Source organism: Gorillibacterium timonense, from assembly GCF_001457415.1.
In the GTDB taxonomy this organism is placed as follows: Bacteria; Bacillota; Bacilli; order Paenibacillales; family NBRC-103111; genus Gorillibacterium; species Gorillibacterium timonense.
In genome coordinates this window covers 1,497,892-1,554,995 of the sequence record NZ_LN881724.1, presented here as the reverse complement: position 1 = coordinate 1,554,995, position 57,104 = coordinate 1,497,892, and the positions used below count along the sequence as shown (strand labels likewise).

General features: G+C 54.2%; 56 protein-coding genes, 2 pseudogenes, 1 riboswitch and 1 other annotated feature (2 of these 60 only partly in view). Of the genes and pseudogenes, 13 read left to right on the top strand and 45 right to left on the bottom strand.

From position 1 onward, the window contains the following. Positions 1-109: the 3' portion of a polysaccharide deacetylase family protein gene (locus tag BN2684_RS19680; RefSeq protein ID WP_058304643.1), read on the top strand. Its footprint begins 761 nt before the window's first position; the window shows 109 of its 870 coding nt (coding positions 762-870); its start codon lies beyond the left edge, outside the window; the stop codon is at positions 107-109. A 77-nt stretch (positions 110-186) separates the two neighbouring features. Here BN2684_RS19680 and BN2684_RS19675 read toward each other — a convergent pair whose 3' ends face one another. Continuing rightward, complete coding sequence (locus BN2684_RS19675; RefSeq protein ID WP_058303807.1) at positions 187-786, bottom strand: CPBP family intramembrane glutamic endopeptidase; 600 nt, start codon at positions 784-786, stop codon at positions 187-189. Between the two features lie 86 nt (positions 787-872). On the opposite strand from BN2684_RS19675, the gene BN2684_RS19670 reads away from it, so the two are divergent. Further along, positions 873-1,790 (top strand): hypothetical protein, encoded by a 918-nt coding sequence (locus BN2684_RS19670; RefSeq protein ID WP_148450033.1) that lies wholly within the window; start codon positions 873-875, stop codon positions 1,788-1,790. Between the two features lie 250 nt (positions 1,791-2,040). Then, positions 2,041-2,279, top strand: a binding site (T-box leader). 76 nt (positions 2,280-2,355) lie between these two features. Further along, positions 2,356-3,942, top strand: a complete 1,587-nt coding sequence (gene serA, locus BN2684_RS19665) for a phosphoglycerate dehydrogenase (protein WP_058303805.1) — start codon at positions 2,356-2,358, stop codon at positions 3,940-3,942. Positions 3,943-4,208: 266 nt separating this feature from the next. Here serA and BN2684_RS19660 read toward each other — a convergent pair whose 3' ends face one another. The 7 genes and pseudogenes from BN2684_RS19660 to ytfJ all read right to left on the bottom strand — a co-directional run. Continuing rightward, positions 4,209-5,975, bottom strand: coding sequence for an ATP-binding protein (locus BN2684_RS19660; protein WP_234340282.1), 1,767 nt, complete (start codon positions 5,973-5,975; stop codon positions 4,209-4,211). A gap of 35 nt (positions 5,976-6,010) precedes the next feature. Next, entirely contained in the window at positions 6,011-6,727 is a 717-nt protein-coding gene (locus BN2684_RS19655) for a response regulator transcription factor (protein WP_058303803.1), read from the bottom strand. Between the two features lie 134 nt (positions 6,728-6,861). Then, the gene (locus BN2684_RS19650) at positions 6,862-7,638 is read right to left on the bottom strand and encodes a pseudouridine synthase (protein WP_058303802.1); all 777 of its coding nucleotides are present in this window, start codon (positions 7,636-7,638) and stop codon (positions 6,862-6,864) included. A gap of 117 nt (positions 7,639-7,755) precedes the next feature. After that, the gene (locus BN2684_RS19645) at positions 7,756-8,289 is read right to left on the bottom strand and encodes a spore maturation protein (protein WP_058303801.1); all 534 of its coding nucleotides are present in this window, start codon (positions 8,287-8,289) and stop codon (positions 7,756-7,758) included. A gap of 3 nt (positions 8,290-8,292) precedes the next feature. Beyond that, a complete protein-coding gene (locus BN2684_RS19640; protein ID WP_058303800.1) occupies positions 8,293-8,895 on the bottom strand; it encodes a nucleoside recognition domain-containing protein in 603 nt (200 codons plus the stop codon). A 4-nt stretch (positions 8,896-8,899) separates the two neighbouring features. Next, positions 8,900-10,153: a D-alanyl-D-alanine carboxypeptidase family protein gene (locus BN2684_RS19635; protein ID WP_082652088.1), complete on the bottom strand. Its 1,254-nt coding sequence runs from the start codon at positions 10,151-10,153 to the stop codon at positions 8,900-8,902. 434 nt (positions 10,154-10,587) lie between these two features. Next, positions 10,588-11,004 (bottom strand): annotated as a pseudogene (gene ytfJ, locus BN2684_RS25105) (GerW family sporulation protein); the annotation flags it as partial. Between the two features lie 277 nt (positions 11,005-11,281). On the opposite strand from ytfJ, the gene fabV reads away from it, so the two are divergent. Next, positions 11,282-12,469 (top strand): enoyl-ACP reductase FabV, encoded by a 1,188-nt coding sequence (gene fabV, locus BN2684_RS19625; protein ID WP_058303799.1) that lies wholly within the window; start codon positions 11,282-11,284, stop codon positions 12,467-12,469. A 117-nt stretch (positions 12,470-12,586) separates the two neighbouring features. On the opposite strand, the gene BN2684_RS19620 is transcribed toward fabV, so the two are convergent. The 13 genes from BN2684_RS19620 to BN2684_RS19560 form a co-directional block, all read right to left on the bottom strand. Next, on the bottom strand, positions 12,587-13,288 hold the full coding sequence (locus tag BN2684_RS19620; RefSeq protein WP_058303798.1) for a DUF2953 domain-containing protein: 702 nt from the start codon (positions 13,286-13,288) through the stop codon (positions 12,587-12,589). A gap of 119 nt (positions 13,289-13,407) precedes the next feature. Continuing rightward, positions 13,408-14,106: an SMC-Scp complex subunit ScpB gene (gene scpB / locus BN2684_RS19615; protein ID WP_392389022.1), complete on the bottom strand. Its 699-nt coding sequence runs from the start codon at positions 14,104-14,106 to the stop codon at positions 13,408-13,410. After that, positions 14,075-14,854 (bottom strand): segregation and condensation protein A, encoded by a 780-nt coding sequence (locus tag BN2684_RS19610; RefSeq protein ID WP_058304641.1) that lies wholly within the window; start codon positions 14,852-14,854, stop codon positions 14,075-14,077. The genes scpB and BN2684_RS19610 overlap by 32 nt, the downstream gene beginning before the upstream one ends. A 302-nt stretch (positions 14,855-15,156) precedes the next feature. After that, positions 15,157-15,627, bottom strand: a complete 471-nt coding sequence (ribH, locus tag BN2684_RS19605) for a 6,7-dimethyl-8-ribityllumazine synthase (protein WP_058303797.1) — start codon at positions 15,625-15,627, stop codon at positions 15,157-15,159. Between the two features lie 16 nt (positions 15,628-15,643). Further along, complete coding sequence (locus BN2684_RS19600; protein ID WP_058303796.1) at positions 15,644-16,879, bottom strand: bifunctional 3,4-dihydroxy-2-butanone-4-phosphate synthase/GTP cyclohydrolase II; 1,236 nt, start codon at positions 16,877-16,879, stop codon at positions 15,644-15,646. Positions 16,880-16,911: 32 nt separating this feature from the next. Beyond that, entirely contained in the window at positions 16,912-17,574 is a 663-nt protein-coding gene (ribE, locus tag BN2684_RS19595; protein WP_058303795.1) for a riboflavin synthase, read from the bottom strand. Between the two features lie 32 nt (positions 17,575-17,606). Next, positions 17,607-18,716 carry a bifunctional diaminohydroxyphosphoribosylaminopyrimidine deaminase/5-amino-6-(5-phosphoribosylamino)uracil reductase RibD gene (gene ribD / locus BN2684_RS19590; RefSeq protein ID WP_234340281.1) on the bottom strand — a complete coding sequence of 370 codons (1,110 nt, stop codon included), beginning with the start codon at positions 18,714-18,716 and terminating at the stop codon, positions 17,607-17,609. Positions 18,717-18,880: 164 nt separating this feature from the next. Beyond that, a riboswitch (FMN riboswitch) is annotated at positions 18,881-19,057 on the bottom strand. A 158-nt stretch (positions 19,058-19,215) separates the two neighbouring features. After that, positions 19,216-20,172: an LCP family protein gene (locus BN2684_RS19585; RefSeq protein ID WP_058303794.1), complete on the bottom strand. Its 957-nt coding sequence runs from the start codon at positions 20,170-20,172 to the stop codon at positions 19,216-19,218. Between the two features lie 220 nt (positions 20,173-20,392). After that, positions 20,393-20,824, bottom strand: coding sequence for a peptidylprolyl isomerase (locus BN2684_RS19580; RefSeq protein WP_058303793.1), 432 nt, complete (start codon positions 20,822-20,824; stop codon positions 20,393-20,395). A gap of 80 nt (positions 20,825-20,904) precedes the next feature. Next, positions 20,905-22,245 carry a diaminopimelate decarboxylase gene (gene lysA, locus BN2684_RS19575; protein WP_058303792.1) on the bottom strand — a complete coding sequence of 447 codons (1,341 nt, stop codon included), beginning with the start codon at positions 22,243-22,245 and terminating at the stop codon, positions 20,905-20,907. A gap of 107 nt (positions 22,246-22,352) precedes the next feature. Then, a complete protein-coding gene (locus BN2684_RS19570) occupies positions 22,353-22,769 on the bottom strand; it encodes a stage V sporulation protein AB (protein ID WP_058303791.1) in 417 nt (138 codons plus the stop codon). Further along, positions 22,753-23,409 carry a stage V sporulation protein AA gene (locus BN2684_RS19565; protein WP_234340280.1) on the bottom strand — a complete coding sequence of 219 codons (657 nt, stop codon included), beginning with the start codon at positions 23,407-23,409 and terminating at the stop codon, positions 22,753-22,755. Before BN2684_RS19565 ends, BN2684_RS19570 begins: the two co-directional genes overlap by 17 nt. Before the next feature lie 135 nt (positions 23,410-23,544). Beyond that, positions 23,545-24,231, bottom strand: a complete 687-nt coding sequence (locus tag BN2684_RS19560; protein ID WP_392389037.1) for a GTP pyrophosphokinase — start codon at positions 24,229-24,231, stop codon at positions 23,545-23,547. 289 nt (positions 24,232-24,520) lie between these two features. Between BN2684_RS19560 and BN2684_RS19555 the strand changes: the two genes are divergently transcribed. After that, on the top strand, positions 24,521-24,685 hold the full coding sequence (locus BN2684_RS19555; RefSeq protein WP_159065824.1) for an aspartyl-phosphate phosphatase Spo0E family protein: 165 nt from the start codon (positions 24,521-24,523) through the stop codon (positions 24,683-24,685). An 11-nt stretch (positions 24,686-24,696) separates the two neighbouring features. Here BN2684_RS19555 and sigF read toward each other — a convergent pair whose 3' ends face one another. The 4 genes from sigF to BN2684_RS19535 all read right to left on the bottom strand — a co-directional run bounded on the left by sigF (position 24,697) and on the right by BN2684_RS19535 (position 27,660). After that, positions 24,697-25,452, bottom strand: a complete 756-nt coding sequence (sigF, locus tag BN2684_RS19550) for an RNA polymerase sporulation sigma factor SigF (RefSeq protein WP_058303789.1) — start codon at positions 25,450-25,452, stop codon at positions 24,697-24,699. Between the two features lie 100 nt (positions 25,453-25,552). Then, on the bottom strand, positions 25,553-25,999 hold the full coding sequence (spoIIAB, locus tag BN2684_RS19545; protein ID WP_058304637.1) for an anti-sigma F factor: 447 nt from the start codon (positions 25,997-25,999) through the stop codon (positions 25,553-25,555). A gap of 2 nt (positions 26,000-26,001) precedes the next feature. Continuing rightward, positions 26,002-26,358 (bottom strand): anti-sigma F factor antagonist, encoded by a 357-nt coding sequence (gene spoIIAA / locus BN2684_RS19540; protein WP_058303788.1) that lies wholly within the window; start codon positions 26,356-26,358, stop codon positions 26,002-26,004. A gap of 129 nt (positions 26,359-26,487) precedes the next feature. Beyond that, positions 26,488-27,660: a D-alanyl-D-alanine carboxypeptidase family protein gene (locus BN2684_RS19535; protein WP_058303787.1), complete on the bottom strand. Its 1,173-nt coding sequence runs from the start codon at positions 27,658-27,660 to the stop codon at positions 26,488-26,490. A gap of 154 nt (positions 27,661-27,814) precedes the next feature. On the opposite strand from BN2684_RS19535, the gene BN2684_RS19530 reads away from it, so the two are divergent. Further along, positions 27,815-28,717: a prohibitin family protein gene (locus BN2684_RS19530; RefSeq protein ID WP_058303786.1), complete on the top strand. Its 903-nt coding sequence runs from the start codon at positions 27,815-27,817 to the stop codon at positions 28,715-28,717. Positions 28,718-28,825: 108 nt separating this feature from the next. On the opposite strand, the pseudogene BN2684_RS25495 reads toward BN2684_RS19530, so the two are convergent. Continuing rightward, positions 28,826-29,057: pseudogene (locus BN2684_RS25495) on the bottom strand (transposase); the annotation flags it as partial. A 44-nt stretch (positions 29,058-29,101) separates the two neighbouring features. Beyond that, positions 29,102-29,407 (bottom strand): DUF5316 domain-containing protein, encoded by a 306-nt coding sequence (locus BN2684_RS25430; protein WP_159065823.1) that lies wholly within the window; start codon positions 29,405-29,407, stop codon positions 29,102-29,104. A gap of 135 nt (positions 29,408-29,542) precedes the next feature. Here BN2684_RS25430 and BN2684_RS19525 point away from each other — a divergent pair, with 135 nt between their 5' ends. Next, entirely contained in the window at positions 29,543-31,075 is a 1,533-nt protein-coding gene (locus tag BN2684_RS19525) for a Ppx/GppA phosphatase family protein (RefSeq protein WP_058303785.1), read from the top strand. A gap of 181 nt (positions 31,076-31,256) precedes the next feature. On the opposite strand, the gene ppk1 is transcribed toward BN2684_RS19525, so the two are convergent. Continuing rightward, positions 31,257-33,353 (bottom strand): polyphosphate kinase 1, encoded by a 2,097-nt coding sequence (gene ppk1 / locus BN2684_RS19520; protein WP_058303784.1) that lies wholly within the window; start codon positions 33,351-33,353, stop codon positions 31,257-31,259. Positions 33,354-33,542: 189 nt separating this feature from the next. Between ppk1 and BN2684_RS25290 the strand changes: the two genes are divergently transcribed. Continuing rightward, positions 33,543-34,589 (top strand): HD domain-containing protein, encoded by a 1,047-nt coding sequence (locus tag BN2684_RS25290; protein WP_082652085.1) that lies wholly within the window; start codon positions 33,543-33,545, stop codon positions 34,587-34,589. Positions 34,590-34,740: 151 nt separating this feature from the next. Here the strand turns inward: BN2684_RS25290 and lpdA are convergent, their stop codons facing one another. The 4 genes from lpdA to pdhA all read right to left on the bottom strand — a co-directional run bounded on the left by lpdA (position 34,741) and on the right by pdhA (position 39,705). Next, positions 34,741-36,150: a dihydrolipoyl dehydrogenase gene (lpdA, locus tag BN2684_RS19510; protein WP_058303783.1), complete on the bottom strand. Its 1,410-nt coding sequence runs from the start codon at positions 36,148-36,150 to the stop codon at positions 34,741-34,743. Between the two features lie 6 nt (positions 36,151-36,156). Beyond that, on the bottom strand, positions 36,157-37,515 hold the full coding sequence (locus BN2684_RS19505; RefSeq protein WP_058303782.1) for a dihydrolipoamide acetyltransferase family protein: 1,359 nt from the start codon (positions 37,513-37,515) through the stop codon (positions 36,157-36,159). A gap of 18 nt (positions 37,516-37,533) precedes the next feature. Beyond that, entirely contained in the window at positions 37,534-38,514 is a 981-nt protein-coding gene (locus BN2684_RS19500) for an alpha-ketoacid dehydrogenase subunit beta (protein WP_058303781.1), read from the bottom strand. Between the two features lie 126 nt (positions 38,515-38,640). Beyond that, positions 38,641-39,705, bottom strand: a complete 1,065-nt coding sequence (gene pdhA / locus BN2684_RS19495; RefSeq protein WP_058303780.1) for a pyruvate dehydrogenase (acetyl-transferring) E1 component subunit alpha — start codon at positions 39,703-39,705, stop codon at positions 38,641-38,643. 261 nt (positions 39,706-39,966) lie between these two features. Between pdhA and BN2684_RS19490 the strand changes: the two genes are divergently transcribed. Further along, entirely contained in the window at positions 39,967-40,695 is a 729-nt protein-coding gene (locus BN2684_RS19490; RefSeq protein ID WP_058303779.1) for an alpha/beta hydrolase, read from the top strand. A gap of 150 nt (positions 40,696-40,845) precedes the next feature. Here the strand turns inward: BN2684_RS19490 and BN2684_RS19485 are convergent, their stop codons facing one another. The 7 genes from BN2684_RS19485 to spoIIM all read right to left on the bottom strand — a co-directional run bounded on the left by BN2684_RS19485 (position 40,846) and on the right by spoIIM (position 47,098). Then, a complete protein-coding gene (locus BN2684_RS19485) occupies positions 40,846-41,784 on the bottom strand; it encodes a lipoate--protein ligase family protein (RefSeq protein ID WP_234340279.1) in 939 nt (312 codons plus the stop codon). Then, the gene (locus tag BN2684_RS19480; protein WP_058303778.1) at positions 41,781-43,124 is read right to left on the bottom strand and encodes a pyrimidine-nucleoside phosphorylase; all 1,344 of its coding nucleotides are present in this window, start codon (positions 43,122-43,124) and stop codon (positions 41,781-41,783) included. The genes BN2684_RS19485 and BN2684_RS19480 overlap by 4 nt, the downstream gene beginning before the upstream one ends. Before the next feature lie 61 nt (positions 43,125-43,185). Then, positions 43,186-44,367 (bottom strand): phosphopentomutase, encoded by a 1,182-nt coding sequence (gene deoB, locus BN2684_RS19475; RefSeq protein ID WP_058303777.1) that lies wholly within the window; start codon positions 44,365-44,367, stop codon positions 43,186-43,188. A 154-nt stretch (positions 44,368-44,521) separates the two neighbouring features. Beyond that, on the bottom strand, positions 44,522-45,439 hold the full coding sequence (gene xerD / locus BN2684_RS19470; protein ID WP_058303776.1) for a site-specific tyrosine recombinase XerD: 918 nt from the start codon (positions 45,437-45,439) through the stop codon (positions 44,522-44,524). A gap of 119 nt (positions 45,440-45,558) precedes the next feature. Next, positions 45,559-45,789 (bottom strand): hypothetical protein, encoded by a 231-nt coding sequence (locus BN2684_RS19465; RefSeq protein WP_058303775.1) that lies wholly within the window; start codon positions 45,787-45,789, stop codon positions 45,559-45,561. Between the two features lie 103 nt (positions 45,790-45,892). Continuing rightward, positions 45,893-46,378, bottom strand: a complete 486-nt coding sequence (gene fur, locus BN2684_RS19460) for a ferric iron uptake transcriptional regulator (protein WP_058303774.1) — start codon at positions 46,376-46,378, stop codon at positions 45,893-45,895. A 60-nt stretch (positions 46,379-46,438) separates the two neighbouring features. Continuing rightward, a complete protein-coding gene (spoIIM, locus tag BN2684_RS19455) occupies positions 46,439-47,098 on the bottom strand; it encodes a stage II sporulation protein M (protein WP_058303773.1) in 660 nt (219 codons plus the stop codon). 144 nt (positions 47,099-47,242) lie between these two features. On the opposite strand from spoIIM, the gene BN2684_RS19450 reads away from it, so the two are divergent. Next, positions 47,243-48,598, top strand: coding sequence for a polysaccharide deacetylase family protein (locus BN2684_RS19450; RefSeq protein WP_148450031.1), 1,356 nt, complete (start codon positions 47,243-47,245; stop codon positions 48,596-48,598). 789 nt (positions 48,599-49,387) lie between these two features. On the opposite strand, the gene BN2684_RS19445 is transcribed toward BN2684_RS19450, so the two are convergent. From BN2684_RS19445 to BN2684_RS19435, 3 genes are all read right to left on the bottom strand, one after another. After that, entirely contained in the window at positions 49,388-50,506 is a 1,119-nt protein-coding gene (locus tag BN2684_RS19445) for an IS110 family RNA-guided transposase (RefSeq protein WP_058300737.1), read from the bottom strand. A 296-nt stretch (positions 50,507-50,802) separates the two neighbouring features. Continuing rightward, positions 50,803-51,978, bottom strand: a complete 1,176-nt coding sequence (locus BN2684_RS19440) for an endonuclease Q family protein (RefSeq protein WP_058303771.1) — start codon at positions 51,976-51,978, stop codon at positions 50,803-50,805. Further along, on the bottom strand, positions 51,978-52,559 hold the full coding sequence (locus BN2684_RS19435; protein ID WP_058303770.1) for an NUDIX hydrolase: 582 nt from the start codon (positions 52,557-52,559) through the stop codon (positions 51,978-51,980). The genes BN2684_RS19440 and BN2684_RS19435 overlap by 1 nt, the downstream gene beginning before the upstream one ends. A 154-nt stretch (positions 52,560-52,713) precedes the next feature. On the opposite strand from BN2684_RS19435, the gene mciZ reads away from it, so the two are divergent. From mciZ to BN2684_RS19420, 3 genes are all read left to right on the top strand, one after another. Continuing rightward, entirely contained in the window at positions 52,714-52,875 is a 162-nt protein-coding gene (mciZ, locus tag BN2684_RS24035; protein WP_108722234.1) for a Z-ring formation inhibitor MciZ, read from the top strand. A gap of 490 nt (positions 52,876-53,365) precedes the next feature. Further along, positions 53,366-54,463 (top strand): ABC transporter permease subunit, encoded by a 1,098-nt coding sequence (locus BN2684_RS19425; RefSeq protein WP_148450028.1) that lies wholly within the window; start codon positions 53,366-53,368, stop codon positions 54,461-54,463. Then, the gene (locus tag BN2684_RS19420) at positions 54,463-55,635 is read left to right on the top strand and encodes an ABC transporter permease (RefSeq protein WP_058303767.1); all 1,173 of its coding nucleotides are present in this window, start codon (positions 54,463-54,465) and stop codon (positions 55,633-55,635) included. Before BN2684_RS19425 ends, BN2684_RS19420 begins: the two co-directional genes overlap by 1 nt. A gap of 40 nt (positions 55,636-55,675) precedes the next feature. On the opposite strand, the gene BN2684_RS19415 is transcribed toward BN2684_RS19420, so the two are convergent. The 3 genes in view from BN2684_RS19415 to BN2684_RS19405 are tightly spaced (at most 47 nt apart) and all read right to left on the bottom strand, a layout consistent with a single transcriptional unit that may run on beyond the window. Next, a complete protein-coding gene (locus BN2684_RS19415; protein ID WP_058303766.1) occupies positions 55,676-56,377 on the bottom strand; it encodes a DNA alkylation repair protein in 702 nt (233 codons plus the stop codon). 47 nt (positions 56,378-56,424) lie between these two features. Further along, entirely contained in the window at positions 56,425-57,042 is a 618-nt protein-coding gene (locus BN2684_RS19410; protein ID WP_058303765.1) for a DNA-3-methyladenine glycosylase family protein, read from the bottom strand. A gap of 40 nt (positions 57,043-57,082) precedes the next feature. Then, a protein-coding gene (locus tag BN2684_RS19405) for a methylated-DNA--[protein]-cysteine S-methyltransferase (protein ID WP_058303764.1) crosses the window boundary here: on the bottom strand, positions 57,083-57,104 show its 3' end. The gene runs 482 nt beyond the window's last position; the window shows 22 of its 504 coding nt (coding positions 483-504); its start codon lies off the right edge, out of view; it ends in the stop codon at positions 57,083-57,085.

The following is a 57,104-nucleotide window of genomic DNA, read 5'->3' as shown; positions in this document are numbered from 1 at the left end:
CTGGACCGGAGAAGCCTTAGATAGCCTTCTGACTCAGCTTGAACAGAAGGGCTACTCCTTCCTCGATCCGAACCGGATTGAGACGCTGAAGCCGGAAGCCGCTAAATAAGCGAGTTCATTACGAAAAAGGAACCAAGCCGCCGACCCGAGAGCAGCGGCTTGGTTCCTTTTCTACGCAGATAGATCTTATTCATCAGAATCCTTAGCATGATACCGGATGAGGCAGCCCATGATGAAATCGATCAGGAAATGAGCGATGACCGGCGTCCAGAGCGTTCCCGTATGCACATAGACCCATCCGAGTCCGTAGCTGATCGAGAACACGAGTCCGGTCATGAGCCAATGCTGCAAATAGCGGACATGGATAGCTGCGAACAAAATGCTCGTCCAATACGGGCCAAGCCAATGCTGAATCGCGCCGCGAAACAGGATTTCCTCGCAAAAGGCGACGATGAGGCAGATCAAAGCGATGTGCCAAAGCGGCCGCTTTGCAAAAAGCATTTCATTGATTCCACCGTCATCGGAAATGTCCTCATTAACGAAACGCGATACGACCATGTCAGCAATGACCACAGCGACCGCCAAGCCAACACCCCAGAGAACCATCGTCGGCAGCTTCAGAGGAAAGAGTGTCCAGATGAAATTTCTTTGCACACTTGTGAGCAGAAAGCCGACTAAAAAAGTTAAAAGTTGGGTGATGTACAGGTTGAGAAGAAGCAGCCGATCGTCCAAGTCATCGATCGACACATATTTGAATTTTATATTACGAAAATCCCATTTTTTCATAGGTACCCTTCCAGCTATGTCGAAAGATGTATTCCATTTTCCCTCCCATTCCCCTATACTGGAAGAAAAAACAGTAGGTGTTTCCCTTGAAAAAGCAATGGTCCCGAACAGAGTATGCTTTCGTCATGTCTTTCATCTTTATGTTGGTTTGCGTTGCGGTTGCGTTCTTTTATGGCTTTCTTACCGGAACCGATAAGGTGGAAGCGAAGTACAAGACGCTGCTCGCTGAGAAAAACGACCCCCTCAATCAGGCGGGGGCTTACGACCAGACCAGCCTCGCCTCTTACTATCATCTCGCTTACTTGCCCTACGAGGACTTCCGAGCCGTTTGGTTTGACAACCTGAACGCTCTGGAATCGGCTTCCAGCGGCAAGGAATCCTCCTCTCTCCTCGAACAGATCCGGAAGCAGGCCAAAAGCTCCTTCGATCGCATTGGCGAGGGAACGATGCCGGAGCATTCACCCTTGCTTAATGACGCCCATACCCATCTGCTCAAGAGCTTAAAGCTATTCTCACAAGAAATCGCGAAGTATGAGACAGATGCCCGTAGCACGGACGGATCCAAACTGGTTGTGCAGATGAACAAGGATGCGGGCCTTACCGAAGCTAAGCGTTTTGCCATGCAGGCACAGGAAGAATATTTCGCTGCGATCCTGCAATGGAATATGAACGCCGTCCCCGGCATGAAACATTCCGAGCTGCTCAAAGAAAAGAGCATTTCCCTTAAGAATTGGAGCTTGTTGTCCCTCAACCAGAAGAACATGTATTTGGCCAAGGCGCTAGCAGCGGCTCCGCTCTTCACCAATTATGCTCCACAAGATCTCACGGCGCAAATCGATATGCTGATCACCGAAGGCCACACGGACAAAATGAAGCTGACCAACGTCCAAGATGCTATCGATCTGCTGAGTGCAACCGGAGCGGTGCGCGATGATGATTTTTCGCGATTGAAAGCGAAGCGTTACCCGAATGAAACGCTGCCTCTCATCCCTTTCTTTTCATAAAGAAGGTCGTGCGCAAGGTTCAGCGATAAAAGAAAGAATATCAAATCGGCTGGCAAATGAAAAGCCGCATGAAGAAGCTCCTTTTCCAGGAGCTTCTTTTCTATTTACGAACATTATCTTTATTAACGATTTTAACGTTCGGTTTCTGGGCGAAAAGGAGCTTGTTTCACCCTGATTAAGGAATTTTTAAGTGAAATCGCCTATTGACACTTCCGCTTCGACGTGATAAAGTATGAAAAAAACGATGAACGAAAGAACGATGACGGAAGGAAGCGTTTGGACCCTCTCAGAGAGCCGGTGGTCGGTGCAAACCGGTGAGGAGAAGAGCGTGGAGCAATCCCGAGTTGTGGCGCTGAACCCAAGTAGGCGCTGCCGGTAGTGGACACCGTTACCCGTCCGGGTCTGATTCTTCAGACCGTGAGGTCTTTCTGCGCGAGTGGAAACGACAAACCAAGGGTGGCACCGCGAAGTTAAGCTCTCGTCCCTTCACATGGATGATCCGTGTGAGGACGGGAGCTTTTTTGGCATGATCCGCTTTTTATCATGATGAGGAGGGTAACCGAAAATGTTTAAAGTATTGGTTTCAGATCCGATCAGCGACATGGGGATTCAGCAGCTTCACGATGCAGAGGACGTGCAGGTCGATAAGAAAACGGGACTTAAGGAAGATGAACTCGTTGCCATCATCGGCGATTATGACGCTTTGCTCGTCCGCAGCCAAACGAAGGTGACGGAGAAGATCATGGCTGCGGCTCCCCGCCTCAAGGTTATAGGCCGTGCCGGCGTAGGCGTTGACAATATCAACCTCGAAGCCGCCACCCAGAAGGGCATCGTCGTTGTCAATGCTCCCGACGGCAATACCATCGCGACGGCTGAGCTCTCCTTCGCCATGATGATGGCGACGGCGCGCATGATTCCTCAGGCCTACAAGAAGACGATCGGCGGAGAATGGGACCGCAAGACCTTCGTTGGCGTAGAGCTTCGCGGCAAGACCCTTGGCGTCATCGGCATGGGACGCATCGGCAGCGAAGTAGCCAAACGGGCCAAAGTCTTCGGTATGAAGGTACTTGGGTACGACCCGTTCCTGACTGAAGAACGGGCTGAGAAGCTGGGCGTCATCGCAGCGACGGTCCAAGATATCGTCGAGCAGTCCGACTTCATCACGGTTCATACCCCGCTCACCAACGACACTCGCAACATTCTGGATCAGCCGCAATTCGCAAAGATGAAGAAAGGCGTTCGCATCATCAACTGCGCACGCGGCGGGATCATCAACGAAGAAGCGCTTGTTGCCGCCGTGGAGGAAGGCATTGTGGCAGGAGCTGCCTTCGACGTATACACGCAAGAGCCGCTTCCCGAAGGTCATCCCTTCACCAAGCATCCGAACATCATCGTCACCCCTCACCTTGGCGCTTCAACGGTAGAAGCACAGGAGAATGTCGCCATCGATGTATCGGAAGAGGTTCTGAACATCCTTCGCGATCAACCGTACAAAAACGCCGTCAATATGCCGCCTGTACCGGCTGTCGTGCTGAATAAACTTCAGCCTTACTTCAAGCTCGGTGAGAAGCTCGGCTTGTTCGTGGCTCGCATGGCGGAAGCTCCGGTATCGGATATCGTGGTCAGCTATTCCGGAGAACTGATGGATCTCGATACGAATCCCCTCACCCGTTACGTGGTGAAAGGTGTCCTCTCGGCGCATCTCGGCAATGAAGTCAACCTGGTCAACGCCACGCATCTTGCGAAATCCCGCGGGGTGAATGTCCTTGTCCAGAAGACCGCCACGGCCGAAAATTACAAAAATCTCGTCACGGTAACGTTGAAGACCAAGGCGGGCGATCTCACGTTGGCCGGGACCTTGCTCGCAGGCTTCGGAGAACGCATCGTCAAGGTCAATGAGTTCCCGGTGGATATCGCTCCGGAAGGAACGCTGCTGCTCGTCTCCCATACCGACAAACCGGGAATTATCGGCAAGGTAGGGACGCTGCTTGGCATCAACAACGTCAACATTGCCTCCATGCAAGTTGGCCGCAAGGATGTGGGAGGCCCCGCGATCATGGTGCTGACCATCGACAAGCATGCGGACAATCAAGCCCTTGAGCAATTAGAAAAGCTGGACGAAATCGATAGAGTCAAAGAATTAACGCTTTAAATCGATAAAGATGTTCCACGAAAAACAAGATTCTATCTCCTCTTCTGTCAAAAAAGCTGTTCGTTCGCTAAGCGTTTGGACTAAGCGTGCTTGTAGACCCATGAACCGTTCGAATAGCAGGTGAGAGTCACCTGAAGATTAGCCATATGTGGCTAAAGTCAAGAGAACCCACTCGACTAATTCGACCGAAGGTCGGATTTGCGAACACGCTCTAGGAACAGGGAAACGGGACCCACATGGGGTCCCGTTTCCTATTATCCTGCTCCTTAATGGAGCGGCACGAGTAAAGTAAAGGTTGTGCCGGTACCGAGCTTGCTCTTCACCTCGATCGAGCCTCTGTGCAGCTCGGCGATGTTCTTCGCAATGGCAAGACCGAGTCCGGTTCCGCCGGAGCTGCCCCGCTTTCTCGCTTTATCCGCCTTGTAGAAGCGTTCAAACACATAGGGCAGATCATCCGCCGGGATTCCCTCCCCTTCATCCTGCACTTCCATGGTCACGGCCGGCTCCCCCTTCCATATCGCCGGGTAAGAGCGCAGAGTGATCGCGGCCCCTGCTGGCGTATGGCGGATCGCGTTATCCAGCAGATTGGTCAAGATCTGCTCAAGCCGGTCTTCATCCGCTTGAATCGATACCTCCGCATTCGGCACATATTCCAGCCTAAGCTCAATTTCCTTGTCCCTGCACATCGCGGCGAATTTCTTCTGCATCCGGGTAATGAGCTGATGAACCTCCGTCTCCCGAAAATGCATGGTCATGTGACCGGTCTCCAGCCGTGACAGATCCAACAGATCGTGCACGAGGCGGCCCATCCGCAACGATTCGTCATAAATGATCTGGGCCAGTTCCTTGCGCTCCTCTGGAGAGCCTGCGATATCATCGATGAGTGCCTCGCTATAGCCTTGCAGCATCGACAAAGGCGTTCGCAGCTCGTGAGACACATTGGCCACGAAGTCGGTCTTCATCTTTTCCGCGCGGTATTCATCGGTGACGTCGCGAAGCACGGCAACCGCGCCGCGCACCGTACCGTCGGAATAGAGCGGAGTCATCGCGGCATACCATACCCCCTTCTCTACATGAAGGCGGGTGGCAATCTCCCTCGTTTCCGAAGTCACCGATTGGAAGAGCGGTTGCAACGGATCGGGAATGACATTCTTTTCCTGCGGAACCTCGCCGTTCTCCCCATCGTAGGTACGGAAGCGGGACCAATCGGCAAGAACCTTTTCGCCGCCCGGATTGAGGAAGATGATCCTGCCCTCGAGATCAAACGAAATGACCGCATCGGCCATGCTCCTTAGCACGCTTGCCAGATTGTCTTTTTCTAGATGAAGGTCACGTATGGTGTGATCAAGCTGATCCGCCATCAGGTTGAAGGTTGTACCCAACTCCCCAATTTCATCTCGGGAGTGGATCACCACCTTGCGATTGTAATTTCCCGTACGGATATTTTCGGCGGCTTTTTTCAACTCCAACAGAGGTCGATTAATTTGTGTGATCAAGAAAAAGGCGAAGCAGGTTGTAAGCGTGAAGCCGAGGATGCAGGCATACACGAAGAGATTCTTGACGTAGTACTGAAGGTTCTCAATGCTTTTTTTCGATTGAAAAAGAACGAGGCTGTGCGTCAGCGTCTCTCCGTCCTTCACAAGGGCCGGAACCGTTACGAGCAAATAGCTGGAGTCCGATTTTCCCGGCAGAGCGTACGTCGCTTTAAGCCGATCGCCGCTGCGAATGGCATTCAGCTCCTTGGGATTGAAGACTTCATCAGCCGGTATCACCGTACCGTCAAAAGAAAATCGGTTCTCTTGCGACGGGCTCTGAAGGTCCAGAACGACCATGCCCGCGTCTTCCGCAGCCAGGATTTCATTGGCCGACTTAACGAATGCGGAATCTCCCGAATGCTGCCGATAGCTGCTTGCCAGCTTCTCGGCTGTGTTCAGTAAAGAGCCTGACTGATCAGGAAAGCTCGTGTCGATGTAACGAAAAAGAAGCAAGCCCAAGATGATCAGCACCACAGCCACCATTGTGATGATCGTCATCCAGAGCTTGCCTACGACGCTCCTGAATAGGAACATTATTTGGGTACCTCGAGCTTGTATCCGACTCCCCAGACGGTTGTGATCATGGCGGCTGCATCCGGAGAAACCTTGTTCAGCTTTTCGCGCAGTCTCTTGACATGGGTATCCACCGTTCGAAGATCACCAAAAAATTCATAATTCCAGACATCTTTCAGAAGCTCTTCCCGGGAAAACACCTTGTCCGGAGAAACGGCAAGGTAATGCAGCAGCTCGTATTCCTTGGGAGTCAGAGCAATTTCATGTCCCCCCGCCGTCACGCGATGAGCGTCATGCTCGATGAGCAGATGGGGGAATACAATGTTATTGCTCGAGTTAGCCCCCTTGGAGAGATAAGCCGTCGCCGAGGAGCGGCGCAGAATCGCCTTCACGCGATAGATCACCTCGCGCGGGCTGAAGGGCTTGACCACATAATCATCCGTTCCGGCTTCAAAGCCCTGCACCCGATTGGATTCTTCCCCTTTGGCTGTCAAGATGATGACCGGCGTCGCCTTCACCTGCCGCAGACGGGCGCATACTTCCAGACCGTCGATTCCCGGCAGCATCAGATCGAGCAGGATGAGGTCGTAATCGTGATCGATCGCTTTCTGCAGAGCCGACTCTCCGTCCTCGGCTTCATCGACGGCATAGCCTTCTTTCTCAAGGTACATGCGAAGGAGCCGGCGGATCCGTTCCTCATCATCCACGACCAATATGCTTTCCATGTTATCTGCCATAAAAAAGCTCCTCCTAAAACTTCCCGATGAAATGTATATCCAGGCCGTTAAACAGGAGACGTGACCGACATCGCCGCTCGCTGTCACGGAATATTCAAATCATTCCCTCATTATAGCGAATTTTGGCGATTTCGTTAATTCTTTTTTTGAACGGATTGTGACTCGTCTGCTGCAGCTGCCGGACTTTCCGCTTCCAGCGCTGCTTTGCGCAGCTCCTCAACTTCTTGCGGGGTCAGGTGGCGGAACTTACCGCGAGCCAAGGTTCCCAGATGAAGTGGGCCAAATTGAACCCGTTTCAGCCGGATGACCGGATAATGAACCGCCTCGAACATCCGCCGGACCTGCCGGTTGCGTCCTTCAAAGATCGTGATGGAGATGACGGTCTCCTTCTTCTCTGGATTAACGTCATGATAATCGACGATGGCGGGCGCCGTCATCCCGTCCTCCAGCTTGATTCCTTTGGCCAGCTTTTCCAAGACACTGCCGTGCGGCGTGCCCTCGACCGTTGCCCGATAGGTCCGAGGCACATGATGACGGGGATGGGTCATCAGGTAAGCGAACTCGCCGTCATTGGTCAGGATGAGCAGCCCCTCTGTGTCATAATCAAGCCGCCCGACCGGATAGACGCGTTCCTTGATCCCGGGAAGATAGTCGCTCACAACCTTTCGTCCCTTGGTATCCTTAGCGCTCGTAATAACACCCTTCGGTTTGTGCAGAAGCAAGTAAAGCGTTTGCTCATTTTTGATCGGCTTGCCGTCAACCAGGATGACATCCGCCTTCGGATCCACTTTAACCCCAAGCTCCTTGACTACCGTTCCATTCACTTGAACCCGGCCGGAGCTGATAATTTCTTCGCATTTTCGCCGTGAAGCGATGCCAGCCTGAGCCAGCACCTTTTGCAAACGTTCCATTTGTCGGTTCACCTCATTCGTAATCATACCCAGTTAGGACCAAAATCACAAGCAAAACAGGGCTTCCCTAAGGAAACCCTGACGATCGGATGGAAAAAAGTCGGTTTCACGCAGATTTTAGCCGAACACCAGGTAACAGACCGCTACAGAAGCGATGAAGCCGACCGCATCGCTGATGAGTCCCACCTTAAGAGCATAGCCGGCCTTGCGGATGCCAACCGCTCCGAAGTAAACCGTGATCACATAGAGAGTCGTGTCCGTGCTGCCCTGAACAGTGGAAGCGATTCGGCCAATGAGAGAATCCGGACCGAAATGCTTCATCAGATCGGTGGTAAACGCAAGCGATCCCGCTCCTGTGATCGGCCGCAGAATGGCGAGAGGCAATACTTCTCCCGGTATACCCGCCCAGTTCAGGATCGGCTTCAGGGCATTCACGAATAGATCCATCGCTCCTGACATGCGGAATACGTTGATGGCCACCATCATGCCGACCAAGGAAGGAATAATGGATACCGCGGTCTGAAAGCCGTCCTTGGCTCCATCCACAAACGATTCATAGACCGGAACCTTGCGGTATGCAGAATATAGGGGGATGAAGACCAGCAGGACAGGAATCGCCCAAGCGGAGATGGCGGATACGACGGCGAACATGGCTTACCCTCCTCCTGTTGGCGGCATGGGACCTTCACGCTTTCGATACCAGCGATCCACAACGATGGCAGCGAGAGTCGAAACGGCCGTGGCGAGCAGGGTCGTCCCGATGATCTCGGCGGGATTGCCCGAATGCAGATTCATCCGGATGGCGATGAGGGTCGTCGGGATCAAGGTGATGCTGGCCGTGTTCAAGGCGAGCAGCGTGCTCATCGCGGGACTGGCCCTATCCTTATCGGGATTGAGCTTCTGCAGCTCCTGCATAGCCTTGATGCCCATCGGGGTAGCCGCATTGCCAAGACCGAGCAAATTCGCGCTCATGTTGGACATGATGTACCCCGCTGCCGGGTGATTGATCGGTACGCTCGGAAAGAGAAAGCGAACGACGGGCCTCAGAAGCTTGGACAACGCTTGAATCAAACCACCGTCTTCGGCAATTCGCATCATCCCCATCCAAAACGTCAGGATGCTGATCAAGCCGAGAGAGACCGTTACCCCGTTCTCGGCGCCTTCAAATACAGCCTTGGTCACCACATCGATATTGCCCTGAACTGCGGCGACGACGAAACCGACGACAAGAAAGAACAGCCAGATGTAGTTGACCATCGTTCTACCCCCTCTTCTCTCCGGGGATGAGCCCGCTCCAAACCTGCCGGAAGGCTAGGGTCCATTTGTGAATCCAATCTTCTTTCTTCACGGAATTCGAAAGACCCGCTCCTCCGAGCTGTAAGCTTGAGATACTGCCACTCGCTGCCCCCTTGCCGCCGTCCGTTTTCGCTTGTACCGTAATTCGCACCTTGCCGATTGTTTCGCCGTTCAAGAGCAGAAGCAGATTCCCCCGTTCTCCCAGGCGGTAATCCGCACTCTTCGGATCGGCTGCGATCACTTTTCTTTGAACGGCATCAAGCTCTTCCTCGGTCAAAGGATAGGTGAAAGCTTCGGCCGCGACAAATAGGCCGCCAAGCGATTCCCCTTTCTTGACGATTGTCTGCTGCGGGTAATTCTGAAAGCCATAGTCCAGCATCCGACTGTGATCGGCCCAGTCGCTTCCATCGTTCAAGGTGACCGCCGCGAGCTGCTGCCCGTTTCGGGTGGCAGAGGAGACCAAGCAGCGGCGAGACAGCTGGGTAAACCCGGTCTTCACGCCATCCGAGCCCGGGTAAAGCGTCAGCATCTTGTTCTTATTGGTCCAGACGGTATCCCACGGTTCATCCTCGCGCGAGACCCGCTTGGATTTCGTCTTCACGATCTCGCGAAAGGTTGAATTCTTGAGGGCGTAAGCTGCGAGCCGCACCATATCATTGGCGGTGGAATAATGGTCATTAGCATCGAGCCCGCTCGGATTCGCGAAATGTGAGCCGGACATGCCGAGCTCTTCCGCTTTTCGGTTCATCAGGTAAACAAAGCCATCCTGAGACCCTCCCACATGCTCCGAGATTGCGGTTGCGGCATCGTTGCCGGAGCGGAGCATGAGCCCGTACAGCAGGTCGTTCAAGCTCATCTCTTCTCCAAGCTTCAAATAGATCGAGGAGCCTTCCTTGCCGAACGCATTCTTGCTCACGGTAACCTTGTCCGACAAATGACCGTACTCAATGGCAATTATCGCGGTCATGATCTTGGTCGTGCTGGCGATCCGCATCCGCTTCTCTCCCTGCTTACTGAAGAGAATCCGGCCGGAAGCGACATCGACCAAGGCAGCCGCTTCCGCATTTGTCTCGACCGTTTTCTTACTTGGTGAAGCTTTTGACGGGTCCGCTGTTGCAGGACGCACGGCCGATCCAGGCTCGTCCCCCGAGGCTTCAAGGTGGGATGCGGGCAGGAACAGGAGAAGGAACGCAGCCAAACATAGCACCACACGAGTCATGGTCTCACTCCCGGTTCAATGGGTCTGTTTCTACCCATGTATATGCCTGGATCGGCAGGAACATGTCCGCATTAGATTCGATCCCCGATAGCAAGAGAAAAGCCGTCTCACGGCGGATTATTCCGCGCGAGAACGGCTTCGGCTTGCTTGTTGCCAGAGAGGACTTCGTACTTCACTCTGCAGGATGATCAGTTAGTATCGATACCGGATACGGTGCTGGCTGCCCCAGCAGCGGAGACCGGATTATCGGTTGCGGCGATCGGGTAAACTTCGGCCGCGTTCGTAAAGCCGCTGCCCGTGCTGCCCATTCCCGAATAACCGCCGAATGAACCGCCGCCGGTATTATTTCCGGTATAGCCGCCGGGCGCAGGAGCAGCCGATCCGCTTCCCGGTGCCCCGGTCGAATAGGCTTGGCCCTTTACGCCTACACTTGCTGTCCGGTTGGTTGCTCCAAAGCTTTGCAGCATCCCCTGAATGCGGTCTACCACATGCGGAGCGGAATCAATCAGCCGTTCGACGATATGCGTTTGGTTGTCCAACGGAACGACGCGAACTCCCTGCTTTCCGACGACAAGGAAGGCGATCGGGGTAATCGATACCCCGCCGCCGCTGCCGCCGCCAAATGGGAGCTGAACGGAAGCATGCTTCGCTTCCTCGCCTACTTCCTTGCTCTTCTCCGTGTTAAAATCGCTGCCGCCTGCCGCGAAACCGAAGTTTACGCGCGAAATCGGCATGATCACATCGCCGTCGCCGGTTTCAATGGCATCGCCGACAATGGTGTTGACATTGACCATTTCCGTAATCTGTTCCATGGCGGTCTTCATGAGACCTTGAATGGGATGGTCGGACATGGTAGTACCTCCTCCTTGATTCGGATTCAATGATTTATGCTTTCTGTAGTGTGTTCCAATCAGGTGGTCAGTATGTGTACTCGCGCTAGAGTGGGATCGCGGTATGGTGGCAACACAAGATGATTTTTTTGCCGATTGTCCGCTCACCGTGACCGCTGAGCGGCAAAACGCAGCAGGACATGGTATACTGATACCACGCAATAACAGGAAGCCGGAGTTCGTACGAACAGCGTTTCGGCGATCCCCCATTTTCAATCCCCGATAAAGGAGCATACCGATGATCATTCAACCGAAAATTCGCGGGTTTATCTGCACCAACGCACATCCGGAAGGCTGCGCCCGGCAGGTAGGCGAGCAAATCCGGTACATAAAAGAACAACCGAAGCTGAACGGACCGAAACGGGTCCTCGTCATCGGAGCATCCACCGGCTTCGGCCTTGCCAGCCGGATCGCAGCCGCTTTCGGATTCGGCGCCGACACCCTCGGCGTCTTCTTCGAGCGCCCGGCCGAGAAGGACCGCACCGCTTCCGCCGGCTGGTACAATACGGCCGCACTTGAAGCTGCCGCACGAGCGGAAGGGCTTGTTGCCGAAAGCATCAACGGCAACGCCTTCTCCGATGAGATCAAGCAGGAGACGATCGCCTTGATTAAAGAGAAGCTCGGCCAAGTCGATCTCGTCGTGTACAGCCTCGCCTCTCCCCGCCGTACCCATCCGAAGACGGGAGAAGCGTTTACTTCGGTCATCAAGCCGATCGGCGGCGACTATGAGAACAAGACGGTCAATTTTATGACCGGAGCGGTCTCCACGGTGTCCGTCGCTCCAGCGACGGAGGATGAAATCCGGCAAACCATCGCCGTTATGGGCGGAGAGGACTGGCAGTTCTGGATCGAGGATCTTCTGGAAGCCGGAGTGCTTGCGGAAGGCGCCAAAACCGTTGCCTATTCCTACATCGGTCCGCAGATCACATACCCGATTTACCGGGAAGGCACGATCGGAAGATCCAAGGACGATCTTGAGGCAAAGGCCCATCAATTGAACGATCTCCTCCGCGGCAAGATCAGCGGCAGTGCGTTCGTTTCGGTAAACAAAGCGCTTGTCACCCAATCCAGCTCGGCCATTCCCATCGTCCCCCTCTACATCTCCCTGCTCTTCAAGGTGATGAAAGAAAAGGGACTTCACGAAGGAACCATCGAGCAGATGTACCGTCTCTATGCCGACCGACTGTACGCAACGGATACCCCCGTGGATGAAACCGGGCGCATCCGCATCGACGATTGGGAGATGCGGGAAGACGTTCAGAGCGAGGTCGCTGCACTTTGGGAAAAGGTCGATGCCGACAATCTAGGCGAGCTCGCCGATCTCGAAGGCTATCGTAATGACTTCCTTCACCTGTTTGGCTTCGGGGTTCCGGATCTCGATTATGCGGTTGAAGTCGAACCGAATGTCCCGCTAACCCGATCCTGAGAGACTCAGCCGGATCAGATTCCGGCTGCCACAACAGGTTGATCGCGCTTACCCCCTTCGATATTACGGAAAAAGTGGAAACCCAGGCGGCATGCCGTTCCGGGTTTCCACTTTTTATTAGGAAGGTCTTGCTTGCAGCGTACGCCTGATCCCCATCAGAACCTGTCTCGTATGACCCAGGCCGCCCATTCGGCGCAGCAGCTTCCACCCGGAAGCGGCAAGAGCTCCCGCTCTCATTTGCAGCCTCATTTCGAGATCCGTCGAGAAGGACGATCGGTTGTAACAAGGCGTCACCAGTAGAATCGGCCTGCTCTTAAACGCAAGCTTATCGGTCAATCTTCCGAGCAGAAACGACTTCAGCCCCCAACCAGCACCGACAAGCACCGCCGTGTTCGCCGGACTGCCTACGCCGACGCTGGAGGACCAACGGAAGCCGGTACAGGTGATATTCGCCATCATATCCGATAGCCAGCCGTTATAATCGCGGAAATTCTCTTGAAAGGTCTTAAAGACAGCTTTTCCCCACTCCACATCCTGCTTGTTCAAATCTTCAACGGCCGCATCGGCTTGGGTCTCCGGTTTGGCAATCCCTTTCTCTTTGCCGAAGAAACGAAAGCCTGTGAGGATACCGCGATAATCGATTGAGGGAACTTCATAGCGGTAATGGACGAAGCCAAAGAGTGCTTTCACATCGACCTCCAGCCGGTCGTCATCATGCACTCTTCGGAACCGGAATTCGATGCGGATCTGACTCGTCAGCACAGCCGCAAGAAGAAGGAGAAACAGGAGGAGCAGCAGCAGAGCGATGAGCCAACCCATGGAAGAGCCCCTTTCCGATCGAAACAGTCTCGCACGCAAATAACCCGCACTCTCCAAGCATAAGCCGGAGAACACGGGTTAGTATGCACCCTCTTTTGGAAAAAATGCACAACCGGAGCTTACTCTTCGTCAAGCTTCGAGAGCGGCTCCTGATCGAGTGCGAGAAAGGACTCTTCCAAGGCTTCAAACTCCTGTGCAAAATCGTCAGGCTTGGGAGCAGCGGCCAAATCTTCAAATGTGATCTGTTTGGCTTCGGCCCGATCGAAGAGAAGCCGATCCTCCTCCTCCAAGCTAAGCGACTGTTCGATGATCGACGAATCCGGCAGGTCATCCAAGCTGGATAAGCCGAAATAATCGAGAAATGGTTTGGTGGTTCCATACAGGATGGGCCGGCCTACCGCTTCCGCGCGCCCCGTCTCCTCGATGAGTTCCTTGGCTACAAGGGTTTGCAGTGCCCGATCGCATTTCACGCCGCGTATCTCCTCGATCTCCACCCGCGTGATCGGCTGGCGGTAGGCGACGATCGACAGCGTTTCAAGAGAGGCTTGAGACAGAGAAGAACGGGATGGTGATTCGGCCAGCTTCTCGAAATAGGGAGCATGCTCGGCCACTGTCGTCATCTGGAAGGAGCCGGCGAGTTCCACGATCTGAACCCCTCTGCCGGTTTCTCGCAGATTGTGGCGAAGGCTCTCCACCAGCTCTCGCGAAGCGGCTGCGCTGATCTCCAGCACTTCCGCAAGCTGCCTGGCATCAAGGCCTTCATCGCCTGCTGCGAACAGCAGGCCTTCAATAATCGGTAACATCGGATTCAGGGACAACCGCACTTCCATCCTCTCTGGCTTCAATTACTATGTCATCAAACAAGCGGTGCTGAAAGCAGACGATCCGCTTCATCTTCATCAGCTCCAGAAGGACGAGGAACGTCGTCACGACTTCCTCCCGGGAAAAACCGTCTTCCAGCAGACGGGAGAACAAAACGCGGCCGCCTTCGCGTTTCAGCTGGCGCATGACTTGGCGAATCCGTTCCTTCACCGAGATTTCGTCCCGGCGAATGCGCGCGACAGAATTCCGGCTCGCCATCTTTCGGAGCGCCCGCCGAAAGGCGAGCAGGAGATCCGCCGGAAGCAAGCCTTCTACCGGATTCTCCTTTACGGTCACCACATAGGGAGTCAAGTCCGCCGGTTCGCGGGTGAAGATATGGCTGCGCTCCTCTTCCATCTCCCGCAGTTGATCGGCAATCTCCTTGTACTTTTTGTACTCCATCAGCTGTCGAACCAATTCCGCACGCGGGTCCAAATCCGGATCCTCCATGCCGTCCTCCCAATCCATCTCGATGACGGGCGGCTTCGGCAGAAGCATCTTGCTCTTGATCGACAAGAGGGTTGCGGCCATGACCAGGAACTCGCTCGTGATATCGAGCTCCAGCTCCTGGAACAGATCAAGGTACTCCATGTACTGATCGGTAATCGTCTTGATCGGAATATCGTAGATGTCGACTTCGTTCTTGTCGATCAGATGCAGCAGGAGATCAAGCGGACCCTCGAAGGCCTCGAGCTTGAACGTCACCTTGGCGGAAGGATGCGCGTCGGCAGCAGGATCGCCTTCGGCGAGTTTTACTGGCTCGCCGAATTCGTCGACCTCAGCAGCCTCAAGCGGCTTTTCAAGCCCTTCGCCCTCAGTGGCTTTTTCTGACCCCTCAAGCTCAGCGGCCCCTACAGGCTCATTGAGCTCAGAGGTCTCCGCTCCCTGCCCTCTTTCCGCGTTCGGCTGGTCAAGCGCCTCCGTCTGTACGATTGCCTGCGGATGCTCTTGTGAAGCGATTTGGTTTTCCTCGGTAGGTCCATTCATGCGGTTCTCCGTAATCTCCCTTAAGCCTGAATCTGTTTGATCAAGTTCACCATTTCAATTGCAGTCGTCGCCGCTTCCCAGCCTTTGTTGCCGGCTTTCGTACCGGCGCGTTCGATGGCCTGCTCGATGGAATCCGTCGTCAGGACGCCAAATACGGTAGGAACTCCCGTGGAGAGTCCGATCGACGCAACTCCCTTGGACACTTCGCTCGCCACATAATCGAAGTGCGGCGTTGACCCCCGGATCACGGCGCCCAGCGTGATGACCGCATCGTATTTGCCGCTTTCCGCCAGCTTTTTGGCGACGAGGGGGATTTCAAAAGCTCCAGGCACCCAAGCCACATCCACGTCTTCTTCTCCCGCTCCATGGCGATTCAGAGCATCAAGTGCTCCGGATACCAGCTTGCCTACGATAAATTCATTGAAACGTCCCGCCACAATGGCGTATTTGCTATTCTCGGAGATGAGCTTGCCTTCAAAAATGCGCGTCATTGAAATCTTCCTTTCGTCATTTGGTTGGTTGGGTTTCATTTTGTTCCACAAAGTTCAAGAGATGACCAAGCTTCTGCTTCTTCGTATGCAGATAGCGGGTATTGTCTTCGTTTTCCTGCATTTGTAGGGGAACCCGTTCCGTCACTTGCAGCCCGTAGCCTTCCAGACCGGTGATCTTACGGGGATTGTTGGTCAAAAGCCGGATTTGGCGGATGCCGAGATCGCGAAGAATCTGCGCTCCGATGCCGTAGTCGCGTAAATCGGCTGCAAAGCCTAGTTTAATATTCGCGTCGACGGTGTCAAGTCCTTCTTCCTGAAGCTTATACGCGCGCAATTTGTTGATGAGGCCGATTCCTCGCCCCTCCTGGCGCATATAGAGCAGCACACCGGAGCCTTCCTGTTCAATTTGAGCGAGTGCGGCTTCCAGCTGTGGACCGCAATCGCACCGGTGAGAGTGGAAGACGTCACCCGTCAAGCATTCGGAATGAACGCGGACCAGCACCGGAGCGGCCGGATCGAGGGTTCCTTTTACAAGAGCGACATGCTCTTTGCCATCCACATCATTGGAATAAGCGATTGCGCGGAAGGTTCCATAATCGGTCGGCAGCTTGACTTCGACTTCCCGATTGACGAGCTTATCCTTCTCGTTACGGTAGTGGATCAAATCCCGAATCGTAATGATTTTATGGTCCCCCGTCTGCTTGAGCTTCATCAGGTCGGGAACCCTTGCCATCGTCCCGTCTTCCTTGATGACCTCGCAGATCACGGCAGCGGGATACGCGCCGCACATCCGGGCCAAATCGACCGCCGCTTCCGTATGTCCGGCCCGGCGCAGAACGCCGCCCTTCTTGGCGATCAGCGGGAAGATATGCCCGGGACGGCGGAAATCCGCCGGCTTCGCTTTGCCGTCGATCAACGCTTGAACCGTAGCGGAGCGTTCGTGTGCGGAGATTCCCGTCGTCGTCGTGACGTGATCGACCGAAACCGTAAAGGCTGTCCCGTGATTGTCCGTATTTCGCTCGACCATCGGGCGAAGCTCCAATTCAGCTGCCCGCTCTTCCGTGATTGGGACGCAGACGAGCCCGCGCCCTTCGCGAATCATATAATTGATCACATCCGGGGTTGCCTTTTCGGCGAGAGCGATGAAATCCCCTTCGTTCTCGCGATCTTCGTCATCCACAACGATGATGACTTTTCCTTGCATGAGGTCATAGATCGCTTCCTCGATGGAATCAAACCGGATATCGTCCATCGTGATTTCCTCCTGTCATTCGGATTGGCTTCTCAAAGAAAGCCGTTCTCGGCGAGAAACTGCTCGGTGAGCCCGCTTTGTTTATGGCTGCTCGCGGCTGCAGCCGGGTAACGCAGCAGCCGTTCAATGTACTTGCCTAGAATGTCGCATTCGAGGTTCACCGTGTCTCCTGCATATTTGTCTGCTAATATCGTTTCCTGCAAGGTATGGGGAATAATCGACACGGTAAACGTTCGGTCGGCTGTATCGACGACCGTCAAGCTGATGCCGTCAATCGCCACGGAGCCCTGCGGAATGATATAACGCAGCACTTCCGGCTTCTCCGGTTCGATCGTATACACCACCGCATTCTCTTCCCGTTCGCGGTTCCGAATCGTCCCAGTCGTATCCACATGTCCCTGAACCATATGGCCTCCGTAACGGCCGCCAGCCGCCATTGCCCGCTCCAGATTCACCCGGCTTCCGGGCTGGAGCAGCCTTAGGCTGGTCTTGCGGTACGTCTCCGGCATCACATCCATCGAGACGCTCGCGGCATCGAAGCTGATCACTGTGAGGCAGACGCCGTTCACTGCGATGCTGTCTCCCAGATGTACATCCTCTAGAATGCGCGAGGCTCCAACGGTCAACACGAGGGCTTGACCTTGTCGCTTGATCCCCTTCATCGTGCCGATTTCTTCAATGATCCCCGTAAACATGGGGCCAGCCTCCTTCCTGTAACGTCACCTTCTTACAAGCGAAAATCCGGATATCCCGTGAGGCAGATGTCCTCACCGAACAGCTCGACGCTTGTTCGGGTTAACCGGATGGCTTCGTCCATGCGCTCGAAGCCGTCAAAGGCGAAGCTGGCCGGCGCATCGGAGCCGCCGATGATCTTCGGGGCGAAGAAGAGCACGATCTTGTCGATGAGCCGACGCTCAAGCATAGCTCCATTCAAGCGCCCTCCCCCCTCCAAGAGAATCGAGCCAATTTCTCGTTCGCCGAGCACCTTAAGACCGGCGGTCAAATCGACTTGAGGTCCAGCCCCTTCGATCGGAATAATCTCCGCGCCTAGCGCCTCCAAGCGTTTGGCTCGCTCGGGGTTGGCTCCTGCCCGCGTGAGCACCAGGACCGGTCCGCCGGAGTCGGCCGCCAGAAGGCGCGCCTCCGGCGGCAGCCGCAAGGCCGAGTCGACGATGACCCGCACCGGTTGAAGGCCCGGTACGGAGAGACGAGTCGTCAGCTCAGGATCGTCCGCAAGCACCGTACCGCTGCCGGTCATCACCGCCTGATGGCGGTGGCGGAGCAAGTGGACGTATTCGCGCGAATGCGGATTCGTGATCCACTTGCTGTCCCCGGTCCGGCTGGCGATGCGGCCATCCAAGGTGCTGGCCGTCTTCAAGGTGACGAAAGGCATCCCGGTGACGATATACTTGTTGAACGCCTCGTTCAGGTCGCGGGCCTCCGACTCCCGAACTCCCGTGACCACTTCGATCCCGTTCTCCCGCAATCGATCAATTCCCCGGCCCGCAACACGGGGGTTGGGGTCGCTGGCCGCCACCACCACCCTCGCCACCTTCTCGGCGACGAGCTTCTCGGCGCAAGGAGGCGTTTTCCCGTAGTGGCTGCATGGTTCCAGGGTGACGTAGACGGTTGCCCCTTCCGCATCGGCTCCAGCCATGTTGAGTGCATGAACCTCCGCATGAGCCGTTCCTCGGCGCAAATGCGCCCCAAGGCCGATGATCCGGCCTTCCTTGACGATCACACAGCCGACAGCCGGATTTATCCCGGTCTGACCGGACGTGCCGCGCGCGAGATCGAGCGCCAACCCCATGTAATAGTCGTCGTTCAGCACATCCACATCTCGTCGCTCCCTTCCCAGAATCGGAAGCTGTACACAAAAAAGCCCCCGTTTGTTTTTCGGGGGCGTAGGGGTTCTGAAACACGAACGGATCAACAGCAGCCATTTATCCCGCAAAGGGAATGTGAAAAAAAGTACAACAATGGCACGCGGTTGAATCTCCGTATTTCCTTCTCCCATCCAGACTGTAACTGTCGGTCCCGGACTTGCACCGGATCAGCCGCGTAGATGCAGCAGCTCGAAGGCTGTTCATCCACACGGGTCACGGACTTCCGCATGTGGAGTAAATCCAGTCTGCGGTCACCGCCGGTAGGGAATTGCACCCTGCCCCGAAGGAAATTCATCTCGTACGTTTTACCGTACTACGGAGATTCTACCACTGCATTCGGTATAAAAGCAAGACAGGCGCGAATGACAGCCCCCGATTCCTGGAGCTGTCATGTCGAGTTTATCTCATGGGGTGTTAACTTACCCTCCAAGCGAATTCCGTTTCCTACGACTACTTCCCGTCTTTCTCTCCCTTGCCGGAAGCCTGCTCATTCGCCTGTTCCAGAGTAGATGAAACGAACCCCTGGAGAGCAGCAGGATCGGCACTGAGAGCGGCCCCGCTTTTGGTGCGAATGTTTTGGATCAGATTGGTGGGAGGCAGTTGAACACTGTCGATCCCGTTGCCCTTGGCAGATAAGCCAAGCCGGCCTAGCTTCAGCATGTCGGTCGGCTTCATGTTCGTATCGACATAGGGGCTAACCGATTTGATGATTCCGGGCAGCTTCACCAGCGAAGAGGCGTTTTGCAGCTTTTCGGTGACGGCGGCGATCAGCTTGCGCTGCCGTTCCGTACGGGTAAAGTCGGATGTCGCGTCATGACGGAACCGCACGTATTGCAAGGCGGTCTTCCCATCCATATCCTGCAAGCCTTTTTTCAAATGGATATCGAATTTGTGGCCGTCGGCCGCATCCTCGTAATCCATGTTTTTTTCTACGTCGATCTCAATGCCTCCAATGGCGTCAATAAGCGACATGAAACCCTGGAAGTCCGTGTACACATAGTAATGAATCGGAATATCGAGCAAATTGCTGACGGTTTGGATCGCAAGTGACGGACCGCCGAGCGCAAGAGCCGCATTGATCTTGCCCTTCCCGTGATCGGGGATGCTCACATACGTATCGCGCAAGACGGAAAAGAGAACGATGCTCTTCTCTGCCGGGTCAACCGACGCGATCATGATCGTATCCGAGCGCGGATTTTGATCCTTCCCGCTGTCGCGGGAGTCTCCGCCAAGAAGCAGGACATTCACGCGATCCTTTCCGTTCCAATCGGTTATCCCTTCCACTGCGACGGTTTTGCCTTTGCTTAGACCGTTCAGAGAATCATAGATGCGGTAAGCATAGACCGCAAGAAAGACAATAAGAAGCAAGCCTACGAATAAAATGATTCGTTTCATTGGTTTTTTCATGATTTCCCCCTTCTCTCAACCCGGTACCCACGCTTGTCCCTTCCGGTGGACACGGCCGCTTATCTTTACTGTATGGGCCGTATGTGAAAAATAAGATCGGTTCACGAAAGAACAGACGGTTTCCCGAATCGAAAAGTTGCTTGGAAGCTGATTTGTGCTCGAAACGAAAAGAGTCCCGGTGCAGAACGAACCGCACCCGGGACTCCGGTTCCTTTCAAAATCAGGCTTCGACTACTTCAACCTTGGCCATCTTGTCGCGGCCGTGGAACTTGTCCACTGCGTCCATGCCGCTCACCACTTTGCCGAACACCGTGTGTTGTCCGTCCAGGTGAGGCTGCGGCGCATAGCAGATGTAGAATTGGCTTCCGCCGGTGTTGCGTCCGGCATGGGCCATGGCGAGAGTGCCGCGCTCATGCTTGTTCGGGTTGATCTCGCAGTTGATCGTGTAGCCGGGACCGCCGGTGCCGGTTCCTTGGGGACAGCCGCCTTGAGCGACAAACCCCGGGATGACCCGGTGAAAAACGAGACCGTTGTAAAAGCCGCTGTTAGCCAGCTTCTCAAAGTTAGCGACCGTATTGGGAGCGTCCTGCTCGAACAGATCGATCACGACTTGCTCCCCATTTTCCATCGTAATATTCGCTTGTTTAGCCATGTGGAAATCATCTCCTTCAAGTTGACGAACTCGGTTACCATTGTACGGGGAAAAGCGCAAAAATACAAATCGCCGATTTCTTAGCGAATGCCCGCCTCCGAAGGCGCCTTGTGCATGCGGGCTGGGATAACGTCGCCAGCGATCAGATCGGCATGCGTCTCCCTCCGAACCACCACTTCCGCTTCTCCGTCCTTCACGAAGACGACGGCCGGCTTGCGGATGCGGTTGTAATTGCTCGCCATGGAGTAATTGTACGCGCCGGTGCACGACACGGCGAGGATGTCTCCAGCTTCGGCCTTCGGAAGCTCCAAATCCCAGATCAGCATATCGCCGCTCTCGCAGCATTTGCCCGCGATGGAGACCGTCTCTTCGTTCGCATCGTGGCCTCGGTTCGCCAGCATCGCCTCATATTTGGCTTGATAGAGGGCGGGACGAGGGTTATCGGTCATACCGCCGTCAACGGACACATACTTGCGAATACCCGGAAGCTCCTTCATGGACCCGATCGTATAGAGCGTCGTCCCGGCATCCCCGACGATGGTTCGTCCCGGCTCGACCCAGATGGACGGCACCGGATAGCCGTTGTCCGTAAACGTCGAATAGATATTGGCCGTAATCGCTTTGACATAATCCGCGATTTCAAGCGGCTTGTCGCCCTCTACATAGCGGACGCCAAAGCCCCCGCCCAGATTGAGCACGCGGAATTCCGCCCCCGTCTCGGTACGGACCGCGAGGCAGAACTGCATCAGCTTATCGACCGCCATGCGGAAGCCGTCCACCTCGAAGATCTGCGAGCCGATGTGCGAATGAATGCCAAGCAGCTTCAGATGAGGCTGTTCAAGCGCCTGCTTCGCCGCTTCCATCGCCCCTCCACTGCCTAGATCAAAGCCGAATTTCGAATCCTCGTTGCCGGTCAGCATATAATCATGCGTGTGCGCCTCCACACCCGGAGATACGCGCAGCAAGATCTTCACCGTCTTTTTCTTGGAGCCTGCGATCGCGTTTAAGAGAGCGAGCTCGTGAAAGTTGTCCACCACAAAGACGCCGATTCCCGCATCCACCCCGAATGCGATCTCGTCCGGAGTCTTGTTGTTACCGTGGAAGTGAATGCGTTCTGGCGGAAAGCCCGCCTGCAGCGCTGTGTACAGCTCACCATCCGACACCACGTCAAGCGTGAGTCCTTCCTCCTCGATAAGCCGGCACATGGCCATAACGCAAAACGCTTTACTGGCAAAAGCCACCTGGTAATCAAGTCCGGACTCCTTGAATGCTTGGGTGAACTCCCGGCAGCGCCTGCGGATCAATTCTTCATCCATCACATACAGGGGGGTTCCGAACGACTCGGCGAGGACGGTCGCGTCGCATCCGCCAATCTCCAGATGCCCCCGTCCATTAATCGTACTGGTTCCATGCAAAAACATAACGCGTGCGCTCCCCCTAAAAAAGTTTACTCTAAACTTATCACATGGCTGGGGGGTTGACAATCATTATGCAAGGCGTTTCCGGCCCAAAAATAAGGGAATTAGCCTCAATAGAACAACCATTCGAAAAGCGATCCAATGACCTTGCCGAGAATCATCGCGAACAAGAGCAGCCCGATATGAGAGGCAAGCCCGAGGCGTTTCGCTAAAATAGGTAAAACGTTGACGACTTCCGTGAGTCCTCCCGCAAGCAATCCGACGAACATGCCAGAGAGAAGCCCCGTTATCGTAACAGCCGCCTGGTGCAACGGGAACATCCAGCTGTATAAATCCGCTAGCGTCCAATATACGGAGCCCGCGATCAAGGCCCGTTCGTACAGGCGAATGGTTGCATACGTACGGGTGACCTGCGCGAGGCGGGGAAGAATGTCCAGCACGGCGATGAACGCCACAAAGCCGCTGCCGACGGCAAGCCCCCAGGCCAGCCCGACGAACGCGGCCCCAAGCTCACGGACAATCGCCATGGCGATCCCCTTCTTTTGCCGCCAGCTTGCCGTATTCCTCCGTGACGATATACTGGTTCATGTTCTCCTGATAGAGGAACATTTCTACTTCCAGGGGGCTTGGTTCCTCATTGAACGTTTTCTTGAAAAATCGGTTGAAGAACAGCGCCATCCCGATCCCGATTCCAAGCGAATACGGAATTTGCAGCGCGTAGGGCCTAAGCTCCGATTTCCCCGTTATGAGCTGGTACATTCTCCGGTGAGCCGCCTGCATGCTCACATCGGCATGAAAGTTCATGATGGTAAGACCCGAGCCGATGAACAGCAAGAGCCAGACTACGGTGACGAGCAACCAACCGGGAATCCGCTCCTGTCGGGATTTGACCTCGACCAGAACGAAGGGCTCGCCGAAATGCTCGATGCGCATGTCGGGATAGCGCTCACGGACAAGCTCCACGATATGCAAGACATCCACGAGGACCATGTTGCCATCCCGATGCTCCGGGCGGGTGAGCACCATCCTCTTCAGCTCTGGCTCGCGGTCGGGGTCGGCGATCAACCGGGCGGCTTTGCCGAGCGTCAGCGCCTCGCCCTTTTCCAGACACACCCGTTTGCGGAAACGGAGATAGAGCACCTGATGTTCATACCGATCTACCGTCAATGGGCATCGCCTCCCCGATCATCCTCGAGCGCGCTATCAAACCGGGGATCAGACGATCAGACAACACGCTCTAATGGGAAGTATGCCAAAATCTGCGGATGTGTACTCTTTCTGCGTCAGGTTTTGGCCTGTCGGTTAAAACCGGAACGGAGAAGGCTCCTTCTCTTCCTGCTTGTATTCCGATACCTCTTCATTAATGGCTAGCATCCGCTTGTCGAGCAGATCGATGAGCTCCGCCGAATCCTTCAGCTGATCGGTGATGGATTGGGGAACCTCGCTTTCAAATTTGTAGTAGATTTTGTGCTCCAGGCTCGCCCAGAAGTCCATGGCGACCGTTCGAATCTGAATCTCAACCGGAACCTGCTCCACTCGGTCCGTCAGGAAAACAGGGATCAGGATGATCATATGGGCGCTGCGGTACCCGTTCGGCTTCGGATTTTGGATGTAATCCTTCACCTTCAGCACCTGAACGTCGCTTTGGCGGGACAGCAGGTCGATGATCTTATAAATGTCCGTCGTAAACGAGCAAATGATACGAATTCCTGCAATGTCGCGGATATGCTCGCGAGCGTTCTCCATCGTCACATCCAGCTGCTTGCGCCTCAGCTTGGAGATGATGCTCTCTGGGGATTTCAAGCGGGACTTCATGTGCTCAATCGGATTGTAATTGTGGATGAACTGGAATTCTTCATTCAAGATTTCGAGCTTCGTGTTGACTTCGTCCAGGGCGAATTTGTAGACGAGGAGCCAATTTTTCCAATCATTGATCATTTTCGTATTCATAGACCGAACGGCTTGTTCCGTGATCTCCAAGGTATCCATCACTTGTCTTCTCTCCCGATGTTCAATTTGCGGACTGCCGCACCTGCTGGTAGGGTTTGTCTCATTTCATAGGTCACTTCGGTAATACGGTTTGGCTCAACATTCCGTTTCAAAGAAAAACCGGCCTTTGCAAGCCGGCGGGAAACTGACAAAATATGAACGATATGGGACACTTCGCTCTTTTTTTGCAAAATGACCGAAGTTACGAAAAGATTCATTTTACTATAGGTGGTTAATATGGTTATATATGATAGTCATGCTATTTTGGAAAGGAGCCTTCCAGACGAACATGGACCTATCGCATATTTCCGATCAAATCGAGATGCTCCGGGAACAGTTGAATCGGCTTGCAGGCCGACGAGACAACCTCGCGCACCCACAGGTGGTCCGTCTCAGTGAAGAGCTGGATCAGCTCATCGTCCGCTATCAGCAAAAAAGAAGGTTTAGCGCGTAATCCTCTTCTGCCTACTGGGCGATCTGGTCGCGGATCGACTGAAGGATCTTCTTCTCCAGACGGGAGACCTGCACCTGTGAGATGCCAAGCCGCCCCGCTACCTCGGACTGTGTCTGATCCCGGTAATACCGGAGATAGACGATAAGCCGCTCGCGTTCGTTCAACCGTTCAATCGCTTCGCCAAGAGCCATTTTGTCGAACCATTTCTCTTGCGAATCATCAGATATTTGATCCATCAGCGTGATGGGATCGCCGTCATTCTCGAACACGGTCTCGTGTATCGAGGAAGGCGGCTTATTTGCTTCTTGGGCAAACACCACATCTTCAGGCGATATTCCGAGCTCGTCGGCCACCTCCTTGATGGTGGGCAGCCGTCCGAACTGTTTGGAGAGCTCGTCCTTTACCTTCCGAACTTTGTTGGCGAGCTCCTTGAGGGAGCGGCTGACCTTAAGAGTGCCGTCATCCCTTAGAAAGCGCTGAATTTCCCCGATGATCATCGGAACGGCATAAGTCGAGAACTTGACGTCGAAGGACAAGTCAAACTTATCAACCGCTTTTAAGAGCCCGATACAGCCGATCTGAAACAGATCCTCGGCTTCGTATCCCCGGTTGAGGAAGCGCTGCACCACCGACCAAACGAGGCGAATGTTGCAGTTCACCAGCGTGTCGCGGGCAACGCCGTCACCCGCTTGGCTGAGGGCGATCAAGCGTTTGACTTCACTGTCGTCCAGGTAGCTCCCGGAAGCGTGCTTCAAATCCCCATTCATAGGCTCGACTCCTAGTACGTGATCAACTCATAAACACCTTTTCCCGCTTGATGCCCCTTCTGACTACTACAGGCTTCTTCTGCAGATTCCCAAACCTGCTTTAGTTATATAGAGCTTTCTTCGATTCGATGCGCTTCACCATGCGCACGACGGTTCCCTTGCCGACTTCCGTTTCGATCTCCACCCGATCCATGAAATTCTCCATGATGGTAAAGCCCATGCCGGAGCGCTCCAACTCGGGCTTCGAGGTGTAGAGGGGCTGACGGGCCTGCTCGGGGTCTGCAATACCGGCTCCGTCGTCTTCCACCGTCAGATAGAGGACATCCTCCTCAATGCGGGCCGTGATCGTCACGACCCGATCCGGACGGTTGTCGTACCCGTGAATGATCGAATTCGTTACGGCTTCGGAGACGACGGTCTTGATGTCAGTCAGTTCGTTCATATCGGGGTCCAGCTGGGAAGCGAAGGAGGCGACTGCTACCCGGGCGAAGGCTTCGTTCTCGGAACGGCTGGCAAATTCCAGCCTCATGAAATTGGAGCCTGTCATTGTCATGATACGACCTCCAGACTGGATACCGCTTGCCGCTCGTTCTCCTTAACGGATACGATCTTGTAGAGACCGGACATCTCGAAGAGCCGGTGCACGGAAGGATGAATGTCGCAGACGACCATCTTGCCGCCCATACCGGTAATCTGCTTATACCGGCCCAGAATGACTCCGAGCCCTGAGCTGTCCATGAAGGTCAAATCCTTCATGCTCAAGATCACGTGGATGCTGCCCTCCCGCTGCAGGGCTTCTTCCATCTTCAATCTCACAATCTCGGAGGTGTGGTGATCCAGCTCGCCGGCCAGTCGGACGATCAAGGTTTTGCGTCCGCCTTTCTCGATTTCGATGTGCAAACTCAACGTTCAGCTCACTCCTTCCTTGGCATGAACATTGATTTCTACACCTCAAAATACTTCTCCTGCCTGGCCGACAAAACTAGAACTGACGCAACAAAACTAGAAGAAACCTGGCATAGTCCGACAATGTCTTCAAAAGGTGACCAACTGCTCAAAGGTTCGTTTAAAGAGGGTCCACCAACCCGCCTTGGCTACGTTTGCAGGACTCTCCACCGGCACCTCGCTCAGCAGAGCGTTATTGCGGTAAATGGCAAGCGTCCCGACCTTGTCTCCAGCATGGAGCGGAGCCTTCACCTGGCTCTCCAGCTTCAGCTCAAAGCGGACATCCCCCTTCTCCTCGCCTTTCTTCAGCAGGATGCTGTAAGGGGTCTTGGCTTTGAGGGTCACCTGCTTCTCCATCCCTTTGTCCACCTTGACGGTTCCGATGACATCGCCTGCCTTCAGAATCGGATGGCTGGCAAATTGAGCAAAGGCGTAATCAAACAGCTTGGACACTTCGGCATTGCGCGTCTTCGTATCCGGCTCTCCCATGACGACCGCGATTACACGCAAGCTTTCTTTCTTGGCCGTTGCAGAGAGACAGAAGCGAGCTTCCGCTGTGAATCCGGTCTTGAGCCCATCCGCTCCGGGGTAGAAGCGCACGAGCTTATTCGTGTTGACGAGCCAGAACGGCTTTGCGGAGTTTTTCCGCAGGTAATCCTGATAGGCTCCCGTAAATTTGGTGATCTCCGGATGCTTGAGCAGCTCGCGCGACATGATGGCAATGTCATAGGCCGACGTATAATGATTGTCAACCGGAAGACCGTTGCAGTTAGAAAAATGCGTGTTGTTCATCCCGAGCTCCTTGGCGCGGGCATTCATCTGGGCGACGAACGCCTCTTCGCTTCCGGCAAGCTTCTCCGCCATCGCGACCGAAGCGTCATTTCCCGAGGCCATCGCGATGCCCTTGAGCATCTCCTCCACCGTCATTTCCTCGCCCGGCTCCAAAAAGATTTGCGAACCGCCCATCGAGGCCGCGTTTTCGCTCGTCCTCACCTTGTCCGTCATCGCGATCTTCCCTTGGTCCAGCGCCTCCATGATGAGAAGCATCGTCATGATCTTGGTGATGCTGGCCGGGGGCAGCTTCGTATCTTTGTTCTTCTCGTAGAGGACGGTTCCTGTATCGCTGTCAATCAAGACGGCGGACTTGGCACCTGGTGCATAATCGGCGACGGGAACCGCTTTTTTCTCATCGGCATGGAGTACGGGAAGCGCAGCGCTCAACGTCAGCAGGAGCGCAACTGAGAAAGCTAGCATCTTCTTCATTGTGGAAGTTCCTCCCATATTGGAAATATCCGGTATTCCTTCTTTTCCATTCTTGACGGAAATATCCGATAATATTCCCTTGCGAGTGAAACGAGGGGGTCCCTTCTTCCGTATGTAACAGCACATCGTGAAAAAGATAGAGGAGGACATATCCATGAGTACAGAAGTTCCCTATAAGGGAAAGAAGAATCCGGCGCCCCGCATCATCGGATGGACCGCGCTCGCTCTCGTCATTGTCATCGTGCTGTTCAACAGTTTTGCCGTTGTTGAATACGGCCATGTGGGCATCCGCAAGACGCTCGGGAAAATGAGCAGCGAGACGTTGAAGGAAGGGCTGCACCTGAAGGTTCCGTTCGTTCAGACGATCATCCCCGTCAATGTTCAGGTAACCAAATCCGAAGCAGAAGCCGCGGCGGCTTCCCGCGATCTGCAGATCACCCATACGAACATCGCGGTCAACTACCGAGTTGACGCAGCGGGCGCTTACAAGCTGTACAACAACGTAGGTCCCGACTATGCAAGCCGCATCGTCGCTCCAGCCATCCAGGAAGTGTTAAAATCCGTGACGAGTAAGTTCACCGCGGAGGAGTTGATCCAGAAGCGCGATACGGTCGCCGTTGAGGTCAAGGAAGGCTTGTCCAAGCGGCTTGGCAATTATCAGCTGATCGTAACCGATATCAGTATCGTCAACTTCGAATTTGCCGATGCCTTCAACGCTTCGATCGAAGCGAAGCAGATCGCATCCCAAAAGGCGATGCAGGCCGAGAACGACCTGAAGCGGATTGAAATCGAAGCGAAGCAAAAGATCGCCCAAGCGCAGGCCGAAGCCGAATCACTGCGGTTGAAGAAGCAGGAAGTTACGCCGGAGCTGATTCAGCTCAAGCAGATTGAAGTGCAGGAGAAAGCGCTCGAGAAGTGGGACGGCAAGCTCCCCACGGTTACCGGCGGAGCTACTCCGTTCATCGACCTCGACAGCATCAGCCCGCAGGCGAGCAGCTCGACATCCAGTTCATCTGCCGATTCGGCTAAAGCTCCCGCTGCCTCTTCGAAGCCGTAAGAATAGGTGAGTGGAACGATTGTCATAAACATGATGAGGGTGTCTTAAAAGTAAGCTTTGGAACGACCCATGAACAAATGAAACAACCAAAGAAACGAGACGAAGGAGCTAAGCGGTTTGTTTTCGCTTAGCTCCTTCGTTTTTGGTGTCTATCGCTGCCTTCTTGAGCAGATTGTGGACAAGGAAAAGCCACCTGACCTTCTGACTCACCATCGGTAAGCCTCGAAGCAGAAATCGCTTAAAGCTTCGGTTGCACTTGGTATCCCCAAACCGGCTCCGGCTCGATCTCACGCCTCACGACCCGTTTATCGATTTCTTCGCTGCGGAGTTTTGCCTCCGCTACTAAGCGCTACATAAGGATGCAAAAACCGACTTCTCCCAAAATCAGGGAATATAATGCTTGTAAAATAAATGGATAGCAAGCAGCAGATTGGGGATTCCGAACTTGAATAACGCTCCGCTCAAATAATATCTTTGGTCGCGCTCGCTTTGAGTTTCTCTTGAATAATTGGCCCTCAGACGGTCTCCGGAGTTCAATGATCCGGAAAAAATCATAGCGAGAATGATCGGAACACCTGCGCAAAGACCTGTCAATCGAATTGCTAATTGCGGATTAAACTGCGCAAGAAGGAGTGAGGCCAGTACAACAACGACACCATAAAAAAGAGTAGACCTAAATATTCTTATCACCCTCTTATTTAACTAATCCATTTTTTAGTTGTCAAAAAGATCGTCCGTGAAAAAAATGAGTTTCATCCTTTGGGTGAATGACCCATCCGTGGTAGAATAGAGGACAATCGAAATCCGTCTACAGGAGGATACAGCATGACTCAAACCCGGCTGTTCGGCATCATCGATATCGGCTCCAACTCCGTACGCTTAGTGCTGTACGAGGATGCCGGACACGGCATTCACCGCATTGTGGAAGAAAGCAAAAAAACGATCCGTCTGATCAGCAAGGTCGCCCGCGACGGGTCTCTGCCGCTCGATCAATTGGATGAGCTTATCGCCACGCTGCTTCACTTTCGCTCTCTCTGCGAAGCGTACCGCGCTGATTTTATCCGTTCTGTCGCCACAGCGGCCATTCGCAACGCAACGAACTCCCACGAAGTCGTGGATGCGCTTCACGAAGCGACGGGGCTTGTCATCGAAATCGCAAGCGATGAGGACGAAGCGCGTTACGGCTTCATCGGCGTCATGAATGCCATGGATATCTCTGACGGCTTCCTGATCGATATCGGAGGTGGAAGCTCAGAGATCACGTTGTTCCGCGACCGTAAAATCATTCATTCGGTTTCTTTCCCATTCGGGGCTGTAAATACGGCCAAGCGCTTCACACCTAATGGGGTAACGGATGAAACCAGTCTGCGTGACATTCGCGTGATGGCGGAAACGCTGTTCGAGCAGCAGCCTTGGCTGCGCCAGCATCCGGGTCTGCCGCTGATCGGGCTCGGAGGCACGATTCGGACTTTGGCCAAGCTTACCCAGAAGCGATCCGGGTATTCCTTGCCGCTCACCCATAATTACCGCATTCCCCTTATTACCGTACATGAAACCATCGACCTGCTCGGCAGCATGACGCTGGCACAGAAGCTGAAGGTAGACGGCTTGAATGCGGATCGCGCAGACATTCTGGTACCAGGGCTCGTTCTGCTCCAGACCGCACTTATGCATACGGGAGCCTCAACCTGCATAGTCAGTGGAACCGGGCTGCGCGAAGGGGTTTATTACGAAACCTCTTGTCCAGATCAACCCATGACGGATCATGTGCTTGCTCACAGCATCCAGATTCTCATGCACAATGCCGGGATCGAATCGACTCCTCATGTGGAGCAAGTTCATCGTTTGGCCCTGCAGCTGTTCGACGGGCTGAAGGCCTATCACCGGCTCGGAAGCGATGCCCGGAACAGCCTCTACGCCGCCTCCAAGCTGTTCCGGATCGGAGCCGCCATCAATTACTATACCTATCCGGCCCATACGTTCTATTGGATCACCCATTCTCGTTTGAACGGGCTGGAGCATCGCGAGGTCGTCCTGGCCGCTTTGATTGCGGCCCATACCGGCAAGAAAAAGTCGCGCAAAGCCTTTCTCGCCCATCAGGATTTGCTGACGGAGGCGGATTTGTCAACAGCGGTTGCGCTCGGAACCTTGCTGCAGCTCGCCTCTGCCCTCGATTCCGGACGCCAAAGCTGTGTATCCCGGATTGAAATCGTCACGTCCGACGGCGCTCCGCTGCTTCGACTGACCTGCAAATCGGCTCCCGATGCGGAACTTGATGCCGCGATGAAGCTTTCGGATGATTTCCGCAAGACTTGGGGCTTCCCGCTCCGATTCGCTGTTAAAGAGCAACAAGCATAAGCGCTTGCTACAGGAACATAGATGACTTCGAACCACATAAAGAAGCGTCCGCCTGACACTGTTTCAGTGATAGGCGAACGCTTCTTTTTGGCTCAACGTTCCAATGCGATTCTAAACGGATTTCCCCAGTTTCATCCCGATTTCACCCAATTTACGATTATTGCCGAGATTACATCCCGCTTTAACTCCGTTTCAGCGGCTTCTTCCACGACTTGATCTTCACGGCCTCAAACTGGCTGCGGAACGCGACTCCTTCGTCTGCCATGCGGATATAGGTTCCGTTTTGCTGAAGATGGCGAGCCTTCACCGTATCCTTCAGATGCAGCTTCAAGATGCGGAAGAGAGTGTCGCGCGTACAGCGATTGCGCACCGGACACATGACTTCCACCCGTCTGGTCAAGTTTCGCGTCATCCAGTCTGCACTGGACAACCACGCTTCCGGATCGCCGTCATTCTCGAAATAGAAGAGCCGGGAATGCTCCAAATAACGGTCGATGATGCTGCGGACCGTGATATTCTCGCTCAAGCCCTGCACACCCGGACGCAAGCAGCAGACGCCTCTCACGATCAGATCAATCTGTACTCCTGCCTGAGACGCTTCATACAGAAGATCGATGATGTCTTGATTGGACAAGGAATTCACCTTGGCGATGATGCGTGCCGGCTTCCCCTGCTGCGCGTTCAGAGTCTCCCGCTGGATGAGCCGGGCAAACTCCTGAGCCATCCAGGTCGGCGCCGGGATCAGCTGGTTCATCCGGGGGGCGGAAGAATAACCGGTTATCTCATTGAACAGAGAAGATGCATCCTCACCGATTTCCGAATCGGCGGTGAACAATCCGACATCCGTGTACAGCTTCGCCGTATTTTCATTGTAGTTGCCCGTCCCCACATGCATGTACCGGCGCAGTCCATCCTCTTCCTGGCGGATGATCTGGGTGACCTTCGCATGCGTCTTCAAGCCGACGAGCCCGTAGACGACGTGACAGCCCGCTTTTTCAAGCCGTTTCGCCCATGCGATATTACGCTCTTCATCAAATCGCGCCTTTAGCTCCAGCACGACGGTCACCTGCTTGCCATACTCGGCTGCACGTTCCAAAGCACGAACGAGCAGCGAGTTGCCGCTAACCCGGTACAGTGTAATCTTGATGGCAAGAACTTGGGGGTCCTCTGCCGCTTCGATCACGAAATCATTCACCGCTTGGAACGACTCATAAGGATGATAGATAAGAACGTCTTTCTTGCGAATCACATCAAAGAGCGAATCCTCTTCCAGAAATTCCTGCGGATAACTCGGTATAATTTCCGGGTATTTCAGACTGGTGTTCTCTTTGATGAGATCCGGCATTCGGGTCAAGCAGCCGAGATCCAGCGGCCCACCGTCGATCTCAAAGACAGTGGCGGAAGAGATTTCAAACTCCTCAATCAGCTGTTCGAGGGCATAAGGATGAATTCCCTTCTCGACCTCAAGCCGGACCGGCGTTCCCCAGCGCCGTTTGCGCAGTTCCTTCTCAATCTCTTCCAGAAGATCCTCCGCCGCTTCTTCATCCAAAGCCAAGTCGGAATTGCGGGTCAAGCGGAAGGCATGGACGGAGATGGGCGCGTAGCCGTTGAACAGAGTCTCGATATGCTCGCGGATCAGCTCTTCCAAGAAGATAAAATGAGCTTTTGCCTTCCCGCGTGAGGGAACTTGAACGAGCCGGGAAAAGTTGGCCGGAACCCGCACGACCGCGAAATGAAGCGGAGCGTCCTCTACTCCCGCATCCTCATTGCGAACGAGCACGACTGCTAAATAAATCCCCAAGCTGTTGATGAGCGGAAAAGGTCGCGACTGATCGATCGCCATCGGCGTCAATACCGGAAACACGATCTGATGGTAATACTGATTGGCTGCTTTTTGCTGAGTTTGCGACAGCTCTTCAAAGGTATGAATGCGAATGCCGTGCCGGGCCAGCTGCCTGGTCAAATCCTTGTAGGCCTTGTACTGCTCCGTAACGAACCCGGAGGTTCGTTTGAAGATTCTACGCAAGAGACTCGCGGGAGCGTAGCCGGTAAAGTCCTTTTTGCTATACCCACTTTTTTGCAGATCAAGCAGTCCCGCCACCCGGACGCTCATGAACTCGTCGAGATTGGATGCGGTGATGCCGAGGAATTTTGCCTTCTCCAGGAGAGGGGTGTCTTTATCCTGAGCTTCCTCCAGCACGCGGCGGTTAAATTCGATCCAGCTTAACTCCCGATTGATGTAGCGGGTTATTTCCTGCATGGTTTCTTCGGTTTTCATTATGTACCACCCGTTTTCGACGTCCTACGTCGACAAGATTCGGTATTCACTTCTAGTATGCCATGGAATTGTTAAGCCGATATTAATGAGTTTGAAACGGAAGGAATATCTTTCTTTCAGAAAATATGGGAAAATGGAAAAAAGCGCTCCAAAGTCTTGATTTCCGATGGATGGAAAGGATGAATGGGAATGGCAACGTTAACCCGAGCGATCGTACTTGCCGCCAAGCATCACGATGGACAAAAGGACAAAGGAAACCAGCCTTATCTGTTTCACCCGCTGCGTCTGATGTTGAACGCGTTGACAGAGGATGAGCAAATCATCGCCGTTCTTCACGACACCATCGAAGACACCGATCTCACCCTTGAGCAACTCCGGGAGGAAGGCTTCGACGAGCGGATCGTAAGTGCGATCGACGCTCTCTCCCGGCGAAAGAAAGAATCCTACGAGGATTTTATTCTCCGCATCAAGCAAAATTCCTTGGCGCGTCGCGTAAAAATTCTTGATCTCCAGGACAACATGGCTCCCCTGCGCAATCGCAAGAAATCATCAAAGGACAAAGATCGGCTGAAAAAATACAGCCGAGCCCTCGATACCCTGCTAGGAGGATTTCCGGAGCCCGAGCCGGAAGAGGCCGATCCGCAGGCTGCGGAAGCGATTTTGAAGCCCGAGTCGGTATCCTATGCCAGCTTAACAGCTGAGCTGGAGGACGCAGAGAAGCCAAGCGCCAGCTTAACTGGATCTGTGGAAGAAACTGCGGAAGCTGACCTTGCACCGGCTGCAAAGACAGCTGCGGACGATGTCATTGGGACGGCGGAACCCTCAGATACAGCTGAAGAGGCTGCCGTCGAAAAGCTTCCTCCTGCAAAACCGAGGAAGAGAGGCCCTAAAGGAACCGCTGCGAAAGCAGCCGGATTGCCAGCCGATGAAACAGTGGCTGACGCTCAGGATGGAGCAGCCGGGAAGCCTGTTGTTGACGCTAAGGATGATTCAACCGAGAAGGCGGCTGTAGTAGAGGCTAAGGGTGAATCTGCTAAGTTAGCCGTAACCGAAGCCACCGTAGCAGCGGAAGCAAACCGTCCTCCGACAAAAACAAGGAGACGAACCGCGAAAGGATCTGCTGCGAATGCGGATCGTGCGGAATTCGAAGCTCCGACAAACACACCCGCTGAAACGCTTGTTGAGACTCCGGCCACAAAAAGAAAGCCAAGAACAAGGAGATCCACGAAGGCATAAACGGCATACATCCCTTGTGTTCTATTACACGTCTCTACGCAATAAGGACCTTCAAAGCCGCTGAACAAGTGGCGATGAAGGTCCTTATTTCATCTATTTATGGAGGAAACCATCCGGAGGCTTCGCCTATCGAAAGGCGAAGCTGACCGGCTTAGATGTGAATGGGATGGCCGAGGGCGACCTCCGCCGCTTCCATCGTGATCTCGCCCAGGGTCGGGTGAGCGTGGATGGTGAGAGCGATGTCTTCGGCAGTTGCGCCCATCTCAATCGCGAGACCGAGCTCGGCGATCAGATTGGAGGCTTCGATGCCGACGATTTGGCAGCCGAGCACAAGGCCGGTATCCTTCGCCGTAACGAGCTTCATGAAGCCTTCTCCTGCGTTAAGCGACAGTGCACGGCCGTTGCCCACGAACGGGAATTTGGATACCTTGACGTCGATTCCCTTTTCCTTGGCTTCCGTCTCGCTGAGACCGACACTGGAGATCTCGGGATCGGAGAAGACGACGAGCGGGATGGCCCGGTATTCGACTTCACTCGGCAATCCGCCGATGGCTTCCGCCGCTACTTTGCCTTCGTAGGAGGCTTTGTGGGCGAGGGCCGGTCCAGCGACGATGTCGCCGATGGCGTAGATGTGCGGCTTGTTGGTGCGGCCCTGCTTGTCAACCTTGATCAAGCCGCGATCGCCCATCTCGATGCCGATCATGCCAAGACCGAAGTCTTCGTTGTCGGTGTTCGGGCGGCGTCCGACGGTCACCAGCACATAATCGGCAGTTACCTTCTTCTCTTCGCCCTTCACGGTGAAGGTGACGGTGACGTCCTTGTCGGTGACTTCAGACGATTGCGCCATCGCTTCCGTGTAGATTTCAGCGCCAGATGCCTTCAGCTTCTTGACGACCAGTTGGGACAGGTCTTTCTCGAAGCCGGGTAAGATCGTTCCCGAGCCTTCCAGAATCGTCAGCTTCGTGCCGAATTTGGCCAGCGCTTGGCTGAGCTCGATGCCGATGTAGCCGCCGCCGATGACCACGAGGCTCTTCGGAATTTCTTTAAGAGCAAGCGCACCGGTCGACGATACGATCCGCGGGCCGAAGGGGAATGCCTTCAGCTCGATCGGCCGGGAGCCGACGGCGATGATGCAGTCCTTGAAGCGGTAGCGCGCTTGACCTTCGTCATTGAACACGCGGATTTCCTGCTCGTTGATGAACATCGCTTCGCCGTTATAGACTTGGATTTTGTTCTTCTTGAGCAGGGCTCCTACGCCGCCGGTAAGCTTCTTGACGACGGAGCCTTTCCATTCCTGAACCTTGTCCCAATCCACTTTCGTTTCTCCCGCGCTGATCCCGATATCGGTTGCATGCTGGATCGTTTCAAGCTGATGGCCTGCCGAGATCAGAGCCTTGGAAGGGATACACCCTACATTCAAGCAAACCCCGCCGATGTATTCTTTTTCCACGACAAGCACGCTCTTGCCGAGCTGTGCGGCGCGGATGGCGGCCACATAGCCGCCAGGTCCCGCACCGATTACCACTACGTCAATATCTACAGAAGCGTCACCTACTACCATGATCGCTTACACCTCCATAAGGAACAGATCAGGATCGGCCAACAGGTTCTTCACCAGATTGAGGAAGTTCTGGGCCGTCGCACCGTCAATCAGGCGGTGGTCAAAGCTGAGAGACAACGCCATGACCGGAGCGGCCACGACTTCTCCATTGCGCACAACCGGCTTCTCGGTGATGCGTCCGGTACCCAAGATCGCCACTTCGGGGAAGTTGATGATCGGGGTGAAGAACATGCCGCCGGCAGAGCCGATGTTGGTGATGGAGATGGTGCTTCCCTTCATTTCGTTCGGAGCGAGCTTGCCATCACGACCGCGGGAAGCCAAGTCCTTAATCGATTCGGCAATCTTGAACAGATTCTTGCGGTCCGCGTCATGGATGACCGGAACGATCAAGCCGTTGTCGGTATCCGTGGCGATTCCGATGTTGTAGTACTTCTTAAGCACGATCTCGCCTGCAGCTTCATCCAGCGTCGAGTTCAAGATCGGGAATTCGCGGCATGCCGCGACCAATGCCTTGACGATGAACGGCAGGTAGGTTACCTTAACGCCCTTCTTCTCGGCGAGCGGCTTCATGCGGTTGCGGAACTCAACCAGCTTGGTGACGTCCACTTCGTCCATCAAGGTGACGTGCGGAGCGGTGTAAGCGGACTTCACCATGGCGTTCGCGATCACCTTGCGAATGCCCTTGAACGGTACGCGCTCTTCTTCGCCAGGACCTGCAGGTACCGATGCCGGGGCAGCCTTGGCGGCTTGTGGAGCCGCTTCTGCAGCAGGAGCAGCCGATGCTGCAGCTTGGGGAGCGACAGCCGGAGCGGTCTTGCCTTCGGCGAAGGCCAGAACGTCCTCACGGGTGACGTGCTCGTTCTTGCCGGTAGCCGGAACGGCACCGATGTTCACGCCTTTCTCACGAGCCAGCTTGCGCACGCTCGGAGTGGCGAGCACTTCGGACGGGTCTTTGGCTGGTGCTGCGGCCGCTGCTTGAGCAACTGGCTGTGCATCGATTGCCGGATCTTTTACATTTTCGACGACGGCTTGCCCGATGTTGCCCTTGATCTGCTCTTCGCTCTCGGGGGCATGGGTCGTGCCGCTATCTTGGGATTCATCAACCGGCTGATCGGGTAGATCGCCTTCCGCGTCAATGACGGCGACAACTTCGCCAACGTGGCAAACCTGTCCGTCCTTCACGCGGACTTCCAATACCTTCCCGTTAACCGGACAAGGAACCTCGACGACGGCTTTGTCGTTTTGGACGTCCATGATGATGTCTTCATCGGTCACCGTATCACCGACGTTAATATGAATCTTGACGATTTCGCCTTCATGCAGGCCTTCGCCCAGTTCAGGAAACTTATATTCAAATCTGGCCACAAGCTTATCCTCCTTGTATTAAAAGTCCAGAACTTTATTCAAGCCTTCCACAATGCGAGCCGGATTCGGCAGCCAGGAATCTTCGATTTGGGCAAACGGATAGATGGTATCCGGAGCGCCTACGCGAAGAACCGGTGCTTCCAGGTGAAGAATGGCTTTTTCATTGATTTGCGCGATGATCTCCGGAGCCGCACCAGCCATGCGTTGAGCTTCTTGAACGACGATGGCGCGATTCGTCTTCTTGATCGATTCGACGATGGTATCGATGTCAAGCGGACTGAGCGTGCGCAGGTCGATGACCTCTACTTCCACTCCGCGCGATTTCTTGATCTCTTCCGCCGCTTGCAAGGATTTGTGAACCATTTGGCCGTAGGTCAAGATCGTCGCGTGCTTGCCTTCGCGAACAACATTGGCTTTGCCGATCGGCACGGTGTACTCGCCTTCCGGAACTTCCGCACGGAACGCATGGTACAGATTCAGATGCTCCATGAAGAAGACCGGGTCGTTGTCGCGGATGGCCGAGATCATCAAGCCCTTGGCATCGTAAGGATTGGAAGGAATGACAACCTTGATACCGGGGGTTTGGATGGCCAAGCCTTCCAGCGAGTCGGTATGCAGCTCAGCTGCTTTGACGCCTCCGCCGAACGGAGTACGGAATACGATCGGGGCGTTATAGCGGCCGCCGGAGCGGTAGCGCAGACGAGCGGATTGAACAAGCATTTGGTCCAGCGCTTCATAGATAAAGCCGACGAATTGAATCTCGGCGATGGGACGGAAGCCTTGAACAGCGAGGCCGACCGCAAGGCCGCCGATCGCCGATTCCGCTAGCGGCGTATCGAAGACTCGCTCTTCGCCGAATTCCTTTTGCAGCCCTTCCGTCGCACGGAAGACGCCGCCTACATGTCCAACGTCTTCTCCAAACAGGAGCACGTTCTCATCGCGTTTCAACTCGACGCGGATGGCGTCGCGGATCGCTTCTTTCAGGTTCATTTGGGCCATGACAACCGATATCCTCCTTAAGTTACACAGGGTTCTAATCTTGCTTGTGTGATGCCGCTATTTTCTATTATTCAGCCAAACCCGGCGCATTGGTCATGCCGACCGGGAAGCTGGATCAGGCAAGGATCAGGCAAATTCCGCTTTTTGCTCGGCCAGCTGAGGAGTCGGGGTTTCGAACATGCTGTCGATCAGACCCGGAATCGTCATCTTCTCCGTTGCTTCGGCCTTCTTGATGTGCTCGGCAACTGTGGCCTTGGCCTCATCCTTCACTCGGGCCGTGTCTTCTTCCGTCCACAGGCCCTTCGATTCCAAGAATGCTCCGAAGCGGATGATGGGATCCTTGTGACCCCATTCGCTTTCTTCTTCCTTCGTCCGATACTTCGTCGTGTCGTCGGACAAGGAGTGTGGCTTAAAGCGATAAGTAAGAATTTCGATCAGCGTCGGGCCTTCGCCGTTGCGACCGCGGTCCGCTGCTTCCTTGACGGCTTTGTATACGGCGACGACATCCATACCGTCTACTTGTACGCCGCGAATACCGGCAGCGACGGATTTGTGTGCGACCGAATGAGCGGCCGTCTGCTTCGAGAACGGAGTGGTGATGGCGTAGCCGTTGTTCTGCACCACGAAGATGGCGGGGAGCTTGAATACGCCGGCGAAGTTCAACGCTTCATAGAAATCGCCTTCGGAGGAACCGCCGTCCCCGGTGTAGGTGATGGCGACGTTTTTCTTGCCGCGCTTCTTGAAGCCCATTGCGATTCCCATTGCGTGAAGCACTTGAGCGCCGATGATGATCTGCGGCATGAGTACGTTGACGCCTTCGGGAATTTGTCCCCCGTGTTGATGACCACGGGAATACAGGAACGCTTGGTATAGCGGAAGTCCGTGCCAGACCAGTTGAGGCATGTCACGGTAGCCGGGGCAGACGAAATCTTCTTTTTCGAGTGCAAATTCGCTGCCGACCATCGAAGCTTCTTGGCCGGATACCGGCGCGTAGAAGCCGAGTCGACCTTGGCGGCCCAAATTGATGGCCCGCTCATCCCATGTCCGGGTAAACACCATGCGGCGCATGATTTCTTTCAGTTGTTCATCGCTAAGCTCAGGCATTTCTGCTTCGTTTATGAGTTTTCCTTCTGGAGAGATGATGGTAAGAGCCTTCACTTCTCCTGCTGTTACTTCATAGTCCTTACTCATGAATTCCCGCACCTCGCTTGGAAATTTATCGTTTTGCTGTTATACCGATATTATAATACTGTCTCAGCAAAAAAGCCACTAAAAAAGTTAACTTTATCACATTATTTTAATCATCTGTTACGAAACAGCGTTATAATATTAGTGATACAGTTGAAACACCTCGCCTAGTTATTACCCGTTCGAAAAAATGGTGAATCGAACATGAACTTGTTATAATTGAAGAATTGTTGAACAACAACTTGTACAAAGGGGGATCGGTTTTTGGACAGCGCGTCATACAACAAAAGAACCATACTCAAACGGCAGATCGCCTCAAGTCACCTCCAAAAGGAACGGAGTTTGTGGGTATACCTGCCGCCCGGCTACACGGAGCTAGCTACCTATCCGGTCATCTACTGCCAGGACGGTCTGGAATTCCTTAACTTTGGCCGGATTGCCACCCATACCAATTATCTTGTCCTAGAAGAAGGAATTGTTTCACCGGTTATCGTTGGAATTGAAGTCGATCTGCCGGTACGCACGGAAGAATACTCTCCGGACGGAAGCCGATTTACCGCTTATAGCCGGTTTGTCGTGGAAGAAGTTCTTCCTTCCATTGAGCGGGAATTCCCCGTACAAAACGAAGCGGAAGGTCGCATTCTCGCAGGCGACTCGCTTGGAGCCACCGTTTCTCTGCATCTTGCATTGGATTACCCAGAGCTCTTTCACAAGATACTGTCCCTATCCGGCGCCTTTTTGCAGCCCACCCTCCAAAGGCTGGAGCAGGAAACCGATTTGTCCCGCTTGGAGCTGTACCAACTGATCGGTCTTCAGGAGGAGGAGGTCAAAACAGACCGGGGAACCTTTGACTTCCTGGACTGTAACCGCAAAGCCAAGAAGCTTTTGGAGGAGCGCGGAGCGGATACGGCCTATGTCGAAGCGGACGGCAAGCACCTTTGGGGCTTTTGGCAAAACCGGCTTGCGGAAGGAATCCGCCACTTTCTTGGCTAATCCCAAGAAAAAAAGAAAGGACCTCACTCTCCACTTTACGGTGGGGGGGTGAGGTCCTTCGTGCATGATCGGGACAGTTCCAGACTTTGATTTAATTCCTTAGCAAATCCTCTGTACCAATCCAGATTCGATTATTAATTGTGATTATTTTCACCTATCGTATCTGCTGCGCAGCTTCATTATCATCGCTTCTGCATCCTCCGGTGAAACACCCGAACCGTCAAGCCGTATCACTTGGCCCTGTTTCTGAAGCCAACCCAGCATCCCGGACAGAAAACCTTCAGCGCCATCCGGAACCCCGAGCTCGATGAGGCTAGCCATCGTCTCCGGATGGACCACGGGGTAATCCGGTTCCCGGCTGTCAACGGACTGGGAGCTTTCGATCGGGCTGCCGCTCGATGGTTGAGGAACAGGCTCCACCACTCTGGCAGTTGACGCTCCCACCGCTCGTTCGTAGAACCAGCGGACAAGCTCCGCTCTGGCTTTCCCACTGCCATCGGCGACGATAAAGCCCTGGACGACGAACGCTTTGGTTTGTCTGCGCTGTGCGATCCCGCAAAACTTCCGTCCGTCGATGCTTAGGTCATAATCGCCGGGACAATAAGCGCCGCCAATCTCTCCCGCTTCCACCGTTCTCCCGGACGCGGCGAGCGCTCCTTTGACGAGCTCCACCATATAGCGGAAGTCTTGGCGGAAGGCAAGCGACCTCGTCGGATTCGGCAGGATCAGCGAGACATTGACGACCCCGGGATCAAGCGGTACTGCCGCTCCTCCCGAATTGCGCACAAGAACCTGATAGCCTTGTTCCTTCAACCCGTTCATGGCTTCCTCGGCATGCGGCAGCCTTCTGTCCCGAAGCCCCATCACGAATGCCCGGGGATGCCGCCACAGGTGAACGATCGGCTGTCCTCCTTCTCCAACGCGCTTGCAAAGCAGCTCATCGAGCGCGAAAGGGAGGGCGATATCCGAGTCGTCCAATTCGGCGGATCGGTCGAGAAGCTCCAGCGGATCTGGCCAAACCAACGGTTTGGCCAGCATTTCGTCTTGGCAGCAGCTCTTGTCGCTCATTCGGCTCGGTGAATCGCTCATGTGCGGACACCGTCCAGCCGTTCCACGCCATTCTTCGAGACAACCGCATAGACCAAAGGCGGCTTCTCAACCGGCTGCGAAGACAGCGTAAAAGCTCGAATCACCCGGTCAACAACCTCCGCCACCACAGGCTCAGGCGAGTTGACATGAAGCTCCGCAAGCGGTTCACCTTTTTTCACAGCGTCTCCGATCCCCTTGTGAAGAACGATGCCGACCGCCAGATCGATATTGGCCTCCTTCGTCGGCCTCCCCGCTCCCAGCATCATCGCAGCCAATCCGATCTCTTCCGCTTCGATGGCCTGCACGTATCCATCTTCGCCGGAAGGGATCACTTCCACACGGGAAGCCGCCGGCAAAAGCGACGGATCGTCGATGACCGAGGCATCTCCTCCCTGAGCAGTAGCCAGCTCCTTCAGCTTCGCAAGCGCAGAGCCGTCGGTAATCCGTTCGGCTAAGGTCTTCCGCGCTTCGGCCAAATCACTCGCTTTCCTGCCGAGCACGAGCATATGGGAACCGAGCGTCAGGGCTACTTCCTGCAGCCGAGGCGAACCAAGGCCATGCAGGGCTTCAATCGCTTCCTTCACCTCAAGCGCATTGCCTACGGAGCTGCCGAGCGGCTGTTCCATACCGGTGATGAGCGCTACGGTCTCCCTGCCGACTTCCGTGCCGATGGCGACCATCGCTTGCGCCAGCTTGATCGAATCGTCGAGCGTCTTCATGAAGGCGCCGCCGCCCGTCTTCACATCGAGGAGGATGGCATCCGCTCCCGCAGCGATCTTCTTGCTCATGATGGAGCTTGCGATGAGCGGAATGGAATTCACTGTCGCGGTAACATCGCGCAGGCCATACAGCTTCTTGTCGGCCGGAGTGAAGTTGCCGGATTGTCCAATGATCGAAGCTCCGACCGCTTTCACTTGATCGATGAATTCGTCCCGCGTCAGCTCGGTGCGGAATCCCGGTATGGCTTCCAGCTTATCGATGGTTCCGCCCGTATGCCCAAGGCCGCGGCCTGACATTTTGGCGACCGGAACCCCGGCAGCGGCAAGGAGCGGAACGAGCAGCAGGCTCGTCGTATCGCCAACTCCCCCCGTGGAATGCTTGTCGACCTTCACTCCAGGGATTCCGCTCAGATCCATCTGTTCGCCCGAGCGGACCATCGCCATCGTGAGCTGGGCCGTCTCTGCCGCCGTCATGCCTTGAAAATAAACCGCCATCGCCCAAGCGGCCATTTGATAATCGGGGATTTCCCCCTTTGTGTATCCATCAATGAGAAAAGCGATCTCTTCCTCGGACAGTTCATGCCCGTCGCGTTTCTTCTGGATCAGATCGACTGTGCGCATAGGTTTCGAATGCCTCCATCAAAGTTGACTGTTGCTTAGAGCTTGGACTTGATCGTGAAGATCAGCCTTTCTTCAATTCGGACAAGAAGCTCGTCCCGTATTCCGGCAGGCTGACGCCAAAGTTATCGGCTACCGTGGCTCCGATATCGCTGAACGTGGCGCGAATGCCAAGTTCTCCACCTTCCGCGAAAGCAGGGCTCCAAACCAGGAGCGGGGTATATTCGCGGGTATGATCCGTTCCGGCATGGATCGGGTCGTTGCCGTGGTCGGCGGTGAGAATGAGCAGATCCTCCTTCGTCAGCTTAGCCATGATGTCCGGTAAGGAACGGTCGAAATCCATGAGCGCTTGTCCATAGCCCTGCGGATCGCGGCGATGACCGTACAGGGAGTCAAAATCGACAAGGTTGGTGAATGCAAGTCCACGGAAATCACGTCCCATCGTCTCGATCGTCACCTCGACGCCATGCTCGTTGCTCTTGGTGGGAGTCGCCTCCGTAACCCCTTCGCCGACGAAAATATCATTGATTTTGCCGATGGCGATTACATCGAGCCCGGCTTCCTGCAGCTTGTTCATGACGGTAGGGGCCGGCGGCTTGACCGCATAGTCATGCCGGTTAGGTGTCCGCTTGAAATTCCCCGGCTCCCCTTTGTAAGGACGGGCGATGACCCGTCCGACCGAATATTCTTCGCTCATGGTCAGCTCTCGGGCAATCTTGCAGGCACGATACAGCTCGTCGAGCGGAATGATATCTTCATGGGCAGCAATTTGGAAAACGCTGTCCGCCGATGTGTAGACGATCCACGCGCCTGTTTTCATTTGTTCTTCGCCAAGCTCGTCGAGAATTTCCGTACCGGATGCCGGCTTGTTGCCGATGACCTTGCGTCCGGTTCTCTTCACAAACTCCTCCAGCAAAGCATCCGGGAAGCCGTCCGGGTACGTATTGAACGGGACATCCACCTTCAACCCCATGATCTCCCAGTGTCCCGTCATCGTGTCCTTCCCTACCGATACCTCCGCCAGCTTGCCGAAATACCCTTCCGGTTTAGCGGCCGCCAGGACATTCTTCAGCTTTGCGATATTTCCCAAGCCGAGCTTCTGGAGATTCGGCAGCGAGAAGCCTTCGACTCTCTCCGCGATATGTCCAAGCGTGTGTGCTCCCTCATCATGAAAGTCCGGTGCATCCGGCAGTTCGCCGATTCCCACGCTATCCAATACAATCAAGCAAATTCTGCGAAAACTCATGCAAAAGCTCCTCCTTGAAGGTAAAAAGCTCCGTCGCAGGAGCTTTTTCCAGTAATCGACTACATGACAAAACGTTCCATCGTCTTCCGTAAACCGGAAGACATGCCGTTCTTAGTTTGTACCCCTTGTACAAATTTACCCGATTCCACACCCACTAAATCGATTGTGACGAAATCTCTTCCTTGGCGCGGGGATGTGCCCGATCATAGACTTCCTTCAGATTGCTTTTCATCGTCTGGATGTAGATCTGGGTCGTGGAGATATCCGCATGCCCCAGCATCTCCTGAACGGAGCGAATATCGGCGCCATTGTCCAGAAGGTGAGTCGCAAACGAATGACGAAGGGTGTGCGGAGTGATCTCCTGCTCGATCCGGGCTTCTCTAGCGTATTTCTTCATGATCTTCCAAAAGCCTTGCCGAGTGAGCCGCGTACCGAGATGATTGACAAACAAGGCCGGCTCGTCGCCCTGCTGCTTCAACATAAGGGTCCGCATCTCCGAGAGATAGAGCCGCAGCCATTTGGCCGCCGTTTTCCCAATCGGGATGACCCGTTCCTTGTTCTTCCCGCTGCACTCGATGAAACCGAGCTCGGGATTCACCTTCGAGATATCCAGAGAGATCAGCTCGGTCACACGCATGCCGGTCGCATACAGCATTTCGAGCATTGCCTTGTCCCGAACGCCTGCCGGTGTGCCCGTCTCAGGAGCTTCCAGAAGCTTGATCACCTGATCGACGCTGAGCACATGAGGGAGCCTCTTGTCCAGCTTGGGAGCATCCAATTGAAGCGCCGGATTGCCACCCGAGATGACGTTCTCATTCGAAAGGTACTGATAGAAGGAACGAATGGATACGAGAGACCGCGACACGGTCGAAGCCGCTCTTCCGCGATTTTTCAGTTCATGCAGATACTTTTGGATATGGACTCGTCTAGAATCGCGGATGTCGATGATGCCATCCTCTTGCAAATAAGCAAGATATTGGCTGATGTCCCGCTCGTACGAATCCAAGGTATTAGGCGCCAAGCCTTTTTCGGCGGATAGATGATGAATGAAGGTTTGAAGCCATGCTTCCATAACATCGATGCCCCTTGTCCTATGGTTCCCGGAATAAAACCCCCGCCCATTTCATTCCACACAACCGAAGGAAATTCCTGCTTGATCCTCCCGGAATTTGCTCTTCATGTTTCTTTTCCTCATTCCCCAAGCCGGTAAAACAGCTTCAACCGCTCCAAACGCGACAGTCCGTACGCGGGTTTGTCGTCCGCATGGAACGCGGCAGTAACCGTTGTTCCATCGCCATTTGTCGGGGGAACCTTCGTCCACTCTCTCAAGTTCGCCGTTAAGTCGTGCAAGAGATAGGAACCCAGAATGAGAAGAAGAAGGAAGGTTGTCCGCCGAATCAACTTCCTTAGGGAAAGTACCATCACGATCCTCCTCGCAGCTTCATATTGACTTCTTGTTAAAGCCTATGAAGGAGAAGCGGAACCTATTCAAATAAAGAACACCCTCCTGCTGCGCGGGTGCGCATCAGAGGGTGCTGCTGGTGTATGGAACGGGAGGAACCTTCTGCTTGTTCTTCTCCGCACAGGCTCTGCATATCCCCTGGAAATCCAGGCGGTGATCGAGGACTTTGAAGCCGAATTCCTCTTCCAGTTTATTCTCCAGCGGTGACAGCCAGTCCTCCATAATCTCATTCACCGATCCACATTGCACGCAGATCATATGGTGGTGATGGTGCCGGGCTCGGTCATTGCGGAGATCGTAACGGGCAACTCCGTCACCAAAGTTCATTTTCTCCAGCACATGAAGCTCGCTCAGCAATTCGAGTGTTCGATAGACGGTTGCCAGCCCAATCTCGGGCGCTTTGTCCTTAACGAGCATAAAAACGTCTTCTGCACTCAAATGGTCCTCTTCGTTCTCCAAGAGTACCCGGACGGTGGCTTCTCGCTGAGGTGTCAGTTTGTAGCCCTGAGACTGCAATTGATGTTTAATTTTCTCAATACGGGCTTCCATAATCTTCCTCCCCGGACGCAAGTTGCTACTATTTATTATAGGAGGAGTCTTATCGCAAAGTCAAACAGTTTCCTTCACGAAGCCGAACAGGGTGACGAGGGACGGCGTTAATTGCTTCATCAATTCCGGTGACAAATAAGCCTCATACAAGGAAACGGCTGCGGTCAAAATCACGAGAAGGAGCGCTAGCGCGCAATAGCGAAATAGAGGTTGATAGAGGGTTCCTCTCTGTTTCAGAAAGCGATTTTTGACCAAATAGACGCTGAAAGACAAGGCGGATACACTGCCGATCAGCATCACCGGAATGAGAATCAGGTTTTGAGGAACAACGGAGGCAAGCGAGAACAATAATCCCTTCCAAGCATATTGTCCCGCCAGGAACCCGACCGTAAACCCGATGAGTGCGCCTTTAAAGAAATCGAGTACCAGGATGAGCGGAAGACCGATCACTGACAAGCCGAACAACCAAATGAGTAGGACCCATTTGACATTCATCCCGAATATCGACCAGAAGGAACGGACGGCATCGAGTTCCTCTCCTTGATTCATCGTCTCGAAGAAGTGACCCAAATGACGGCGAATTTCCTGCGTCATATCGAGCGTTAAGGCGCTGACCAGCACAACCCCGAAGATGACACCCGTAACGAAGATCGCGGATACGAAAATATAAAAGGAAAGATACGATTTCACGTGCGTAGCAAGCTTGCGATTCGCCTGCATGTCGAGCAGCCTCCTTGCCTCCATCCTTGTCCCATCCCTAATGCTTATGATTCAAGCGGGCGAAACATGCAGGCTCCGAGCAATCAGCAACCGACCGTCTCGCTCTATCGTCTATTGGGAAGAAACCTTTAGGAGGTAGGCAAAATGAAGAGCGGGCGTAAAAAAACCGGAGTGCTGCTCGTAACTCTCGCCGCATTGGCGATTGCGATTGGATGGATTCTGTATCAAATGCCAACGGGGCGTGCGCTCGCGCCTAGTGGCGGAGGCGCTGCTGCAGGTGAGGCGTCAGACTCATCTGGGGGCCATTCAACCGATGGAGCAGCTTCTCCAGAAGCAATCCCCTCATCGAGTCAAAGCGCAAAACCAACTCAACAGGCATCCGCCGCTCCTTCCGCTGCTCCATCGACAATTCCGTCCTCAACTCCGGTTGCCTCGAACTCATCGGCTCCCTCAACAGTATCCGGTTCCCCCGGTCCTAGCGTCACGACATCCGGTTCTCCCGGAACAAGCGCCACGCCCGCTGTTCCGCTTGTTCCCTACAAGGGATGCGTGGAGCATCTGTTTTTTCATCCGCTCGTCGTGTATCCCGAGCTTGCGTTCGATGGAGATAGCATGGCCAAAGGGTATTTTGATTGGTTCGTGACGGCAAAAGAATTCCGCAGTATCCTGGAGGATCTCTATCGGAACGGTTACATTCTGATCGGGATGGATTCTCTGTACGGCGTCCGAACCGATAAGGAGAACAAACCGGAGGTCTACACGAAGGAGCTTCTTCTGCCAGAAGGAAAGAAACCTCTCATCCTCTCTGTGGACGACAACAACTATTACGATTACATGCGAAAAAACGGGAACATCCAAAAGCTCGTCGTCGATAAAGACGGGCGAATCGCGGGTTATGCCATCGATCCATCAGGCCGCGAAATCACCGCCCGCGACAATGACATTGTTCCGATCCTCGATGATTTCGTCGCCGCTCATCCTGATTTTTCCTTCCAAGGAGCCAAAGGAATATTGGCGCTCACAGGTTATGAAGGGATTCTCGGCTACCGTACCAATGATCCGTCCTCCTCTACCTATGAACAAGACAAAACCGACGTCGAGCGAGTCGTCCATGAATTAAAAGCGACCGGCTGGTCCTTCGCATCCCACAGCTGGGGCCATCGCGATGCCAGGAAGATCACCAAGGCTCATCTCGCCGAGGATACGGATCGTTGGCTGAAGGAAGTCGAGCCGCTCATCGGCCCGACCGCCATCTACATCTATCCGTTTGGAAGCTCGGTTGACCGAGACCCCGACAAATTAAAGCTGCTGGAAGACCGGGGCTTCCGGGTGTTCTGCTCAGTTGGGCCGACGCCTTATCTGAAGGCAACGAAGCAGGCTCTGTTCATGGACCGCCGTCATATCGACGGGATGGCGCTCACCGAAACTCCGAAGCGGCTCGCTCCTCTCTTCGACGCGGCAAAGGCGTTGGACCCGGCTCGGCCTACTCAGGAGCCGTGACGACCAAACACAAAAAAGGAGCTGACCCCAAAGCAGGTTTTTCCTGCTTTGGGGTCAGCCCCCGATTAGATGTAAGATAGGGGCGAATGAAGCGGGCAAGGTGAACCGGCATGATTCGCTCCCTATTGTGCTTGATTGTCGTTTGCTGCCTTCTCGAACACGTTGTGGTCGTGAAAAAACTACTCGGCCATTAGCGCGACCGGGGGCTCGTGTTTTCTAATGGCGGCCCTAGCCGCTATTTAATCGATTTGTAGAGTTTTGAGATTCTAACGGAGCTGCACGCTGCTATTTGGGGCAATTGACGATATCCACTTCAATTGAAGCAAAATAACTGCTTCCATTTCCGTTAGCTGGATGAGGGTGCTTTATAAAGCTGCTTAACAGTTGCTGCTTCCGTTGCTATGAACGTTTTAGTCAAGCCCTTCATCATTTGCATTTATTCAACTTAAGCACTAAGCGCAGGAGCAAATATGCGAGCGACGGTCGGCACGCTGCTATCCGTGGGTTGGGTACCACATGTAATGCCTTCGTCAGGGAGAGCAAACGCTAGCTAGAAACGCACATTCGACGATGACTCGTCTAGTGCAAACGGAAGTCGCGAATTCTCTCCTGAAACCTTTCATTTGCTCCTGGGCTTAATGCTCGAGTGGGAGCTTGTCAAGTGGATTCCTTGACAAGCGGTTGTTCTGCAGGTAACACTGTCGTTCCTTCCAACAGCTTGCTGTTGGAGGTGCCTCACGGCGAGTGTGGGGGTGCAGGGGGCGAGTCCCCTGCGTTTCCCCTTAAGGGTTAAGCCGTCGGCGATGGTTCCACCGTCCGCGCAACCGCCCATACAAACCCAACCAGTTCTCGCGCAACCGCACCGATCGCTACATTTTTTTGCTTGTTCTTGCCAAACACCAAGTACCGATATTTGCGATGTAATCGTTCCTGTGCTTTCCATGAAAGCATTTGGACTTCACCCGACAGCCCATCCAAGCGTTTCTCAAGCTCCCCTTTTACTGCGGGACGATAGCGGTAACTCCATGCTGCTTCAATGAGGACGCGTCGCAAATGGCTATTGCCCGCTTTGGTCATCGATCCTCGACGTGTGCGCTGTCCGGTTGAATACTCGCGAGGAACCAATCCTAAGTAAGCCATGAGTTGGGCGGGGGAACGAAAACGAGCGAAGGAACCGATCTCTGCCGCAATCGTAACGGCTGTGAGAAGAGCGACGCCGCGCAAAGATTGAAGGACCTGAATGACGGGAGCCTTCGCTCCCTTCGTGGCTTGTACGAGCAGCGCTTTTTCCAAGCGGGCCATGCGCTGATCGACTTCATCGATCGCATGGAGCATTTCCGTAAAAGCAACTTGCATTCCCTCATGCTCGAACGTGAGCTGAGTCAGCCATTCGCGGTACTTTTTTGTCCACCTCCGTTTGATGGTAACTGGCGGATGGATGTGGTGCCGAAGCAGAAACTTCAACAGGCGCTGCCTGGCACGATGGATATCCTCCCTTGCTGCTTCGCGCGTGCGGACAAGGTCACGTAAGGCTTCATCTTCTCTTGTCGGCACGTGAACGGCTGTCAGTTCCCCTGCGCGGAATAGTCGTGCCAGTTGCTCGGCGTCCCGGCGATCTGTCTTAACGTGGTCTCCTGCCCGTTTGGGGATGAGTGAGGGAGCAATAACCGTGCAGCTGGCACCCATGGATTCAATCCAGCGATGGGTTTCGTACCCGGTGGGTCCCGCTTCGTAACAGAACGCCAAGCTATTCGCCGGCCCAAGCTCCTTAAGCAGCTTCCGTATTGCAGCTGGGGTATGCGAAATTGTGCCGTAATAACGGGGGGCTTCTGTTCCCGCATCTGCAATTGCCACCGCTATTTTTTCTTTTGAGACATCTAAACCAATATATTTTGTGGTAAACTTCATGGTATCAGCATCTCCTTTTGCTTGTAGCTCTGAAATGGTGGGGACAACTCCATTTTAACCTACGATTCGAGCAAATTTGGAGGTGCTGTTTTCCTTTACGTTCATCATAGCTAGAATCGAATTTGATCCGCATTATTCGAGCCAGAAGCTTGCAACTCGCTACGGTAGAATTCACCCCGTTATTCGTCTGTCTCCCGTTCCTCACAACTGAACTTGGAAGCTTACGCTCTCAATTGCTCGGCAAGCCCATCGGATCAAGAAGAGGAGAATACCCCTTGGTAACAGCTCCCAACCGATCAGGTGACAGATACCCGACCGTATCGGCCGCCGCCGCCCGCGTCAACAGCCAACCTGCCTTCCCGGGATGCGACGATAGCGTCCGCGATCCGGGTACCTGCCACTTCGGCAAGCTCTCCTGCGGCGGCGCGGTGAAGAATGCTCATTTCGGTTCCGAAGCGAGCGAGCAGCTTCTCGAGCAGCTTGGGGCCGAGGCCGGGAATGAATTCGAGCGGGACCTGATGGATGTACGGAGGCCGGGAAGCAGCATGAAGAGAAGTAGCTCTGTCAGCAATCTCCTCGATGCGGTCCATCACACCCCGAACGATCCTCCGGCTGCCGCAATACAAGCATTGATCAGCCGCCTGCCTGGGCTCGTCCACGATGCGAGAGCAAGCCTCACAATAGGTGCGGTGATACTTGCCGAGACGGGGGTTCAGCCCGTAATTGGCAGTGATGGCCCGTCCATCCCGGCTTCTGAGTGCCTTGACGAGCTCGGCAAAGCTGGGTTCGGCAAGCTTCATCCGATTATACTCTCTTCCGATCTTGCCGAGCGAATGGGCATCGGAATTGGTGACGAACGGGAAGGCATCGAGCTCGCTGAAGCGCTCGGCCATGGCCGTGTCCGCACTTAGACCCAACTCTACCGCAATCACGCCTGACAGGTCGAGAAGATCAATCATCCGGTCCGTAGCGCTTCCGTACAAGCCTTTGTGGGGAGTGAAGATATGGGCAGGAATGATGATGCCTTGTCGGGAGAGAACCGTTTCCTGCAGCTCTCTGGCGGTTGCCCTGAGCCTCTGAGTGCTGAGGGTCACATTGGTCATACGCGGCTTCAGCCACTCCGTAAAATCCTCCATCTCCTTTAGCCCCGGCAAATAACATAGAACATGAGCGGGACCGAAGCCCGGGTCATGCACTTCAATTTCGCAGCCCAGCAAGAGGACGGTATTGCGGTACCGCAAACCGCCTCGCCGCACCTCCTCCATCTCTCCGCGCTGAAGGCAAGCCCGAATATCCTCCTGAACGGCAGGAGAAGCGCAGTCAATGATTCCAACGATGTCCATACCCTTGCGCTCCGATGCTTCCCGGGCAATATTCTGAAAGGTCAGGTTGCGCGCTCCCGTGATTTTGACAGGAATACCGCGCTCGGTACGGCCGATGTGGATATGCAGGTCCGCGAAATAATCCTTCATTACGCTTGCTTGCTCTCCCTCAATAGGAGAAGCTCCCAGGCTTGAACGGCAAGAATCGTCTTCGCATCGGCGATTCCCCCATCCGCGATCAGGCTCTTGGCTTCCTCAAGAGTGAGGGCACCGCATTCGAGGAACTCATCCTCGTCCGGGTGGGATTCGCCCGCTACGAGTTCATCCGCCAGATAGAGATGAAGCAGCTCGTCGCAGAATCCAGGCGCGGAATAGAAGGAAGTGAGCTTTTTGATCCTTCCCGCCGTATAGCCGGTTTCTTCCTGAAGCTCCCGCTCTGCGGCTTCCAGTGGATTCTCTCCCCGCTCCAGCTTGCCTGCCGGAATCTCGACGAGATTGCGGCCGAGCGCTTTACGGTATTGCTCCACCACAAGAATGCGTTCTCCGAGACGCGCTAGTACACATACCGCTCCAGGATGGCGGACGATTTCCCTCGTCGCAGTTCCCCCGTCCGGTAACTTAACCGTCTCCACATCAAGGTTGATGATCTTCCCTTGAAAGATCGGTTTGACCTCCAACGTTACTTCTTCGAATGGCTTCTCCTTGATCCCGTTCTGATTATCGGTGCTCATCGTTTCATTCACTCCTCAGCGGCTCGTTGAATTCGGACGGCTGCCCAAAACGGAACTTCCTTTTGGACAAGCGTCATAGTTCTCTCTTTCCCTACATAGGATTGTAACACATCCGGACCCTTCCGGCAGAATCCTTGAGAAGGAGGCGATGACAATGAAAGTGTATCTCTCAGACGGCGGCTTTCGAATGGTCGGAAAGGCTTGGGAGGTTCGCAGCAAGCTGAAGGAGTTCTCGCGAAGCACCGACTCGGATGTCCCCGTGACATCCCTTTTGCCGAAATCGGAGAAAGAGAAGAAGACGAAAAAGAACAGGTAGAGATGCAAAACATGCGCCTCTACCCGTTCCCCTAAATCCATCAAGCCGGTCAGACTCGTCCATGCCTGAACTAGGCAAAAGTCTTACAAATCGACCTGCTCAAAACGATTTGAGGATACCCGATATTCAATCAACATTCCGATGCTATATATGGGTACGCCAGCAATTAGTATGGGCAACTGTTTCAACATTATTTCGGATACAACACGATCGAGCCATTCGAACCTCGGAACATGCACAATCACTTCCATTGTCACTACCACAAGGGTGGCTGGTAGGGTTGCTAGTAAAAAGGCATTACCCACTTTATGGGCCGTTTTAAAAACTGCGTTAAAAAGATTACGTCGAAAATGGCATAGATAATCAGGACCGCTAAGTCGGCTTTCTTCTTCGAGTTCGGTATTCGTTGACCGAAGAAAATATCCGACCACACGGTCCCTTTTTGTGGTAGAATGGGTTATATTTTCTTATAAGTTCGGGGTGAACACGATTGAAGTCTATTCGAAGCACGATCTTAACAGGCATTTGCATGCTCATCGGTATCTTCTTGTTCAGTCATTTGGGTGCGGGGCTTAAACCGACTATCGCGGATGATCAGATCCGCGTCGTTGCCGACGCGAGCGTTCTGCACAGCATTCCCGTCAAGCATCCTGAAACCGTGGTGATCAAGGACGGGAATCGTTCCATGCCGGGAACCTTGCAGATTCCTTCCGGTAAAATCGAAGACTATGCGGCAATCCTCTTAAATGAATTCGGTGTCAATGAAGTCTTGCCCGTAGAAGGGCGTCCAACCTTCTCCCTGACAAGCTATGGCAAGGCGATGAAGGGCAGCCTTGATCGCTATTTTCACGGTAACCTTGGCAATTTATATCCTAGCTATTCCTCGAGAAGACAAGCAACCGCAGAAGTTCCCTTTGCGGACAAGCTGGGGGAGCTTTTGCCCAAAACACTCCGTTACCTTCTGCCTGCCCTTGCTCTAGCGATTGCAGCCGGCACCGCAAGCGCCCTCATCGCATCCTTTAAGCCTTGGCTCGGAAAATGCTTTGACAGCATCCATGCCATCTTAATGGCGCTTCCCGATTTTGTGGTCGTCTGTCTACTGCAGATCCTCTGTATCTTTCTCGCGCAGAGCTTTGACCGTCCCTTCTACCTCATCGTAGAATTCAATGATCGGACTCCATTCCTCATCCCGTTTGCCACGATCGCTCTGATCCCGGGAGCGCTCATATACGGCACCCTGCGCGTTGCTGTCCGCCGCGAGTGGGCCGAGGATTACATCGTCACCGCGCGCTCCAAGGGCCTTACCCGCCGTTTGATCATCCTTCGTCATGTTTTACGCAACGTGGCGGATGACTTGTTTGCCGTCCTGCCAAAAGCGACCGGGCTTGCGGTAGCCGGGATGGTGATGGTGGAGGTACTCTGCCAAATATTCGGCTTGGGCGGAATCGTGAACAGTCCTCGGTACAATCCGGGCGAGTCGCTCATCTCCGTCTGCCTGATCCTCGGGCTCCTCACCTTCGCTCTTAATCTGTTCTACGCCATCTTAAAGAGACTTCTGCACGTTGACAAAAGGGAGGTTCAGATCTGATGGCTCATCGAAACCGTTGGCAGCCGAAAGCTTATCAATCTGGATCTTCTGTAACTCCTGCTTCTACCGGACAGGCCTCTTCAACCTCCGCAGGTTATCCGCCTGTTACTCCCGGTGGCTTTGCACCTGCCGACAGCAAGGCGCTAAGCGAAGTTGAGCGCGCGCGTCAGGTGATCGGCAGCTCTTCGAAAAATCCCATGAAGTCGATGGTGAAGCGTTTATCCAAGCATTCTCCCGCTTATCTGACCGCATGGGTTCTCTTCGGTTTGCTCATTCTGACAGCTGTTCTTGGGACATGGCTTATGCCTCACAGCATCGCGGATTCGGAGAAGTTCCAATTCCGTCAAGAGCTTGTTGACGGCCAAACCGTCTATACAACTCCTCCGGTCAAACCGAACAGCGAATTCCTCCTCGGGACCGATCACCGGGGGATCGATCTTCTCAGCCTTCTACTGAACGGTATGAAGCTCACTCTCGGATTTTCCCTCAGCATTGCACTGTGCCGCTTCCTCATCGGTGTGCCGCTCGGGCTATGGGGAGGCAGCAGCCGGTTCGGGCGCTCCTTCATTCGTATCATTCAAATGACAACCTCGGCCGTTCCCGCTTTGATTCTGCTATTCCCTGCCCTCTATATGGCCTATTACATTTTGAATCTAAGCATGGTGATTCCCGGCCAGGAATGGAAGCTGACCCTCTTCAGCGTGATGCTGTTCGGATCCGTTTCGTTCCTCGGCATTGCTCCGGTTGCGGACCAGGTTGCGGAACGGACTCGCTTCTTCACCAACAAGGAATACGTATCCGCCGCCCGCCTCATGGGGGCGGGAAGGGTGCGAATCGCCCGCCGCCACATCCTGCCAAATCTCGCACCGGAGCTTCTCTTCGCTTTTTTGGCCGAGCTGATTCAGGTGTTGTTCTTGCTCGGGCAGTTGGCCGTTCTCGGTATTTTCCTCGGAGGCTCCGAGATCGTGAATCTGGAAGACGGCATGCCGACTATCCAGCAAAGTCGTAGCGGGGAATGGTGCGCCCTCATCTCGTACGGCACACGGTTCATCCAATTCTATCCGCATATCCTGCTCGGAACCGGCTTGTTCTTCATCTTGACCGTGGCCATTCTTAAGTTCTTCCTTACCCAATTGCAAAAGAAGCACACTCGCGTCCGCGATGTGCTGTAAGCTTGGTATCCCGCCTCTCAAGGTAAGTCAAGGAGTGGCTTTACACTTCGCATACGGTAACCGAACGTCTCATGCTGCGAATCCGCTTCTTGGTTTCTGGGTCAACGCGGAGCGACTCCGTAATTTTGGCCAGCGCTTTGTTGTAGGTGAAATCATCCAAAGAATTGTTCTGCAAAAGCGCCATCGTGGGCTCGGGAAGCTTGATGAAGCAGATGGAGATCGCCCAGGCTACAGCCATCTTCACGTAGTAGCCCTCATGGCGAATGCGGTTCAAACGATCCAACACTTCCTGGATATAGAGCTCCGATACATAGTAGTTTAGCAGCATGACAACACCGTATCGGAGCTCGAACTCTTTATCCGATCTCAGATACGGCTGCAAGAACAGCCACATCGTTTCCGGGTGAGAAGCGGTCATCTTCAACCCGGAGCAGAAGCTGTCGCACACCGACCAATTGTCGATCTTCGGCACGAATTGAGCGATATAGAGAAGTCGCTCGTCAATCTCCATCTTCGCATAACCGATCACCATGCCCTGCAGCATCGTTTCTTCAAAGAAGTCATCCTCAGCTTGGGCGAGATAGGCTCGCCAATCGCTTCGGGCTATCCTTCTTGCCAGCTTGCGAAGCTCCGGCAGCCGGACCCCCATCACATTCGTGATAGTAGGAATCAGCGCTGCGGAAAACTTGCGGTAATCTTCATCGACCCATGCACTCAATTGGTCCCGAATGAGACTCTCCATTCATCTGCTCCTCTTCTTGTTTCGGTCGCTTAGACTATACCTAGCGGCTATTCAAAGGAGACCACCCATAGATAAAGCGATGCCACCGAGCCATAAGGTGAATATGTTTTTCGGTAACCCTCAAATTGATCTTTCGAAAGCGAGGGCAGCCCATACAGCTTCATCATGCCTCTGCGAATGGCGATGTCTCCCCAACTGACCACATCGCTCCGCTCCATGGAAAGAAGCAACAGCATTTCGGCCGTCCACCGGCCGATCCCCTTCAGCTTCGACAGCCTCTGGATCACTTCCTCGTCCGGCAGGACGGATAATCCTTCCAAATCAAAGCGACCTTCCGCCACTTGCTGGGCGATCTCAGCGATGCAGGTCGCTTTCTTCATGGTGATGCCGCATTGCTGAATCTCTTCGACAGGACAAGTCGCCAACCGATGCGGGGTAATCTCCCCCAGCCTATCCTGCATCCTCGCCCATATCGTTTGGACTGCCTTCGTGGAGATGAGCTGACCCACGATAGCGTAGACAAGAGCGGCGAAGAGATCGGGGATGACGAAGCGTTCAATCTTCCCCAAACGCCGGATCGCCTCCCCCAATGCGACATCTGCACGGCATAGGTAGTCCATCTCCAATTGCCCATACTCAAAGACCTTGGTCACAACCGTTGCCAAGAGCAGCCCTCCCGTTCATGCGAGTGAATCGGCCTTTCCCTTACCCCTGTTCCAGTTGAAGC

Coding starts and splice junctions, on each gene's coding strand:
- ppk1 (WP_058303784.1), bottom strand. CDS start 33,353: ATGAAAACCGAAGAAACCATGCAGGAAATAACCCGCTACATCAATCGG.
- xerD (WP_058303776.1), bottom strand. CDS start 45,439: ATGGAAGCATGGCTTCAAACCTTCATTCATCATCTATCCGCCGAAAAA.
- BN2684_RS19570 (WP_058303791.1), bottom strand. CDS start 22,769: ATGGCGATTGTCCGTGAGCTTGGGGCCGCGTTCGTCGGGCTGGCCTGG.
- BN2684_RS19480 (WP_058303778.1), bottom strand. CDS start 43,124: ATGCGCACAGTCGATCTGATCCAGAAGAAACGCGACGGGCATGAACTG.
- BN2684_RS19675 (WP_058303807.1), bottom strand. CDS start 786: ATGAAAAAATGGGATTTTCGTAATATAAAATTCAAATATGTGTCGATC.
- BN2684_RS19620 (WP_058303798.1), bottom strand. CDS start 13,288: ATGGGTTGGCTCATCGCTCTGCTGCTGCTCCTCCTGTTTCTCCTTCTT.
- lpdA (WP_058303783.1), bottom strand. CDS start 36,150: ATGGTAGTAGGTGACGCTTCTGTAGATATTGACGTAGTGGTAATCGGT.
- BN2684_RS19560 (WP_392389037.1), bottom strand. CDS start 24,231: ATGGATACCTTGGAGATCACGGAACAAGCCGTTCGGTCTATGAATACG.
- sigF (WP_058303789.1), bottom strand. CDS start 25,452: ATGAATGGGGATTTGAAGCACGCTTCCGGGAGCTACCTGGACGACAGT.
- serA (WP_058303805.1), top strand. CDS start 2,356: ATGTTTAAAGTATTGGTTTCAGATCCGATCAGCGACATGGGGATTCAG.
- BN2684_RS19585 (WP_058303794.1), bottom strand. CDS start 20,172: ATGAAAAAACCAATGAAACGAATCATTTTATTCGTAGGCTTGCTTCTT.
- BN2684_RS19580 (WP_058303793.1), bottom strand. CDS start 20,824: ATGGCTAAACAAGCGAATATTACGATGGAAAATGGGGAGCAAGTCGTG.
- ribH (WP_058303797.1), bottom strand. CDS start 15,627: ATGACGCGCATTTTTGAAGGCAAGCTCATCTCCGAGAATAGCAAATAC.
- deoB (WP_058303777.1), bottom strand. CDS start 44,367: ATGAGTTTTCGCAGAATTTGCTTGATTGTATTGGATAGCGTGGGAATC.
- BN2684_RS25290 (WP_082652085.1), top strand. CDS start 33,543: ATGGCAACGTTAACCCGAGCGATCGTACTTGCCGCCAAGCATCACGAT.
- spoIIAB (WP_058304637.1), bottom strand. CDS start 25,999: ATGACAGGCTCCAATTTCATGAGGCTGGAATTTGCCAGCCGTTCCGAG.
- BN2684_RS19450 (WP_148450031.1), top strand. CDS start 47,243: ATGAAGAGCGGGCGTAAAAAAACCGGAGTGCTGCTCGTAACTCTCGCC.
- BN2684_RS19555 (WP_159065824.1), top strand. CDS start 24,521: ATGGACCTATCGCATATTTCCGATCAAATCGAGATGCTCCGGGAACAG.
- pdhA (WP_058303780.1), bottom strand. CDS start 39,705: ATGAGTAAGGACTATGAAGTAACAGCAGGAGAAGTGAAGGCTCTTACC.
- ribE (WP_058303795.1), bottom strand. CDS start 17,574: ATGTTTACGGGGATCATTGAAGAAATCGGCACGATGAAGGGGATCAAG.
- BN2684_RS19660 (WP_234340282.1), bottom strand. CDS start 5,975: ATGACGATCATCACAATGGTGGCTGTGGTGCTGATCATCTTGGGCTTG.
- lysA (WP_058303792.1), bottom strand. CDS start 22,245: ATGTTTTTGCATGGAACCAGTACGATTAATGGACGGGGGCATCTGGAG.
- BN2684_RS19645 (WP_058303801.1), bottom strand. CDS start 8,289: ATGTTCGCCGTCGTATCCGCCATCTCCGCTTGGGCGATTCCTGTCCTG.
- BN2684_RS19485 (WP_234340279.1), bottom strand. CDS start 41,784: ATGAGCGATTCACCGAGCCGAATGAGCGACAAGAGCTGCTGCCAAGAC.
- BN2684_RS19500 (WP_058303781.1), bottom strand. CDS start 38,514: ATGGCCCAAATGAACCTGAAAGAAGCGATCCGCGACGCCATCCGCGTC.
- BN2684_RS19640 (WP_058303800.1), bottom strand. CDS start 8,895: ATGGTCAACTACATCTGGCTGTTCTTTCTTGTCGTCGGTTTCGTCGTC.
- BN2684_RS19650 (WP_058303802.1), bottom strand. CDS start 7,638: ATGGAACGTTTGCAAAAGGTGCTGGCTCAGGCTGGCATCGCTTCACGG.
- fur (WP_058303774.1), bottom strand. CDS start 46,378: ATGGAAGCCCGTATTGAGAAAATTAAACATCAATTGCAGTCTCAGGGC.
- BN2684_RS19435 (WP_058303770.1), bottom strand. CDS start 52,559: ATGAGCACCGATAATCAGAACGGGATCAAGGAGAAGCCATTCGAAGAA.
- BN2684_RS19635 (WP_082652088.1), bottom strand. CDS start 10,153: ATGACTCGTGTGGTGCTATGTTTGGCTGCGTTCCTTCTCCTGTTCCTG.
- mciZ (WP_108722234.1), top strand. CDS start 52,714: ATGAAAGTGTATCTCTCAGACGGCGGCTTTCGAATGGTCGGAAAGGCT.
- BN2684_RS19535 (WP_058303787.1), bottom strand. CDS start 27,660: ATGAAGAAGATGCTAGCTTTCTCAGTTGCGCTCCTGCTGACGTTGAGC.
- BN2684_RS19420 (WP_058303767.1), top strand. CDS start 54,463: ATGGCTCATCGAAACCGTTGGCAGCCGAAAGCTTATCAATCTGGATCT.
- BN2684_RS19600 (WP_058303796.1), bottom strand. CDS start 16,879: ATGGACGATATCCGGTTTGATTCCATCGAGGAAGCGATCTATGACCTC.
- BN2684_RS19525 (WP_058303785.1), top strand. CDS start 29,543: ATGACTCAAACCCGGCTGTTCGGCATCATCGATATCGGCTCCAACTCC.
- BN2684_RS19465 (WP_058303775.1), bottom strand. CDS start 45,789: ATGGTACTTTCCCTAAGGAAGTTGATTCGGCGGACAACCTTCCTTCTT.
- fabV (WP_058303799.1), top strand. CDS start 11,282: ATGATCATTCAACCGAAAATTCGCGGGTTTATCTGCACCAACGCACAT.
- BN2684_RS19530 (WP_058303786.1), top strand. CDS start 27,815: ATGAGTACAGAAGTTCCCTATAAGGGAAAGAAGAATCCGGCGCCCCGC.
- BN2684_RS19415 (WP_058303766.1), bottom strand. CDS start 56,377: ATGGAGAGTCTCATTCGGGACCAATTGAGTGCATGGGTCGATGAAGAT.
- BN2684_RS19440 (WP_058303771.1), bottom strand. CDS start 51,978: ATGAAGGATTATTTCGCGGACCTGCATATCCACATCGGCCGTACCGAG.
- BN2684_RS19445 (WP_058300737.1), bottom strand. CDS start 50,506: ATGAAGTTTACCACAAAATATATTGGTTTAGATGTCTCAAAAGAAAAA.
- BN2684_RS19655 (WP_058303803.1), bottom strand. CDS start 6,727: ATGGCAGATAACATGGAAAGCATATTGGTCGTGGATGATGAGGAACGG.
- spoIIM (WP_058303773.1), bottom strand. CDS start 47,098: ATGCAGGCGAATCGCAAGCTTGCTACGCACGTGAAATCGTATCTTTCC.